The 57,671-nt window shown below is 43.1% G+C and carries 46 protein-coding genes (2 of these 46 running past the window's edge); 30 read left to right on the forward strand and 16 right to left on the reverse strand.

The genetic code is table 11. From position 1 onward, the window contains the following. A protein-coding gene (locus AC1HJP_RS15505) for a group I truncated hemoglobin (RefSeq protein ID WP_480362578.1) crosses the window boundary here: on the forward strand, positions 1 to 236 show its 3' portion. The gene continues 190 nt to the left of window position 1, outside the view; 236 of the gene's 426 nt are visible here — the last part of the coding sequence; the start codon falls outside the window, past its left edge; its stop codon occupies positions 234 to 236. Between the two features lie 124 nt (positions 237 to 360). Then, positions 361 to 1,095, forward strand: a complete 735-nt coding sequence (locus tag AC1HJP_RS15510) for a substrate-binding periplasmic protein (protein ID WP_480362579.1) — start codon at positions 361 to 363, stop codon at positions 1,093 to 1,095. Here the strand turns inward: AC1HJP_RS15510 and AC1HJP_RS15515 are convergent. From AC1HJP_RS15515 to AC1HJP_RS15535, 5 genes are all read right to left on the reverse strand, one after another. Further along, entirely contained in the window at positions 1,084 to 2,562 is a 1,479-nt protein-coding gene (locus tag AC1HJP_RS15515) for a sensor histidine kinase (protein ID WP_480362580.1), read from the reverse strand. The genes AC1HJP_RS15510 and AC1HJP_RS15515 overlap by 12 nt on opposite strands. Continuing rightward, positions 2,559 to 3,293 (reverse strand): response regulator transcription factor, encoded by a 735-nt coding sequence (locus AC1HJP_RS15520; protein WP_480362581.1) that lies wholly within the window; start codon positions 3,291 to 3,293, stop codon positions 2,559 to 2,561. Before AC1HJP_RS15520 ends, AC1HJP_RS15515 begins: the two co-directional genes overlap by 4 nt. A 91-nt stretch (positions 3,294 to 3,384) precedes the next feature. After that, positions 3,385 to 4,095: a spondin domain-containing protein gene (locus tag AC1HJP_RS15525; RefSeq protein ID WP_480362582.1), complete on the reverse strand. Its 711-nt coding sequence runs from the start codon at positions 4,093 to 4,095 to the stop codon at positions 3,385 to 3,387. Positions 4,096 to 4,105: 10 nt separating this feature from the next. Beyond that, entirely contained in the window at positions 4,106 to 4,810 is a 705-nt protein-coding gene (locus AC1HJP_RS15530; RefSeq protein WP_480362583.1) for a spondin domain-containing protein, read from the reverse strand. Positions 4,811 to 4,935: 125 nt separating this feature from the next. Then, positions 4,936 to 5,766: a LysR family transcriptional regulator gene (locus AC1HJP_RS15535; protein WP_480362584.1), complete on the reverse strand. Its 831-nt coding sequence runs from the start codon at positions 5,764 to 5,766 to the stop codon at positions 4,936 to 4,938. 218 nt (positions 5,767 to 5,984) lie between these two features. Between AC1HJP_RS15535 and AC1HJP_RS15540 the strand changes: the two genes are divergently transcribed. The 3 genes from AC1HJP_RS15540 to AC1HJP_RS15550 all read left to right on the forward strand — a co-directional run bounded on the left by AC1HJP_RS15540 (position 5,985) and on the right by AC1HJP_RS15550 (position 9,484). Next, positions 5,985 to 6,329, forward strand: a complete 345-nt coding sequence (locus tag AC1HJP_RS15540; protein WP_404393069.1) for a MaoP family protein — start codon at positions 5,985 to 5,987, stop codon at positions 6,327 to 6,329. Positions 6,330 to 6,468: 139 nt separating this feature from the next. Continuing rightward, on the forward strand, positions 6,469 to 7,515 hold the full coding sequence (gene gshB / locus AC1HJP_RS15545) for a glutathione synthase (protein WP_480362585.1): 1,047 nt from the start codon (positions 6,469 to 6,471) through the stop codon (positions 7,513 to 7,515). Continuing rightward, complete coding sequence (locus AC1HJP_RS15550) at positions 7,499 to 9,484, forward strand: flavohemoglobin expression-modulating QEGLA motif protein (protein WP_480362586.1); 1,986 nt, start codon at positions 7,499 to 7,501, stop codon at positions 9,482 to 9,484. The genes gshB and AC1HJP_RS15550 overlap by 17 nt, the downstream gene beginning before the upstream one ends. A gap of 53 nt (positions 9,485 to 9,537) precedes the next feature. Here AC1HJP_RS15550 and AC1HJP_RS15555 read toward each other — a convergent pair whose 3' ends face one another. The 4 genes from AC1HJP_RS15555 to AC1HJP_RS15570 all read right to left on the reverse strand — a co-directional run bounded on the left by AC1HJP_RS15555 (position 9,538) and on the right by AC1HJP_RS15570 (position 16,926). Further along, positions 9,538 to 13,827, reverse strand: a complete 4,290-nt coding sequence (locus AC1HJP_RS15555; protein WP_480362587.1) for a PAS domain-containing protein — start codon at positions 13,825 to 13,827, stop codon at positions 9,538 to 9,540. 164 nt (positions 13,828 to 13,991) lie between these two features. Beyond that, positions 13,992 to 14,591, reverse strand: coding sequence for a TetR/AcrR family transcriptional regulator (locus AC1HJP_RS15560; RefSeq protein ID WP_480362588.1), 600 nt, complete (start codon positions 14,589 to 14,591; stop codon positions 13,992 to 13,994). After that, positions 14,588 to 15,451, reverse strand: a complete 864-nt coding sequence (locus tag AC1HJP_RS15565) for an alpha/beta hydrolase (RefSeq protein ID WP_480362589.1) — start codon at positions 15,449 to 15,451, stop codon at positions 14,588 to 14,590. Before AC1HJP_RS15565 ends, AC1HJP_RS15560 begins: the two co-directional genes overlap by 4 nt. A 185-nt stretch (positions 15,452 to 15,636) precedes the next feature. After that, complete coding sequence (locus tag AC1HJP_RS15570) at positions 15,637 to 16,926, reverse strand: hypothetical protein (RefSeq protein WP_480362590.1); 1,290 nt, start codon at positions 16,924 to 16,926, stop codon at positions 15,637 to 15,639. A gap of 151 nt (positions 16,927 to 17,077) precedes the next feature. Here AC1HJP_RS15570 and AC1HJP_RS15575 point away from each other — a divergent pair, with 151 nt between their 5' ends. Continuing rightward, positions 17,078 to 19,798 (forward strand): ATP-binding protein, encoded by a 2,721-nt coding sequence (locus AC1HJP_RS15575; protein ID WP_480362591.1) that lies wholly within the window; start codon positions 17,078 to 17,080, stop codon positions 19,796 to 19,798. A gap of 35 nt (positions 19,799 to 19,833) precedes the next feature. Here AC1HJP_RS15575 and AC1HJP_RS15580 read toward each other — a convergent pair whose 3' ends face one another. After that, positions 19,834 to 22,803, reverse strand: coding sequence for a bifunctional diguanylate cyclase/phosphodiesterase (locus AC1HJP_RS15580; protein WP_480362592.1), 2,970 nt, complete (start codon positions 22,801 to 22,803; stop codon positions 19,834 to 19,836). A 480-nt stretch (positions 22,804 to 23,283) separates the two neighbouring features. On the opposite strand from AC1HJP_RS15580, the gene mraZ reads away from it, so the two are divergent. The 16 genes from mraZ (at position 23,284) to lpxC (ending at position 40,971) form a co-directional block, all read left to right on the forward strand. Then, positions 23,284 to 23,742 carry a division/cell wall cluster transcriptional repressor MraZ gene (gene mraZ / locus AC1HJP_RS15585; protein ID WP_058028651.1) on the forward strand — a complete coding sequence of 153 codons (459 nt, stop codon included), beginning with the start codon at positions 23,284 to 23,286 and terminating at the stop codon, positions 23,740 to 23,742. 24 nt (positions 23,743 to 23,766) lie between these two features. Next, positions 23,767 to 24,702, forward strand: coding sequence for a 16S rRNA (cytosine(1402)-N(4))-methyltransferase RsmH (gene rsmH / locus AC1HJP_RS15590; protein WP_058028652.1), 936 nt, complete (start codon positions 23,767 to 23,769; stop codon positions 24,700 to 24,702). Beyond that, a complete protein-coding gene (gene ftsL, locus AC1HJP_RS15595) occupies positions 24,702 to 25,025 on the forward strand; it encodes a cell division protein FtsL (protein WP_349284722.1) in 324 nt (107 codons plus the stop codon). Before rsmH ends, ftsL begins: the two co-directional genes overlap by 1 nt. Next, on the forward strand, positions 25,022 to 26,839 hold the full coding sequence (locus AC1HJP_RS15600; RefSeq protein ID WP_480362593.1) for a peptidoglycan D,D-transpeptidase FtsI family protein: 1,818 nt from the start codon (positions 25,022 to 25,024) through the stop codon (positions 26,837 to 26,839). The genes ftsL and AC1HJP_RS15600 overlap by 4 nt, the downstream gene beginning before the upstream one ends. Then, the gene (locus tag AC1HJP_RS15605) at positions 26,829 to 28,313 is read left to right on the forward strand and encodes a UDP-N-acetylmuramoyl-L-alanyl-D-glutamate--2,6-diaminopimelate ligase (protein ID WP_480362594.1); all 1,485 of its coding nucleotides are present in this window, start codon (positions 26,829 to 26,831) and stop codon (positions 28,311 to 28,313) included. Before AC1HJP_RS15600 ends, AC1HJP_RS15605 begins: the two co-directional genes overlap by 11 nt. Next, complete coding sequence (locus AC1HJP_RS15610; RefSeq protein WP_480362595.1) at positions 28,310 to 29,713, forward strand: UDP-N-acetylmuramoyl-tripeptide--D-alanyl-D-alanine ligase; 1,404 nt, start codon at positions 28,310 to 28,312, stop codon at positions 29,711 to 29,713. The genes AC1HJP_RS15605 and AC1HJP_RS15610 overlap by 4 nt, the downstream gene beginning before the upstream one ends. Beyond that, positions 29,707 to 30,789 (forward strand): phospho-N-acetylmuramoyl-pentapeptide-transferase, encoded by a 1,083-nt coding sequence (mraY, locus tag AC1HJP_RS15615; protein ID WP_404393099.1) that lies wholly within the window; start codon positions 29,707 to 29,709, stop codon positions 30,787 to 30,789. Before AC1HJP_RS15610 ends, mraY begins: the two co-directional genes overlap by 7 nt. Beyond that, positions 30,790 to 32,115 (forward strand): UDP-N-acetylmuramoyl-L-alanine--D-glutamate ligase, encoded by a 1,326-nt coding sequence (murD, locus tag AC1HJP_RS15620; RefSeq protein ID WP_480362596.1) that lies wholly within the window; start codon positions 30,790 to 30,792, stop codon positions 32,113 to 32,115. Further along, entirely contained in the window at positions 32,115 to 33,287 is a 1,173-nt protein-coding gene (gene ftsW / locus AC1HJP_RS15625; protein WP_480362615.1) for a cell division protein FtsW, read from the forward strand. Before murD ends, ftsW begins: the two co-directional genes overlap by 1 nt. A 2-nt stretch (positions 33,288 to 33,289) precedes the next feature. Next, entirely contained in the window at positions 33,290 to 34,345 is a 1,056-nt protein-coding gene (gene murG / locus AC1HJP_RS15630; protein WP_480362616.1) for an undecaprenyldiphospho-muramoylpentapeptide beta-N-acetylglucosaminyltransferase, read from the forward strand. Next, complete coding sequence (gene murC, locus AC1HJP_RS15635) at positions 34,346 to 35,803, forward strand: UDP-N-acetylmuramate--L-alanine ligase (protein ID WP_480362597.1); 1,458 nt, start codon at positions 34,346 to 34,348, stop codon at positions 35,801 to 35,803. Further along, positions 35,800 to 36,708 (forward strand): D-alanine--D-alanine ligase, encoded by a 909-nt coding sequence (locus tag AC1HJP_RS15640; RefSeq protein WP_480362598.1) that lies wholly within the window; start codon positions 35,800 to 35,802, stop codon positions 36,706 to 36,708. Before murC ends, AC1HJP_RS15640 begins: the two co-directional genes overlap by 4 nt. 1 nt (position 36,709) lies before the next feature. Beyond that, positions 36,710 to 37,489 carry a cell division protein FtsQ/DivIB gene (locus AC1HJP_RS15645; protein WP_480362599.1) on the forward strand — a complete coding sequence of 260 codons (780 nt, stop codon included), beginning with the start codon at positions 36,710 to 36,712 and terminating at the stop codon, positions 37,487 to 37,489. Beyond that, positions 37,486 to 38,718: a cell division protein FtsA gene (gene ftsA / locus AC1HJP_RS15650; protein WP_480362600.1), complete on the forward strand. Its 1,233-nt coding sequence runs from the start codon at positions 37,486 to 37,488 to the stop codon at positions 38,716 to 38,718. The genes AC1HJP_RS15645 and ftsA overlap by 4 nt, the downstream gene beginning before the upstream one ends. A gap of 21 nt (positions 38,719 to 38,739) precedes the next feature. Continuing rightward, positions 38,740 to 39,975, forward strand: coding sequence for a cell division protein FtsZ (ftsZ, locus tag AC1HJP_RS15655; protein ID WP_480362617.1), 1,236 nt, complete (start codon positions 38,740 to 38,742; stop codon positions 39,973 to 39,975). 84 nt (positions 39,976 to 40,059) lie between these two features. After that, positions 40,060 to 40,971 carry a UDP-3-O-acyl-N-acetylglucosamine deacetylase gene (gene lpxC, locus AC1HJP_RS15660; RefSeq protein ID WP_058028665.1) on the forward strand — a complete coding sequence of 304 codons (912 nt, stop codon included), beginning with the start codon at positions 40,060 to 40,062 and terminating at the stop codon, positions 40,969 to 40,971. A gap of 35 nt (positions 40,972 to 41,006) precedes the next feature. Here the strand turns inward: lpxC and AC1HJP_RS15665 are convergent, their stop codons facing one another. After that, positions 41,007 to 41,492 (reverse strand): DUF721 domain-containing protein, encoded by a 486-nt coding sequence (locus AC1HJP_RS15665; RefSeq protein ID WP_480362601.1) that lies wholly within the window; start codon positions 41,490 to 41,492, stop codon positions 41,007 to 41,009. A 350-nt stretch (positions 41,493 to 41,842) separates the two neighbouring features. Between AC1HJP_RS15665 and secA the strand changes: the two genes are divergently transcribed. The 5 genes from secA (at position 41,843) to AC1HJP_RS15690 (ending at position 51,868) form a co-directional block, all read left to right on the forward strand. Next, positions 41,843 to 44,551, forward strand: a complete 2,709-nt coding sequence (gene secA, locus AC1HJP_RS15670) for a preprotein translocase subunit SecA (protein WP_058028668.1) — start codon at positions 41,843 to 41,845, stop codon at positions 44,549 to 44,551. A gap of 61 nt (positions 44,552 to 44,612) precedes the next feature. Further along, positions 44,613 to 45,014 carry an 8-oxo-dGTP diphosphatase MutT gene (mutT, locus tag AC1HJP_RS15675; protein ID WP_480362602.1) on the forward strand — a complete coding sequence of 134 codons (402 nt, stop codon included), beginning with the start codon at positions 44,613 to 44,615 and terminating at the stop codon, positions 45,012 to 45,014. 338 nt (positions 45,015 to 45,352) lie between these two features. Next, positions 45,353 to 47,944: a family 20 glycosylhydrolase gene (locus AC1HJP_RS15680; protein WP_480362603.1), complete on the forward strand. Its 2,592-nt coding sequence runs from the start codon at positions 45,353 to 45,355 to the stop codon at positions 47,942 to 47,944. Positions 47,945 to 48,150: 206 nt separating this feature from the next. Then, positions 48,151 to 49,443 carry an N-acetylglucosamine MFS transporter NagP gene (gene nagP / locus AC1HJP_RS15685; protein ID WP_480362604.1) on the forward strand — a complete coding sequence of 431 codons (1,293 nt, stop codon included), beginning with the start codon at positions 48,151 to 48,153 and terminating at the stop codon, positions 49,441 to 49,443. A 211-nt stretch (positions 49,444 to 49,654) separates the two neighbouring features. Then, positions 49,655 to 51,868, forward strand: coding sequence for a YgiQ family radical SAM protein (locus AC1HJP_RS15690; RefSeq protein WP_480362605.1), 2,214 nt, complete (start codon positions 49,655 to 49,657; stop codon positions 51,866 to 51,868). Between the two features lie 67 nt (positions 51,869 to 51,935). On the opposite strand, the gene AC1HJP_RS15695 is transcribed toward AC1HJP_RS15690, so the two are convergent. After that, positions 51,936 to 52,229, reverse strand: a complete 294-nt coding sequence (locus tag AC1HJP_RS15695; RefSeq protein ID WP_058028672.1) for a hypothetical protein — start codon at positions 52,227 to 52,229, stop codon at positions 51,936 to 51,938. Between the two features lie 72 nt (positions 52,230 to 52,301). Here AC1HJP_RS15695 and AC1HJP_RS15700 point away from each other — a divergent pair, with 72 nt between their 5' ends. Further along, a complete protein-coding gene (locus tag AC1HJP_RS15700; RefSeq protein ID WP_390448164.1) occupies positions 52,302 to 52,511 on the forward strand; it encodes a hypothetical protein in 210 nt (69 codons plus the stop codon). A gap of 16 nt (positions 52,512 to 52,527) precedes the next feature. Here AC1HJP_RS15700 and epmB read toward each other — a convergent pair whose 3' ends face one another. Then, complete coding sequence (epmB, locus tag AC1HJP_RS15705; RefSeq protein WP_480362606.1) at positions 52,528 to 53,541, reverse strand: EF-P beta-lysylation protein EpmB; 1,014 nt, start codon at positions 53,539 to 53,541, stop codon at positions 52,528 to 52,530. A gap of 42 nt (positions 53,542 to 53,583) precedes the next feature. Here epmB and efp point away from each other — a divergent pair, with 42 nt between their 5' ends. Together efp and epmA are read left to right on the forward strand one after the other, a co-directional pair. Then, positions 53,584 to 54,150, forward strand: coding sequence for an elongation factor P (gene efp / locus AC1HJP_RS15710; protein WP_058028675.1), 567 nt, complete (start codon positions 53,584 to 53,586; stop codon positions 54,148 to 54,150). 86 nt (positions 54,151 to 54,236) lie between these two features. Then, positions 54,237 to 55,211 carry an elongation factor P--(R)-beta-lysine ligase gene (gene epmA / locus AC1HJP_RS15715; protein ID WP_480362607.1) on the forward strand — a complete coding sequence of 325 codons (975 nt, stop codon included), beginning with the start codon at positions 54,237 to 54,239 and terminating at the stop codon, positions 55,209 to 55,211. A 22-nt stretch (positions 55,212 to 55,233) separates the two neighbouring features. Here epmA and AC1HJP_RS15720 read toward each other — a convergent pair whose 3' ends face one another. The 3 genes from AC1HJP_RS15720 to AC1HJP_RS15730 form a co-directional block, all read right to left on the reverse strand. Further along, entirely contained in the window at positions 55,234 to 56,442 is a 1,209-nt protein-coding gene (locus tag AC1HJP_RS15720) for a methyl-accepting chemotaxis protein (protein WP_480362608.1), read from the reverse strand. Between the two features lie 72 nt (positions 56,443 to 56,514). Beyond that, a complete protein-coding gene (locus AC1HJP_RS15725) occupies positions 56,515 to 57,207 on the reverse strand; it encodes a glycerophosphodiester phosphodiesterase (protein ID WP_480362609.1) in 693 nt (230 codons plus the stop codon). Further along, positions 57,207 to 57,671 carry the 3' portion of a DMT family transporter gene (locus AC1HJP_RS15730; protein WP_480362618.1) on the reverse strand. 399 nt of this gene lie beyond the right edge of the window, so 465 of the gene's 864 nt are visible here — the last part of the coding sequence; its start codon lies off the right edge, out of view; its stop codon occupies positions 57,207 to 57,209. Before AC1HJP_RS15730 ends, AC1HJP_RS15725 begins: the two co-directional genes overlap by 1 nt.

Consider the following 57,671-nt stretch of genomic DNA (forward strand, 5'->3'; position numbering starts at 1 on the left):
GTCACTTTCGCGCTGGCTTTATTACTCACATGTGTGACATCAGTGGTGGGCCTTGTGAATATACGGGAGACTCTATGGTTGATATTCACACTGGTATGAATATCAATGAAGCAGATTTTAACCGTGTCGTGGAGCTATTGGTATTAGCGATGGAAGATGCAGGAGTCAGTTATCGTGAGCAAAACCGAGTACTTGCCAAGCTGGCACCAATGAGAGGTGAGGTTATTAAGCGTTAATCTCTGCATCTTTTTTAATAAGCAATGAAGTGGCAAGTGAATGTATGAAAAATCAGGATCTTTGCCCTTTATTTAGATGCATGTCCTATACTTTTCTCATGGTTAGATTTTTAGAGAAAGGTGCATGTTAGGCTTACTACTCAATACACTTATGTTGTCTACAAGCTTACAACTCTCTACACCTAATATTCAGTGGTATACCGAAGATTACCCGCCTTTCAATTATCAAAGCCAAGGTCAGTTGCATGGCCTTGCTTTGAACGTACTTCGCTCAGCTTATCAAGACCTTGATTGGTATTTAGATGAATCGAAAATCGTGCTTGCGCCTTGGCCTCGAGTGTATAAAAGTGTGCAAGAACAAGCGAGTACTTGCGTGTTTTCTATGACATTTACAGAGAGGCGAAACAAATTATTCAATTTTGTTGGCTTGGTCATTCCCAACACAGTGGCAGTAATTGCCCATAAAGAAACGGACATTAGTATTTCGCAATTAAAGCAAGATAAGTCTTTAACCTATGGGGTTGTCAAAAACGACATTGGTCATCAAGCATTGCTTGCTTATGGTATCTCAGAATCTCAGTTTGTGTACTTAAAAACAGGGTTAGAGTTGGTGCAAATGATAGATCATAAGCGGGTTGATTTAATTGCCTATGGCGATGCTATCGCTCGGTTTCAGTTTAAGCGCGCTAATATCAACCCGAAAAACTACCGTTTACTCATGCCACTATTAAATTCAAAGCTAGGCTTTGCTTGTAATAAACATGTGCCTCAAGCCCTCTTGCAGCAATTGGATAACGCCATTAAAGCATCAGTTAAGAGCAGTCCTAGTTTATTGATTTATCATGACTCAAGTGAGTGAGTTTGTCGCTTTACGCACAGCAAAAGAGAACTCGGTGCCTTTACCTAATTCGCTATCAACCTTGATCTCTGATTTTAACAAACGAATAAGGCGGGAGGTTATCGCCAGCCCTAGACCCGCATGGGTCTTTTTACAGCCTTGACTGTTGCTTGCCTTGTAGCGGGCTTCAAAGATATAAGGCAGTTCTTTGGCATTGATACCCAGTCCGGTATCTCGCACAGCTAATGCATATTGTTTATTGTGTTCGCTGACTTCAATGGTGATGTTTCCTCCCGACGGCGTGTGTCGAATGGCGTTATCAATCAAGTTCGTTAGCACCCGCTCTAATTTAGCGATGTCAGAGTAAACTTGGGCATCAAAGGTTTTGGGCTGCACAGTTAAAGTAATGTTGGCTTGCTCAGTTTTTAGTGCGAACTTTGCCAAAATGTCATAAATCAATTCACCTAAATTAAACACTTCAAATTGTACATTGGCATGACCAGATTCAAGGTGTGCAAGCTCGAATATTTGGTCGATCAAGCTTTTCAATTGGGTGCAGTTCTTAAGCGCAACTTGAAGGTAATGCAGCTGTTGCTCAGGCTTAGCATGCTGCTTTTCAATTAACTCTAAGTACCCTTGCAATGAAGCAAGCGGAGTACGCAAATCATGAGAGAGGTGGGCCAATAATTGACGGCGTTGTGAGTCAAGTTCTGTGAGTTGTGCCATCTGCTGATTAATGGTCACCAGCATTTGATTAACACTGTTGCCAAGCTGGTGGACTTCGTTATCAGAGTTTGACCACTGTGGCATAGTCAACTCAGTTAAATCAAATTTCGCGTCTTCAGCTTTGTGAATAAAGTCGCCAAGTTGCTTGAGGGGCGAGGTGATATAGCGAAAGAGCAGCACAGCTACGAACATTAAAATGATCACTAAGATCAACAAACCAGCAGAATGTTGAAACAAGTGATCTGAACTGCTGATCTGAGTAAAAATAGAGTCATAGGCTGAAGAGCCGATAATCACATATAAATACCCCTGAAGCGTGTCGTTGTTATAAACCGGTGCAACAGAGAAGATTTTTTGTTGATCAAAACTGCGCGGATCATCGCCAAAAATCGGTAAGTTGTGTGGCTCTTCTATCAACTGTAACAAAGGGCGTAAATCGACACTTTGCTTTTTAACATCACCAGGTTTAGCGGAGTAGGTGACTAATTTGCCGCTAGGATCGACAAAGTAAAACTCAAAAGACGGGCCCAATACCATTAAGGTATGAAATAGGCTTTCAAGGGCCTTATAGTCGTAAACGCCTTGTTTTAGTAACGGGTTATCATTGGCGAGGTGCTCTGCAAGGCCTAAATGCAGTTTTTGCTCGGCTTGAGAGCGAGACACTTCAGACACACACTGTGTCCAAGTCACAAACGAAATGAGTATGATGAAAAGCACCGCTGAAATAGTCAGACTGAGGCGCTGATAAAGAGATTGGATCATAATGATGCCTGTAGCAGTGATTTGGCGTTTAGTTTGTAACCTACACCCCATACTGTTTCGATAATGTCTTGTTGGCATAAGTTACCTAACTTACTGCGTAGACGGTTTATATGTGAATTAACGGTATGTTCGTAACCTGAGTGGTCATAACCCCAAACTGATTCGAGTAATTGGGCACGTGAAAATACTTGATTGGGGTGTTTGGCAAAGAAGTGGATCAGATCAAATTCGGTTGCTGTGAGGTCAATAAGTTGATCATTGATAAAGACTTCATGGCCTCCGGTATCGATTTGCAGCGCGCCTAACATCAAGGCAGTTGGCGCTGTTGCGATTGTATCGGTTGGCTGTTGCTGCATTTTGAGCAATTTAATATGGCGGATCTGGGCTTTGATCCTTGCTTGGAATTCTCGATAGCTAAATGGTTTGCAAATATAGTCATCAGCACCAATCTCTAGGCCAATTACTCTGTCCATCTCACTGCTTTTAGAGGTCAGTAATACCACGCTGATATGAGGAAATAGAGATTTGATCTCTCGGCAAACACTGAGACCGTCCATGCCAGGCAACATAATATCGAGTAGCACGATGTCGAAATGGTTTTGCATTAATTTTGCCATGGCGCTTTCCCCATCGCTTACGTGCTCAACATCCAGTGCCAATTCTTTTAAATGCACTTGAACTAACCCTGCAATATCGAGATCGTCTTCAACGACCAATACTTTATGCTGCATATCTCAACCCTCTTAAAGTAAATCATGCCTTTAATAGGCTGTTATTTACTTTGTAATGCCCATTACACGCCGTGCAATGGGCATGTAGGGTCTATTTCATTCTTGTTATTGTGACCATCATCAGTGGGTTATCGAATTTATGCGTGCTATCTAATACTGAGGTAGAGAGCCCGTCATCATTACCGACAACGCCAGGATGCATCGCGACCTTATCCATGGCTTCTCGGGCACTATTGAAGCCTTCTCCGCCATCGGCAGGACCAGGAATAGTCCCTTGTGCTTCAGTATTTGCTTCGGTACCTGCATCATACGCATGGGTACGCATAGAAATACTGTCGCCTTCTGCTAGGTTTGATACGTCCATAGCATTAAGACCGGTAAAACCATCATTTGTATTCACCATCATGGAGATTACAGACAATTTATAGTCTTCAAGGCTTTCGGTAGTGAGCATTAACTCTTGGCTCGCGCCAGGTGCAAGTGGAGCATCTGCTGAGCTTGACATCATAACCACATCTAATCCGAGTAGCCCTGAATTATCCCCGCCTTCAGCCAAGGTTTCTAATTCAGTGCTGGCCGCCTCACCGATTTGCCAAAACTGTCCTTCTTTATGTAGTGCAATACCAATTGGCGAAAGTGGCTGTGCATTAGTGAGGTTCACCGCTGTTACTTTTAGCATAATTTCTTCTGCGGCTGGTGGTGTTGGCATGGGTGTTTCTAACATCACATCATTGTCGTCACTGCCACAACCTGCCAGTAATAGGCCTGCAAATACAGGCGCACATAATTTGAGTGCTTTCATATTTGGCCCCTTACTTTACTGTTACCGTCACTTTAGCTACTGGGTTTAACCAACGGTGTACTGTGTTATGCAAATCGCTTTTACCACCCGTTGCTTCGTCATCACCTAAATTCCCGCGGTGAATATGAACCATCATGTTGGTTTCTTCACTGGTGACACCACTGCCTTGCGTGCCAGGTGCCATACCCGGAGAGGCTGGAATACCCAATGAGCCTGGCGCGCCAGAGCCATCAACAACCAGTTCGTTGTTTGCTTCTGTGCCTGCATCATACGCATTTAGGTAGATATGATATGTGCCTGCTTCGGTTGGAATAGGCCATGTATCCAGACCCACAAAACCATCGTTGGTTGGTAACATCATTGCGACAATAGACAGGGTTGAATTAGTTTCAGAACTTTCAACCATTGCCATAGTTGATGCAGTGGGTGCTAATAACCCTTCAGCTGGGTTTGCTGCAGCGCTAGCATTGATGCCTGACAGCACATCTGCAAGACCTGAAATATCACCGCCTTCAGCCATTGCTTGTAATGGTTCAGACGCTTTACTGCCAATTTGGTAAAGGTGCGCGTCACTGCTATGTGCTGCGACAAGGAGCGGGGTGAAATAAATACCTTGTGTGAGGTTGGTAATTTTTACTTCTACATCAGCGGCCATTGCTGTACCGCCAGCCATTAATGTTAGTCCTGCGATGAGTGCACTTGTTGCTTTGTTCATGTCTTGCTCTTTATAGTTTTGTTAAACACAAATCTAGTGTGCAAGACAGTTATCGCGAAACTATGGCTAATTATTCACAAATTTATCACAAGAGTGTTTTAAATTTATCGCAGCGGAGATTTCTATTACTGAAGCTTAGAAAACAATGCCTTAAACTCAGTAATTAATTGCTCCTGAGGGTTATTTTTACGATAAACCAAGTAAATTGGGCGCTTAATTTGCAGTGGTGTTTCGATTTCAAATAACTCGCCGTTTTCAATTAATGCTTGCACCAGAGGGTAAGGCAAGTAGGCAAAACCACCTTTAGTTTGTAATACTTCAAGCGCAATCATTGCGGCAGAGGTTTTAAAGTTGGGGGTGACTTTATGGTGTAAAGCATGTTCTTTTTGAAAGGTGATGCCCCAATCAACTAACACATAATCTTCTACCTTGGCGTCGAATTGAGGGCGGCTCCCAACCAATGACAAATCAAAGTGACCTATTAACTCATTACAAAAATCGCTGTCTTTGATCGGATCGGTAAGTAAGCCCACATCTAATGAGCGGTCTTCTAATTTTCTTTGTATCGCCTCACGAACAGAGAGCTCTGCGCCAACAACTAGGTCGTCAAAGAGTGCCAGCATGTCTTGAATGCGTGAGCTAAAAAACGCGTCCCATACATTGGGCGTGGCTGCAACACTAAAGGTGTTTTTCTGCATGGCGGCAATAGATAAAGAGAGCTTAGACTGTGCCATTTGACTCACCATTAAGTGTGCATGAGATAACAGCGCTTCTCCGGCAGGGGTCAGTCTTAAATTATTTTTTTCTCGAATAAAAAGAGCCGTATTATAAAACTCCTCAAGCTGCTTTATTCTTGCACTAACAGCGGCTTGAGTGATATACAAGGTTTCTGCAGCGCGTCCAAAATGGCGATTTTCTGCAACGGCGATAAACGTTTTAAAGACTCTAATATCCATTTGTCATGGCTCTCTTCTGTTAATGGCCTCAATTTAAATAAATATTATCTTCACGACAAATATTTTTTGTTTTTCTTCTCATTGATTTTTACATACATTCCGCAAATAAGAGCTTTCTTTGCTCTTGGCAATAATTTGTTCATAAAAGCTGGGTATAGATTAATCAGTTGTATCTAACTTTATTTAACCGTTATATGGCAAACCACTTAGGGGAACATATGAATACGACGATTCGTAAAGGTAAAACACTGTTTTATGGCGACCATTCATTTTCACACGGGTTATCAAGAAGCGGTCATTTTACGTTGAAAGAAGCTGAGTTTTTAGAAAGCTACGGCCATACGTTAAGTGCACTGGCGAATGAGACTTTGCAACCTGAAAATGAAGAAGAGCAATTATTTGTAGCGCAGGTGAAAGACGAAGGTGAGAGCACCTTACATGCTGCCAAGCTTTGGAAAAAATACTTAAAAGCAATCGATAAAAGCAAAGTGGGTCACAGCTTCTCAAGAAGCAGCGGCCGAACTGTGCAAGACATGGGGAATGACTTCAGTTTAGCTGATTAATCATATCGACCCAATCTCTTTATCTGATTGCCAATTAGCCAGTTTCGACTGGCTAATTTTATTTCTGTTACTCATATACCAATCCTCAAAAATAGTGAGTTAAGCGGGTTGGTACTTAAAATCTTAAAGACATATAGCCATGAAAATTTGTTTTATTATGTACCCTTGGGATCGTGTTGAGCCTGAGACAGACACCACGCTTCGCTTAATTCATGAGTGTGTTAAACGCGGTCATACCGTTGCTATGTCAACGGTGAATAACCTGACTATTCGAGACAGTGTGGCGAGTGCATTCTGTGATGTATTTACTCGTAAAACAAAGTGTTCTGACAATGTCGTGAGTTTTTATAAAAATGCCGATTTAAAGCGCACTCAGCTACCACTAGCAGGTTTTGATGCCATTATCATGCGTGCGAATCCGCCGTTAGATACCTTAGCATTAAACTTCTTAGACTCAGTGCGTGGTGATACTTTCATCATGAATGACTTAGATGGTTTGCGTATTGCGAACAACAAAATCTACACGGCGTCTTTTCAAGATACTGAGAGCGAGTTTATTCCAGCTACACACGTATCAAAAAACCGCGAATACTTAGAGCGTATTTTTGATGAGTCTGACAGCGATCGCATGATCTTAAAGCCTCTAGATGGGTTTGGTGGTCGTGGTGTGATTGTCATTGAAAAGTCGGCACGTCAGAGCTTTAGGTCGTTACTCGATTTTTATATCGGCGGTGACGAAAATGGCAAAGGCGAAAATTACGTTATTTTGCAGGACTATGTTGAAGGCGCAGAAGAGGGCGATGTACGTATTATGATGCTCAACGGCGAGCCAATTGGTGCAATGAAGCGTGTGCCAGCAAATGGTGATCTGCGTTCAAACGTGCATGCGGGTGGCCGAGTTGTGAAACATAAATTGACAGAGCAAGAGAAAAAGCTGTGTAAGTACATTGGCCCTAAACTGGTTCGCGATGGCCTTTATTTTACTGGTATCGACGTCATTGGCGGTAAGTTGATTGAAGTGAATGTATTAAGCCCTGGTGGCATTGTACGTATTAATAAACTCAACCGAGTGAAGTTACAAGCACAGGTTATTGATTTTGTTGAAAGCGTCGTGCATGCCAAAGAGCTAGTACGCAACCGTAAAACTGAATTCAGACAGGTAATTGAAAATGCTAACGCTGTCTGAACAGGCGTGTATCGCGAAAATAAGCAAAGGTGAATGCTTTCATGCAGAGGTTGAAGGCGGTGCGTTCATTATTAAAATCGATGAATATACGCCGGTGATCTGTGCGGCCATTCATAACGGCCACCGTTTGCGTAAAGATCTCGAAAAAAGCTTTATGCTTAGTCAAGACGAGCGCTTTTTCGAAGAAGACCCTTATACCGATGAGCTTATTTCGTCATTTCCTATTCAATTAATAGGAAATGACTCACGTTTTGAATATGACTTAAACCGTGCAAAAACCTTGTCGACGTATTTTAAAACGGCATGGAATAAACAGGTGTGGCAAAAGCCGTTGAGTGCGAAACAACGTGGAATTAGTCAAACTAAGCATGAGTCTTTTTATAATGTGCTTGAAGCGATCATTGCTAAAGTAGAGTCACTGTTTAGTCGTGCAATTGTGTTTGATATTCACTCGTACAACTACAAGCGTATCGAAAAAGACACGCCGACGTTTAATATCGGCTCTGGGCAAATTGATGTCGAGCGTTGGGGCAGTGTGGTTAAGCACTTTGAGAAGCAATTGAATAAGATTGAATTGCCTAACTTATCAGTGCGTGCTGCAACAGACGAAGTGTTTCACGGTCGTGGTTATTTAATAAGTCATGTGAATGCACACTTTGATAACACCCTAGTGTTACCAACTGAAGTCAAAAAAGTCTTTATGGATGAAGCATCGGGTGATGTTTATCCTTTGGTGCTTGAAGAGCTAAAAGCAGGTTTTAAGAGTGCTATCTCTGAAACCGCTGCGTACTTTATTCGCCGTTTTGGCAGTAAAAAACGCATGCAAAAAGCCGATATGCTGTCTTCAAGTATCAGCCCTGAGGTGCTAGAAGTTGATAAAGCGCTATTCTCGTTATGTCGTCATATCGAAACACTGAACTTTATTAACCCAGTAAACCTGCAAGCGCAGCGTAAAAAGTTTTTGAAAAATAGCTATATTGCGCCGAGTTTTAACTATAAGCAGCTAGATCTAAACCCTTATAAGTTCAGAGAAAAGCTCTATAAATTACCGGTTGATAATATTCTCGATGCCGATATTCAGCAGTTGTATCGTCATATCATCGATAATTTGGCGAACAAAATTGATTTGTTGGCCACCATAGGTACCGATGAGTTTATGTATAACTCATTAAAATACTATGGCGAGCCGAGTGAAGAAGATATCGCGAACGCACGATTCTTACTGCACTTAAAGCCACAAATTGATGAAAATGAAAAAGTGCTGAATGCGGATGAGGCAATCGCTTGCTTTAAAGCGCAGGCGCAAGAGTGGGGCTTGAACTGTCGTATCGAAAAGTCGGCAAAAATAGTTGCCAAGGCCATGGTCAATAACGACAAAGCATTGTTATTGGTTAACCGAGACGCTAGTTTTACCGAAAAAGAAATTCATGCTTTTGCTTTTCATGAGTTAGGTATTCATATGGTGACGACGTTGAATGCTAAAAAGCAGCCGTTGAAGGTATTTGGATTAGGTTTGTCGGGTAATACTCATACTCAAGAAGGTTTAGCAATCTACAGTGAGTATTGTTCGGGGAGTTTAACACTATCGCGCCTGCAAACTTTGGCGCTGCGTGTTATCGCCGTGAACTATATGCTCAAGCATCGCGATTTTGTGAAAACCTTCCATACTTTAGTGAGTGAGTTTGAGTTAGACAGAGAATTTGCGTTTACTTTAACAACCCGTGTTTATCGGGGTGGTGGTTTTACTAAAGATTATCTCTATCTCAGTGGCTTTAGAGATATCGTTGAACTGGCAAAAACGCAGTCGCTCGATAACTTGCTGGTCGGCAAAACAGGGTTACTTGATTTTGCGATTACCAATGAAGTGGTAGAGCGTGGCTTGGTAAATAAGCCGACGCCTTTATTTGATTTGAGCTATCGACCATCTGGCGATGATGTACTGGATTTTATCGTACAGTCTATTCGTTAATAGGTAAGCCTCGAAGTACAGAACGACCAAGCGCCCACCATAAGTGGGCGTTATTATTCGAGATTTGAATTCATTGAGGGCTTTGTATTTGTGCTAAGCAGGGCTGTTTTCAACGCGTTTAAGTTAATTGGCTTGGCAATATATTCATTCATTCCCGCATCTAAGCACTTTTCTTTGTCGCCTTTCATGGCATTGGCTGTCATGGCAATGATATAGGTAGATTTATGATGTGAACCCGCTTCACCCTGTCTGATGAGACGTGTGGCTTGAAAGCCATCCATTTCTGGCATTTGTATGTCCATCAAGATGACATCATAAGGCGTTACTTGTGATTTTAGTTGCGTTAAAGCTTGTTGCCCATTTTCAGCACAATCACACTCCAGCCCTAAGCTTTTCAGCACACCTTTAGCCACAATTTGGTTCACAGGGTTATCCTCAACAAGCAGAATATTTAACGCTGGGAGTTGGCTTTGGTCAGCCATCTCAGGGGTATCATCAGCCTGCCGCAATTCATTAATATAATGATGTGTGACAAGCGGTTTGGCGTTTTCTAACGAGTCTCCCTTATCAGAGATAATCTTGAGTGCACCTAATAAATCTTGTGTCGTTGCAGGCTTTGGAAAGTACCCTTTGAAACCCAAATCGGCAAAATATTTTGCGTCACCTCGGGTTTGCATAGAGGTCATCATGATAAGCTGCATCTGCTCGCACTCAGGAATACTTTGCAAGTGTTGTGCAAGTTGAGCACCATCCATATTTGGCATTTGCATATCTAAAATAGCAATATCAAACATAGAGCCAGTTTGTCTCTTACAAATAGTTAAGGCTTGCTCACCATTATGGCAGGTCGTGACTTTTGCACCCCATTGCGATAATTGCTTGTCTATTATTTCTCTATTGGTTTCGTTGTCGTCGACGACCAAAATATTCAGTGAGGAAATGTCTACATTGGGCACCTTAGTGTGACTTTTTTTACAGCTTGAGACTTGGAGTGAACAGGTAAACTCACTGCCTTCTCCTAGCGTACTTTGTAAAGAGATTGAGCCATTCATGCGATTACATAGCTTTTTAACAATGGCTAAGCCAAGGCCTGTTCCCCCATAGTTTCTAGTTGTAGAGGAGTCAGCTTGACTGAAGGTTTCAAAGACGTGAGTTTGCTTGTCTTGCGCGATACCTATGCCGGTATCTTTAACTTTGAGAATAAGTGTTAGGTTGTCTAAGTCCGTGCCTTGTAAATGTGCAGAAATTAAAATCTCGCCATTATGAGTAAATTTAATCGCATTACCGATTAGATTTGTCAGAATTTGCCTAATTCTTCCAGGGTCGCTAATAATCAGTTGATTTGGTAATTCGGTTGTGTCGAGGATCAGCTCTAGCCCCTTGGCTTCGACCGTCATGGCGAATGACTCACATAGTTCGCCAAGCATAGTGGTAAGATTAAAAGGAATATTTTCTAGTTCGAGTTTATCAGCATCAATCTTAGAGAAATCGAGAATGTCGTTAATCAAAGTCAGTAGTGAGTTTGCACTACTTTTTGCAATTGAAACGCGGTGCTGCTGTTCATCTGAAAGCTCGCTGCTGCCAAGTAAATCAAGCATACCAATCACCCCATTCATCGGCGTTCTGATCTCATGGCTCATACTGGCCAAGAATTCATTTTTGGCCACTACAGCAGTTTCTGCAACGGTTTTCGCTTGTTGCAATGCCTGTTCATACTCTACGCGTTCTGTTACATCATAGTTCACACCAACGACATTTGTAACTAGACCGTGTTCATTGACTTTGTTAATAGCAGACGCTTTTATGTGCCGAATTTGGCCATTGGGTAAGATGATTCTAAATTGTGTATCAAATTTATCGTCATACTTAATCGCGTCACTTAATAATGCTTCTGTTTCTACTTTATCGTCAGGGTGGAGAGACTGCTCCCATGCGTTATAGGCGGCCGAAAAATCAGACTCAGGAATACCATATAATTTGAACATCCAGTTATCCCAACTTAATGTATCATCGACTAGGTTATAATCGAAAATACCAATACCAGCAGAGTCGGCTGCCAGTGCCATACGTTCATTTTTATCTTGTATTTCTTGCTCGGCTTTCTTAGAGGCACAGATGTCTAAATGGGTACCTATCATACGCTTTGGAGAGCCATCAATATTCCACTCAACGACACGACCGGTGTCTAATATCCAGATCCAGTGACCAAGCTTGTGTTTCATGCGAATTTCACACAGATATATCTCGTTCTCTCGGTTCCAATGTTCTCGCAGTGCATGTTCTGAGTATTTAAAATCCTCAGGGTGTACTAGGTTGACCCAAGTTAACGTGTCAGTAGGCTCCAATTCGCTGAGCTTGTATCCCAGAATATTTGCCCAGCGTTCGTTATAGGTGGTTTTACCTGAATCAATTTCCCAATCCCAAATGCCGACACCGGTTGAATCTAAAACAAACTCGAGTCTTTGATTACTGAACTTCAGTTTGTTTTGCGCCTCGACCCGCTCGGTAATATCTTGGAATGAGCCAAACATACGAATACACTGTCCGTCTCTAAATTCCGTTTGCCCTTTGGCCTCAACCCAGACTTCATTGCCTTTGGCTGTGATAATTTGCAGCTCTTCTTGATAGGGCTCGCCGGTTTGCATTGATTGTGCAACCAGCTCTGAAATACGCTCTTGACTGAACCCCGGCTTATAAAAATTGATGGCGGTGCTAAGCTGTGGCTCAAAATCAGTCTCTACTTCGTGTATTTGTTTGGTCATGTCTGACCAATATACTTTTTCTGTGACAAGATCAACTTCCCAAGCGCCTATATTGGCCTGCTCACTCATTTGCGTCATGAGTTGTTGCTGTGAAAGCAATTTGTTTTCTTGCTCTGCTCGCATGAACTCATGGCTGATCCAGTGAGCGAGTAATTGTACGATTTCGAGGTCTGACTGTGTAAAAGCATGTGGGGTGACTTCAGGACTCGAAAAGTTCAGTGTGCCAATGCGCTTGCCTGATACAACGAGTGGACAGCCTATATAGCTTTCTAAAGAAAAGTTTTCATAACATGGGTGCGTAGCAATATCACTTTGTCCAACATGATGATAGGCAATGGCATGATTTGCTTTAAGCGTATGGAGACAATAAGAGTGTTGGTATTCGAAGACGGTGCCTGGAGTTATAGCCCCATTAGGGGTTGAGGCATATTTGACTAAATACGTGTTCTTCGCTTCGTCTATATTACTGACAATCGCTAAAGGTAAATTAAACACTTCTCTACCTAGCAACAGTAAGCGTGCTATTTTTTCGTCTAAAGACTGTGCCGGATCACTGGTGATCTTATGAATTTGTGTGAGCGTCTCTAAAGTTCGTTTTTTTTCAGTGATATCGTGTTGAATGATAATAGAGCTATCAACTTCATTTTCAATGTGTTTGATAGGCACGATGCTGGTATCAAACCAATAAAGTCGACCATCTTTGGCTTTGTTGCAAACCTCTCCTTGCCAAACGTTCCGATTCTTAATGGCATTGTCTACCTCTTGATAAAAGGCTTTACTATGAACGCCGCTATGTAAGTTTTTTACACTTTGACCGAGTAGCTCTTTTTTGTTGAAGCCATATTGTTCGGTGAATTTGTTGTTATAAAAAAGCAGATTCGCTTGGCTATCAACACGCATTACAACCGCATGCTGATTGAGTGCAAATTGCACGTCTTTTACGCGATTTTTTTCTAGTAATAGTTTTTGATAGGTCTCAGATAACCAGCCTTGCATTGGTTTAAAAATCGCAAACACCAAGAATAAAATCACCAGTAGTGAAAGACCCCAAAGGGCTAGGTTTATTCTTTGTAATGTTAATTGTTGCGCAAGACTGGCTTGTTCAAATAAGGTGACGGTGTGGTTTAAGTCACGTAGAAGCTGTTCATTATCAAACTGTTCGAATAGCAGCAGGTCATTTGTTGACTTTTTATTAGACGCCTCAATCGCTAGGTGAGTATAACGCTCTAAACGTGGCGACAGTTGCGTATCCTTGAAATGTTGAGCCACATTAGCTTGTGTTTCAGCACTTTTTGTTGTGAGTTTTTCTGTTAAAAATTGCTGGTTGTCTAAAAGTTTAGCTGCTATTCGCTGAATTTTTTGCGCTCTTTCAGGTGCCTCCAAACGGTGCGTAAATAAGGCTAAACGCTGCGACAACATACGTTGCTCGCCTGCAATATTGATAATCTTTGCGATATCTCGCTGTTTTATTTGCTGCTCGTTTAAAGTGACAAATGAGGTAGTGATGGCCAGTACGATAACTAAAAGAGCTAGTTTGTAGCGCCTTGAAAAAGTCGCAATAAATGACTCGGTACTGATCATATAAAGCACGCCCTTGTGGTTTTTATTTTCTTAGAATAACTTGCTTTGAGAGTAATCGATATTACATCAATAACTATGAGTATAAACTATCACAACAAATGTGCGGAGTTGCAGTAATTTATTTGTTTCGCTCATGAGCAATACTGGCTTTAAGGGGTTAATGGTTAAGCTTTATATTGCGCTATTAACCTTAAGACGCTTTGCTTGAATAGCTCACCTGCTTTACTTTGGGAAAGAGTATATTTCGTAATGGCATGGCCTAAATATAAACTATAAAGCTCATAGGCAATGACGTGACTTGGGATGTCAGGTGAGAAGTGCTTTTGCTCAATACAGCGCTCAATACGGTGCGTTAGGTAGCCCAATAGGCGCTCTTGTTGGTCGATAACAAAGCTGCGTACCTGCGAGTCTGGTCGGTTTTGAAATTCAACCACAGCCTTGATAAACGGGCAGCTCATTTTTGGATCGTTGAACATGTCATTGATCCAGGTGCTCCAGCAGTCTAGTAAGTTGATCAGGTGATCTAAAGGGTTTTCACAGCGAGCAGGGGTGATCACCCTGTCTATAAATAAAGTTTCACCATATTGTAAGATGGCAACCTGCATGTCTTCTTTATTTTTGAAATGAGAAATAACACCCGTTCGAGATAAACCACAGAGTTTTGCAACGCTGCCGATGGTGACATCAGCAAGACCGTATTGACTACTGTATCTAATACTTTGTTTGAGGATCTCGTTACGAGTGCGTTCGCCTTTACTTATCAAGTAGTGATCACCTGAGTTATGTGCTGTATGACTTTAGTATCTCCTAAAAGCCTTCGATGACCAAGCCCTTGAGTAGTAAACAGGGGAGATTTGTGTGTTTGCAAATAGTCGGTGACGCTTTGATAACTGGCGTATTTGTCTTGTTCATCATGAATGAAGTGGATGTGCTCAGAGAGTTTACTTGTATGCTGGCTGAGACACAGACTTTGCCACTGCCGATTAAACTCAGTGCCAATATTTTCTAGTACATGTGTGAGTAGCTTGGTAGAAATTCCCGCTTTATTGACCTTTTCGAACATGAGTTCAAAGAAGTGAATTGGCGTAGCAATTAAGATCAGTTTTTTATTGGCCAGTTTGTCTTCAGGTAAATTCAGTGTTGCAACCGCGCCCATTGAGTGCGCCACAATGGCGTGTATGTGATGTCCTTTTTGCTCAAAATACTCGACGGTGGCGTTTAAAGTCTCAATGAAATTCAATAAGTGAGTTTGTTTGCCTGCGGACTTACCATGGGCAATGTGATCGACGGCTGCGACTTTAAATCCTTGCGATAACAAATTGATGATCATGGCCTCAAACCCTGAGCTGTTATCTGCCCAGCCATGACTGACAATTACCAGATTTTGGCCTTCACCAAACAGACTTATATGTGCTTGGCCCAAAGAGGTATTCAGATTAATGACATCATCAGCTTCAAGTTCATTAAAGGCGTATTGACGTTTACCAAACGGATTGAGTAGCAGTTTTTTTCCAATAGTAAGGCTGAGCTTTGGCGCTATTTTTATTAGCCCGCCAGATAAAGCGCGCGTGACATTTTGAACGCCAAAACGATTTTGTTTGTCGTGAAAGTAGTTGAATTTCATGTTTAAAGCCAAAATAGTACAAGTGTTATATTTTAAAATAGTTCAACTGTACTATTTTGTAAAGTGGTTATTTTCTGTATGTGGGTGAGGCGTGTTCTATTAAGAGATGCGGAACGCTAAAGAAAATAGATATAAAAAAAGCTGCCAAAGGGCAGCTTTAAAAAGTCAGGATAAAAGAGCAAGTACTATTGCATCATGCTTGCTGTTTTTGGGTTGGCTAGTAGTTCGCTAAAGAGCGTCCAAACTTCATCTTGCGTGCCTGTTTTTGTTTGTTTCTCAATGTAGTCCTTAACGATATCTTGGCCAAGGTTGTAATTGATAACATAAGCACGGTTAGCTTTAATAAAACCTAGACGTTGTTGTGCCTTTTTCTCTGTGACTAGGGTGTATTTTACAAGTAATTCGATGGCTTTTTGATCGTCAATCTCACCATCTAAGTAACGTTTTGCGACCATGTTATCCGCATATGAAAGTTGTTGTTTTACAGCTTGTACTTGGTAGTACAACTCGACCTTGCTGGCATCGAGCCCAGCCAATGGAAATAAAACGTCTTTTTCAAATTGAATACGTTCAGCATGTGGGAAAACCACATCAACGCCGTAATTGGCACTACCTTCAGCAAGCAATGACATTGGCGAGAACAGCGGGTAAACCGAGTATTCAATCCAACCTTTACCATTCACTAAATGCTTTTCCATGAGGGAATTAAATACATGGTGCCCTGGATAGCCTTCGTGGCTGGCTAAGTCTATGGCGCGGGCAATATAAATAGGGAAGTCAGTATTCACTTGAATTAAGCTATAACTGTTTCCTTGGTACCAGTTGTAGCCGCTCCACACTTTATCTTGAACATATTCAATGGTGAAGCTCTCTTGCGCTTCAAGCTCTATGTATTGCTTGGTTCTTTTACGAGATTCAACCACTGCGGCTTTAAACACACTGTCTAGCTTGTCTTTAGGGATCACAAACTGCTCAATAAAGTCATTCATACGCTCACTCACTGAGCCTGTTCCTGGCAGCATTAAGTCTAATTCATTCAGTGCTTTGTCTAGCTCGGCTTCGGTAATGTTTGGAGAAACGGCGTCGTATAAACGTAAAGATTCTTCATCAAAGCTGACTTTTTCGTTATTGATAATTTGGATGAAGGTCAACATTGACTTAGTTTGTACTTGAAGAAACGCCTTACGCTGTGATTGCGCCTCTGAATTTTGCACTTGCTCTAATTGCGCTAGAAGCGTTGAGATATCTGTTTTTAAATCATTTAAAGGTTGTTTTTCACCCGTTCGCCATTCGCTAGGGCCATAATAAGCATCGATATAATAAGGGTGGTGTTCACCCACAGCCAAAGCTAATTTGACATATTGTTCTGCTAAATTATCTAGGGTCATGGGAGTGTCCTCTTCGGTGTTTAACATGTTTGACTGACAGCCCATAAGTGTGGCTAACAAACAAAGAATAACGAGTGTGATACGCATGATGGAGTTCTGCTTGGTTAAATGGAGTGCGGATCATAGCTGAAATAAATATTGTATACAATTTGAGTTTGGGGACTTTGATGTAAAACACCGCTTAGTCTGATAACTTATGCTATGTTTTTAACATGTTTGAAATTATGTATTTATGGTTATGCTGAAAGCTGAGGGTATACAAGACGCTCCCTTTACAATCAAAAGTGGGTATTTTTTAGGTATTACCATTAGCTGCTTTGTATTGGGTCTGTTTGGCACACTGTTCAATATAGAGCCCGGTTTTGCAAGTGCGATCTGGCCCGCAGCGGGCTGGTCTGTTGCCTGCCTGTTGGCGTTTGGTCGATTTTCACTCCTGCCATTATTCTTCGGAACACTATTAGCAAACTTATATAATTCAGGTTTTTTTGGTGTCCCCTATGATTTCTCAAATATCCTTTGGAATGCTTTACGTAGTGCCGCAGCCGTACTGCAGTGTATTTTTGCTTACTCTTTAATGAAGCGCTTTTGCCGTTTTCCGCTGAATTTTCAAAATGCAGAAACACTTATTAAAGCGCTCTTATTAGCCGGGCCTATCGCCAGTATTGTATCGTCTTCATTCGGTGCTTGGAGCTTATTGCAACAAGGCTTTATCCATTCTGACAGTCTGTTGTTTGTATGGTTTACCTGGTGGGTGGGCGACACCGTTGGTGTATTATTTTTCCTACCGCTATGTACTTTTTTATTTAAAAGCCATCGCTATACAGAAGTCAGCCACAAATCATGGATTTTAGCGTCAGCATGTCTGCTGTTCATCACCGTATGTTGGACCTTTAATTATTCGCGCAGTGTTTACTATGACAATTTATATGGGCGCTTTGTGAATATTACTGAGCAAAAGCTCGTCTCTATGCAGCTATTAAAAAACTCAGTAGAGAATGACCTCAAAGCACTTGGAGTATTAATGCAAACGGGTCATGCGATGAGCATTGATGAGTTTGAGCATTACAGCCACTTTTTAAGTGACGATTTTGAGTTATATCGCGCCTTAGGTTGGGTTGATTTTGTTCGAACTGAAAAGCTTGCTGCTTGGCAAAAGTCTCTAGCGCAGTCAGGCATCGCAGATGCCAAAATCAAACAAGCCCCTGGTAGCAATGAGATTGAAGATATTTTATTACCTATCAGCTTAATAGCCCCATATAAAGTCAATGCGCCAGCAATTGGTTTAGATGTCATGAGCCACCCTATTGCGGGGTCGGCTGCGGCAAAAGCGATTAAGCAAAAAACGCCCATTGCAACAGCGCCATTAGTGCTGGCACAACAAACGAACAAGGCGACAGGGAATGTAGTATATTTTCCTGTTTTTGATAAAAATGACCCTAATAAGTTATTGGGGTTGAGTGAAGTGGTACTGGAAATTGATGTTATCGTTGAGCGGATCTTATCAACCAGCCGTTATAAAAATAGCTTCAGTTACACTTTGAGTGATTTATCAAAGCAAGATACTTGGTATAGCTACACGCCAGAGATTAAGCACGACCTTCATGATTTACACTTTACCACAGAGTATCAAATAGATTGGTTTGGTCGCAGCTGGAAGCTGAGTTTTGAAAGTACCGAGACCTTTGAGAACAACAATAAAGACTGGTTAAGTTGGTTAACCCTCACCATAGGACTGATAGTTGCCGCATTGGGCATGTCATTTACTATGATTTTAGCAGGGTTTAATGAGCAGCTAAGAGTGCGTGTTGATAAGCAAACAGCGCAACTAGAAGAGTTGGTGGTTGAACTAAAGCAAGCTGACAAAGTGAAGAGTGAATTCTTGGCAAATATGAGCCATGAAATTCGTACCCCGATGAATGGGATCCTGGGTACTTTGCAACTATTACTTAAGACAGCATTAAGTGAGAAGCACCATGAACTGGTGGCTAGTGCGCTGGGTTCAAGTCGATCATTATTAGCGATATTAAATGACATTCTTGATTTTTCTAAGCTAGAAGCGGGTAAGGTCTCGATAGAGAGTGCACCATTGTCGATAAAAAGTTTAATTGATCAAGTGATCAGAAACCAATCTCGAGCAGCAAAAGCAAAAGAGCTGCAGTTAAGTATTGAGATAGCATCTGAAGTTTGGTTATTTAGACAAGGCGATAGCACACGTATTAAGCAGGTGCTTGAGAATATTATTTCAAACGCCATTAAGTTTACTTCAGATGGAGAGGTCAAAGTCACTGTTTCAGAGATGGATGATGATCAGGTTGTCATTACAGTGAAAGACACTGGAATAGGGCTTAGTGACGAGCAAATAGCACGTCTCTTTAATCGTTTTGAGCAAGCCGATGCGTCTACAACAAGAAAGTATGGCGGTACAGGACTCGGTTTATCTATTTCTAAACAGTTAGTTGGCTTAATGGGGGGAGAGATCTCTGTATCGAGCCAGCTTCACCACGGCAGCAGTTTTGAGGTTGTTTTACCGCTAACAAAAATACCTGCTGAGCAGGTTAATGAAGCAGCAGAAGTACATGCAGATCTCCCTGATCTGCAAGAGTATAAGATCTTAGTCGCGGAAGATAATCAGGTAAACCGCTTGGTCATAAATGCAATGCTGGCACCAACACAAGCGAGCATAGACTTTGCTGAAAATGGCTTGCAAGCAACTCAGATGGCGACAAACCAGCATTATGATTTAGTGCTGATGGACATTCAAATGCCTGAAATGGATGGTGTGCAGGCCTGCCAGATAATCAAAGAACAACTCCCTAAATTGCCTATCGTTGCTTTGACAGCCAATGTAATGGAGCAAGATGTTAAAACGTATCTGAGCTCAGGTTTCACCGCTCATCTAGGTAAGCCGATAGAGATAGACGGCTTGATGAGTTTGCTTAAGCGACTTTTAGACTCTTAATCATATTTTGTATTAAGTTCTTTGCTGATGTTGTTTTAAGCACCTTTCATAAAGTCTAAATAAGCTTTTTCGGGCATAGGTTTAGCGTAATAGTAGCCCTGACCATAATCGCAGCCTGCAGCTAACAATTGTAGGTGCTGCGCTTCGGTTTCAATACCTTCAGCAATCACCTTTAAGCCCAGTTGATGTGCCATCATGATCATGGCTTCGCATAGCGCAAGATCATCAGGGCTTTCAGCAATGCCATCCACAAAGCGCTTATCGATTTTAATAAAGTCGGTATCCATCTGCTTCAAATAAGCCAACGATGAATAACCGGTACCAAAGTCATCGAGTGCTAAAGCAAAACCTTGCTTTGATAATTGATTTAAACGCGACTGGGTACGCTGTTGGGCGTTCATCATTAAGCCTTCAGTGATCTCAATGACAAATTGCTCAGCATTTAAAGACAGCTCATCAAGGTGTGTTTTCCAATCAACTAAACGGCTATGTTTAGAAGAGAACTGTATCGGTGAGACGTTAATACTCAGTTGTACTTGCTGTGCTGCAGATATGAGTTTCTTTTGAGTACGACAAGCTGATGCAAAAATAAATTCGCCAATTTCTAATATAAGTTGTGTTTCTTCAGCAAGCGGAATAAACATCGCTGGACTTATAATGCCCTTATTTGGGTGCTGCCATCTGATCAGGGCTTCGGCTTTGACCGCCTTTCGTGATGACATCTCAACGATAGGCTGATAATACAGCTCAAATTGCTGCTTTTGTATCGCAATACGTAAATCTTTCAGTAGCTGCATGCGTTGTTCAGTGGCCTGACGCATCTGAGCGTCAAAAAAGGCAAAGCCGTTACGCCCTTGTTGCTTAGCCAAATACATAGCTTGATCTGCTGCTTTTAGTAGTAAGCCACTGCTATTACCATCTTTAGGTGCGGTTGCAATGCCGACACTGGCACTAATATGGCAAGCTTCATTATCAAGATAAATAGCTGGCTTTAACAGTGTAAGTACTTGCTCAGCTATTTGCATCAGATGCTCATGTTGGGTACTTTCAGAAATCACCAATACAAACTCATCGCCACCAATACGAGAAATTAAACTACATTTACCAGCCAGCTGGTTGAGACGATTAGCAACTTCCCTGAGTAGCTTGTCGCCATGATAATGACCTAAGCTGTCGTTAATATCTTTGAAGTGGTCGAGATCGAGCAGCAGGATGGCCAATGAAACCTCTTCACTGAGTTGCTGCTTCAAATGACGTTTCAGTTCTAAGCGGTTCGCTAGTTCAGTAAGTTGGTCGAAATGAGTACGGCGCCAAATCAACTCATCTTGACGCTTTTTCTCACTAATATCTGTGAAAATGGCGACTCTTCGGTAAGGGTTGCCTGAATCATCATAAACTGAGTTAATGGTAAGCCATTCGGTAAATAGCTCACCATTTTTGCGTTTATTAATGATTTCACCTTGCCACGCACCTTTAGATTGGATCTGCTGCCACATGTCATCATAAAACTGCTTAGTGTGCTTTCCTGAGCCCAATAATGCGGTATTTTTACCCAAGACTTCAGCTTTAGAGTAGCCGGTGACTTTTTCGAAAGAGGGGTTCACATCCAGAATAACACCGTTAGCGTCGGTGATGGTCATTCCCTCACTCGAGTTCTTATACACCATAGCTGCCAACTTCATTGCTTCTTCTTGTTGCTTACGTGCTGTAATATCGCGTAGCACGATAATGGCTTGCTGGTGGGTATCTAAGAGGTTGGTTCGTGCTTCAAAGGTATGCAGATTGCCATCGACCTGCGCAGTAAATTCAAATTGATTTGTGTCGCTTAATGAGTGATTTTGCAAGGTGTTAAGTAATTGATCACAGCTGTGCTGAGGCAGTAGATCGAGTATATGCTTGGGCGGGCTCGAAAAAGTGACATTTGACGCCAATACTTTACCTTCGTTATCAATACGCAAATAGGTATCGGGTAACGCCTGGATCAGGCTAGCTAATTCGGCATGTTTGTGTGCGAGCGCATTCTCAGCGGTGAGCCTTTGGGTCGCCATATTTTCAAAGTTACTCGCGATACTTTTAAATTCAGGAGATAAGGCACTTTGTTGAAGGCGTGTTTTGTTACCTTTAGCAAAAGCATCTAGTGCATTTTGGAGTGATTTTAAGGGTTGTAGAAGCACCTTATTAAGCTGTTTTCGTGCTTGCCAAAACATAAGTAACAGCGCGGCAATAAATAAAGTAAAGATCAGGCTAACTTTGCGATTTGCGGCGTCAATAGCATGCTCAAAGGGAATAGATAAATGTAGCGTAAGCTGGCTATTCGAATTGTTTTCGACGATATGTTGTCGTAAGTAAATTCTGCGCTCACCTATCGGGGCTTCAAATTGTAAAACTCCTTGAAAGTGCATATTGGGCCAATGCTCATTTGCAGGTTGACCGAGTTGAGCATAATCAAACGGATAATTGGCAACGATATTGTGATCAACATCGGTAATAATCGCTTGAGAGTTAGCTGGCAGAGTCAACTGATTTAGGCTTTGACTCCACTGCTCTAGTAATTTAGCCACAGCAAGTATATGAGTTAAGTTACCGTGATGATCAAAAACAGGCATCGCAAAATTGACGGTTAGGCGGTTAATTGAACGATCAACCTGAAACTGACCAATCGCGAACTGTTGCGTTTCTATAGCGCTTTGAAAATAACGTCTGTCTTTTATGTTTATGCTTTGATTGGTGTTTTTTACTGTACATAACACATCACCATTCAGGTTTATCAAACCAATATTGGCAATGTTAGGGGTGATCAAACTGGCATGAGTAAGTAGGCTGCTGCATTGACCATTATTGGCTTTTAGCAGTTCATCATGTTTCGCCAATTGGGAAAGTAATCTTCTGGTTGCATTGAGATCGGCGCGTTGCAGCTGTGAGATCTGTAATGCGAGCGCGCGTGCTTGTTGCTCATGCTCTTTTAAAATATCCGTACGTTCTTCAAGTAACTGAAAAAGGATCACGGCTAAGCCTGGCAGGCAAAGCAAAAAAAGTAAGCGATTAAAGCGACGTGGTATTGATAAATTTAAAATAATAACGCTCGGTGATTCACAACAGCAAGACTCTTAATTGTATAAAAAATCCAGTCTAGCGCCAAGTTTAGCGATGAATTTAACTGATTACTCCTTGTACAAGACGATGAAACACATTTTACACGTCACAGCCAGTCGAAAGGTCATGCTCGTATAATCCTCACAGTGCGAAAAATAGATGAATTTTTTGTTATAAAAAAGTTTTATTCCTGTCTTTTCGGGTTTTCTCAAGCATTTCATAGGCTTTCAGCAAAGCCGCATTTTATCTGGGTTTTTTGATATTTTCGGCTTAGTTTTCGGCTTGACAAAAATACTCGTCAAGTCATAGACTGTGCAGTTGTGGGAAAAAGTGGTTTTTTGTGGATCAAATTGGATCTGAAGGGTTAAAAATACGATAAGGTTGGTTGCTCCATGTTTTCAGGTGCAAGTGCGCTAAATTTGGATGATAAAGGTCGATTTGCGATACCAACTAAGTATCGTCAGCCGCTTTTGTCTGAAGAGCAGGGCTCGCTGATTTGCACTATTGCGATTAACGAACCATGCCTTTGGTTATACCCTCGCAGCGAGTGGGATGAAATTGCCGCTCGACTTGTAAAGCTCTCCAGTATGAATCCAAGAGCGCGTCGATTGCAGCGCATGCTGGTCGGGCACGCCACTGAGTACCAATTAGATAAGAATGGCCGCATTTTACTTTCTCCGGCATTACGTAACTACGCAGGTTTGGGGAAAAAGATCATGCTCATAGGGCTATTAAATAAATTTGAGATTTGGGATGAGTCGAAATGGCACCAGCAAATGCAGCTTGATACAGAAATTGAGCGTGCAGGTGACTTTGAGATGACCCCTGAATTTGAAAACTTTTCGCTTTAGCAAACAAAAAGGCTTACATAACGCATGACTGCGCAATTTACCCATGTATCAGTTTTGATGAATGAAACGTTAGACGCGTTAGATATCAAAGCCGATGGTACCTATATCGATGGCACATTTGGCCGAGGCGGCCATTCGGGTCAAATTCTAAGTCGTTTGGGCGAACAAGGTCGTTTACAGGCTATTGATCAAGATCCGCAGGCGATCGAAGCCTCTAAGAAATTTGCTGACGATACCCGTTTTAATATCGCACATACGCGTTTCTCAAACATTGAACAAGTCGCCACAGAAGCGGGTATTCTGGGCCAGGTTGACGGTATTTTATTAGATATCGGTGTATCGTCTCCTCAGCTTGATGATGCCGATCGTGGTTTCAGCTTTATGAAAGATGGTCCACTTGATATGCGTATGGATCCCACGTCTGGCCGTAGTGCCGCGCAGTGGTTAGCCGAAGCTGAGCTTGAAGACATCGCGTTTGTGATCAAAAAGTACGGTGAAGAAAAGTTTGGCCGTCGCATAGCACACAAAATAGTTGAAACGCGTGATGAAACACCGATTACTACTACGAAACAGCTGGCTGACCTAGTTGATGAAGCGGTACCTGTGAAAGATAAGCATAAGCACCCAGCGACACGTACTTTCCAAGCTATTCGTATTTACATCAACAGTGAGTTAGAAGAAATTCAAACGGCATTACAAGCGTCACTGTCGGTATTAAAGCCGGGAGGTCGTTTGGTGGTGATCTCATTCCACTCTTTGGAAGATCGTATTGTTAAGCAGTTCATCAAGAAACAAAGTAAAGGTGAGGCTGTCCCGCGTGGCTTGCCATTAACTGAAGCGCAGTTGAATAAGAACCTGACGCTGAAGGCGTTGGGTAAAGCCATAAAACCAACTGCTGAGGAAATAGCTGCTAACCCAAGATCACGTAGCTCAGTATTGCGAGTAGCGCAAAAACTATAATGAACAAACCACAAAGCCGACAGCCTAAGCTGTTTAACGAGATATTTGCAGGCCTTTTAGCGAATAAGCTAACGGGCTTTTTGCTTATTTGTATCTTTGCTTCGGCTTTGGGGGTTGTACAAGTCACTTATCTGTCTCGTCAGCAAGTGATCCAGCAGGATAAACTCCTACAAGAGCGTGATGAGTTGGACTTGCAGTGGCGTTATTTACTGGTTGAAGAAGAATTCTATTCGCAACATGCGCGCATCGAAGAAGTCGCAACCACGCAGCTAGAAATGAAGCGCCCAACCAGTAAAGATGAGCAAGTGGTGGTGTTGCCATGAAAAAAGCAAAAGCCAATAGCTCAAAAACACTCATAACTTGGCGCTTTGCATTGGTGTGCACTGTGTTAGTCATGGTGTTTTTAACCTTGATGGCCCGTGCTGCCTACTTGCAAGTGATTGAGCCCGATCATGCTCGTGAAGAAAGTGCAAAGCGTACGGTACGTGTTGAAACTCTAAAAGTGCAACGCGGTATGATTTTTGACAGAAATGGTAAAGAGCTTGCAGTCAGTGTGCCCGTTGTGAGTGTGTATGCCGATCCCCTTGCACTCGATAAAGCGCTTGGCAAAAGAGTCATTCGTGCCGCGAGAAAAAACAAAGAAGATCACAAAGCGCTGGCTGAAAACGAAGAAGAAATGACATACCGCAAGCAAGTACGGTATGACAATGATATTCGTTGGCGCGAGCTTGCAGACGTATTACAAATTGATCACGAAGAAGTGGATGAGCGTTTACGTGACAACCCAGCACGCCGATTTGTTTATTTAAAGCGTCAAGTCACGCCAGCAGTTGCAAGCTATATCAGTCAATTAAAATTGCCAGGTATTCACTTACTAGACGAATCAAAACGTTACTATCCGAGTGGCGAAGTCACCGCGCATGTGTTGGGCTTCACCAATATAGATGGCAAAGGCATCGAAGGCATCGAAAAGCTATTTGAAAATGCCCTTACAGGTGCTGAAGGTAAAAGAACCATTCGTAAAGACGCACGTGGTCGAGAGATCCAAGTGTTGTCAGAGGAACAACGTGTTGAACCAGAAGATATTCAACTCAGCATTGATTTACGTATTCAAGCGATTGCTTATAAAGCCTTAAAAAGTGCGGTACTGAGCTATCAAGCGACTTCAGGCTCTGCCATGGTGGTAGATGTAAAGACCGGTGAAGTACTTGCTATGGTTAATAGCCCAAGCTTCAACCCGAATGATATGCGCGATGCACACCCTTACAAACGTCGAAATCGTGCAATTACTGACTTATTTGAGCCTGGTTCAACCCTTAAACCGCTGGCTGTATTAGCAGGGCTTGATCATGATGTGATTGAAGCCGATGACACCATCAATACCTTTCCGGGTTGGATGCGCCTAGGTGGCAGCTTAGTTAAAGATACCCGCAATCATGGAGAGATGACACTCAGAGAAATTCTTAAAGTATCGTCGAATATGGGCGTGGCTAAAATCAGTCAAATGTTGCCTAAAGAGTATCTTGTTGGTTTATATCAAAAAGTAGGCTTTGGTGAAGATACAGGCACTATGATGGTGGGTGAAAGTAGCGGCCTTTTCTATCCAAATCGCCGTTGGTCGGATTTTGAAATTGCAACTTTATCATACGGCTATGCGGTCTCAGTGAGCACTGCACAAGTGGCGCGTTTATACGCCACATTTGGCGCAGGCGGAATTTCTCGCCCATTAACCATCCTAAAGCAAGATACGCCGCCAGAAGGTGAGCGTCTATTCAAAGAAGAAGACGTCAAAGCGGTTGTGGATATGATGGAGTCCGTATTTGAAAAAGGCGGTACTGCGGCAAACGTCAAAGTCGATGGCTACCGTGCAGCAGGTAAAACAGGTACTTCTGAGAAAGCAGTAGCCGGCGGGTATGGTGATGAATATGTCGGTTATTTTGCCGGTGTTGCCCCAGTTACGAACCCACGTTTAGCTGTGGTGGTGATGATCAATGAACCTGGCGGTGATGTTTACTACGGTGGTCAAACTGCTGGTCCTGCTTTTGCTGAAATCATGTCGAACGCATTACGTATTTTGAATGTGGCCCCAGATAAAGGCCGCGTTGCTTATTTGTCGGAGAAAAAAGATGCGCTTTAATTTATCTCACACATTTGCAGCGTTAAATATTGATTATTCAGGGGTTGAACTCCCTAAACAAACTGCAGAATTACAACTTGATAGCCGAGCAGTGAAAGCCAGTGATGTGTTTATTGCCATTAAAGGCCATGTAAGTAATGGCGAAAACTTTATTGCACCGGCATTTACCAATGGCGCTAGCTGTGCCTTGGTTGACGCAACAAGTTTTGCAGCGCTGGATCAAAGCCAAGGTTTGTTGATCCCGGTTGAGAATTTAGCTAAGCGGATTGCTGAAATTGCCAAAATTTATTATCAGAGTCCGACCGAACGTTTAAAAGTAATGGGTGTAACAGGCACCAATGGTAAGTCAACCACGACAGCCATGATAGCTGCGCTTGCAGATGCCATTAATGTGCCAGCTGCGGTTGTAGGTACTTTAGGTTATGGCAAAGTAGATGACTTAACGCCACTGCAAAATACCACGCCGTCGGCTGTGGATTTACAGCGTATTTTTGCAACCCTTGCAGAACGTAATCAACTTGCGGCCATCGAAGTCTCATCTCATGGTTTAGTTCAAGGCCGTGTAAAAGAAACACAATTCAGTACGGCAGTTTTTACCAACCTTTCTCGTGATCATTTAGATTATCACGGTGACATGCACAGTTATGCACAAGCAAAGCGCTTGCTATTTACTGATTGTATGCCAAAACATTGTGTTTTAAATCATGACGATGCTGTAGCACAAAGTTGGATAGCACAATCCAGTTTTAGCAATTTAGTGGTATATGGCAAAAAGCCAACGGCACACAATTTTTCTCAGTTTGTTTGGTTTGATGAGGTTGAATGTCATCAAACCGGTATTCGTGCAACGCTCTCAACTTCTTGGGGTGAAGCGACGATTAATGTACCGCTATTTGGTCAATTTAATCTTTATAACCTAGCGGCTGCGATGGCGGCACTCTTGGTCGAAGGTTATGACTTTAGTGCATTGTGCAATGCGGTTTCTTCACTAAAACCAGTCGCAGGTCGTATGCAGGCTTTTTCGGTTGAAGGTAAACCGACGTGTGTGGTTGATTATGCTCACACCCCAGATGCATTGGCATTAGCGTTACAAGCACTTCAGCAACACGTACCTGGGCAAGTGACTTGTGTATTTGGCTGTGGTGGCGATCGCGATAAAGGCAAGCGCCCAATGATGGCGCAAGCGGCTGAGCAAAACGCCGATAAGTTGGTGATCACCAGCGACAACCCACGCAGCGAAAATCCTGACGATATTATCGCAGACGTTAAGGCTGGGCTCAGTCAACCTGAGTATGCTTACTGCCAACCTGACCGAGCTAAGGCCATTGCGTATGCGGTTGAGCAAACATCTGCTTCAGGTGTGGTACTGGTAGCCGGTAAGGGACACGAAGATTATCAAATTATCGGTGATCAAACGATCACCTTCTGTGACAGAGCATGGGTAATGAAAATTTTAAAAGGGGATAAAGCATGATCACAATGGATTTTGCTTGGCTTACAGCCGTATTAAACACCCCAGTAAGTTGTGGCGAGAATTTATCTGTCAGCAATATCAACACCGATACCAGAACAATAAAAAATGATGAGGTGTTTTTAGCGCTGAAAGGACCAAATTTTGATGGTCATAAATTTGTCCAGCAGGCGTATGAAAAAGGCGCCATTGCAGCGATTGTTGATAAACCAGTGGAATGCGACATTCCACAGTTTGTGGTAGCCGATACACGCTTAGCTTTAGGACATATCGGTGCTGCCGTAATGGCACAAGTAGCGCCAAAAACCATTGCTATTACGGGCAGTGTGGGCAAAACCACAGTAAAAGAGATGTGCGCGGCGATTTTGTCGCAAAAAGGTAAAGTGCTGGCAACCAATGGCAATTTTAACAATGACATTGGTGTACCGCTGACGTTAATTCGTTTGTCAGAAGACGACGAGTATGCGGTGATTGAACTTGGTGCAAACCATATTGGTGAGATTGCTTACACCACGCAAATGACTAAGCCAGATGTTGCTGCCATTTGTAATGTTGCACCAGCGCATATAGAAGGCTTTGGTTCAATTGAAGGCGTGGCGCAGGCCAAAGGTGAGATTTTCTCTGGCTTAAAAGAAAATGGCTGTGCGGTATTTAACTGCGATATTAATCCCGAATTTCGCCAGATGTGGGATAGCAGCATGTTCGATAAGCGTATCAAACGTGTTGCCACCGATGAACAGCTCGACATTTGGGCTGAGCAAGTCACGCTAAACGACACTGCGCACGCCAGTTTCTTACTTTGTGATGGTGAACAAAAAGTACCTGTGACGCTGGCGTTACCGGGTGAGCACAATGTCACCAATGCATTAATTGCAGCGGGCCTCACAACTGAGCTAGGTGCCAGTTTAAATGAAGTGGCAGCGGCGCTTGAGAGCATGAGCGCAGTTAAAGGTCGTGTGAACCTTATAAAGGTCAACGAAAACTTAACCGTGATTGACGATACCTATAATGCCAATGTGCGCTCGGTCAAAGCTGCAATCGATTTATTAACTAAAATGCCGGGCTATAAGTTATTTGCCTTAGGTGATATGGGCGAGCTTGGTGAACATGCTCGTGAGTATCACCAAGAAGTCGGTGAATATGCCAAACAGCAAGGTATCGATGCGTTATTTACCTTAGGGGTGCTGAGTCGTTATAGCAGTGATGTGTTTGAAATTGCCGATAGGCACTTTTCAACGCGTTCGCATTTATTGGCCGCAATTAATCAAACTTTAGCGGCGCAAAATGGTCCATGTACTGTGATAGTAAAAGGCTCTCGCAGTGCGCGCATGGAATTACTAGTAGAAGAATTAATAACAACAAGTGGTGAACAAGCAGCCACAGATGGAGTATCAGCATGTTAGTGTGGTTGGCTGAATATTTAACCCAGTATTACAGTGGCTTTAACGTCTTTTCTTACCTAACGCTGCGTGCGATTTTAGGTATTTTAACGGCATTATTGTTATCGCTTTATTTCGGTCCTATTTTGATCCGCGCACTACAGCGTATGCAAATTGGTCAAACAGTGCGTGATGACGGTCCAGAGTCACATTTATCTAAGTCTGGTACGCCGACCATGGGTGGGGTGTTGATCTTAGGCGCCATTTTTACCAGCACATTAATGTGGGGCGATTTAAGTAATAAATACGTGTGGGTGACACTATTTGTTTTAGGCAGTTTAGGTGTTGTTGGTTTTGTCGATGACTATCGCAAAGTGATCCGCAAAGATTCAAAGGGTTTAATCGCTCGTTGGAAATATTTCTGGCAGTCGGTGATCGCCATGACAGTAGCGAGTTTCTTATATTTTACTTCACTAAATCCAAATGAAACTGTGTTGGTTGTGCCTTTCTTAAAAGAAGTGATGCCGCAACTTGGCATTTTCTATTTGGTCATGAGCTATTTTGTGATTGTCGGTACATCTAATGCGGTAAACCTGACCGATGGTCTTGATGGCTTAGCGATTGTTCCGACTATTTTAGTGGCTTCAGCCCTTGCGATTATTGCCTATTTAACAGGTAACGCGAATTTCTCAGAGTACTTACATTTACCGCATTTACCACTGGCTAGTGAGCTGGTCGTAGTGTGTACCGCCATTGTTGGTGCGGGGTTAGGCTTCTTATGGTTTAACACCTATCCAGCACAAGTATTTATGGGCGATGTGGGTTCATTGGCGCTAGGTGGTGCATTGGGCATTATCGCGATTTTAGTACGTCAAGAGCTTGTGCTGTTGATTATGGGTGGTGTGTTTGTGATGGAGGCCTTGTCAGTAATCTTACAAGTGGGGTCATACAAGCTACGTGGCCAGCGTATTTTTAGAATGGCGCCTATTCACCATCATTATGAATTAAAGGGTTGGCCGGAGCCGCGAGTGATCGTGCGCTTTTGGATCATTTCGATTGTATTAGTACTCGCTGGATTAGCAACGCTGAAGATCAGATAAATGCAGTATTTAAACGAGTTAAAAAATAAAAACATCACTGTGCTCGGACTGGGGATTACCGGTCTGGGCATTGTGCGTTTTTTACTGTCTCACGGTATTACGCCGCGTGTGGTCGACAGTCGTGCTGTACCGCCGGGTTCGCAATGGCTTGCTGATAATGCCCCTGATTGTGAGGCGGTGTTTGGCTCGTTGGCACAGGCGAGTTTACCGAGTGCTGATTTAATCATTATCAGCCCTGGTATTGCGTTATTTGAGCAGAGTGTTGCAGAGGCGATAGCACAAGGCGTTGAAGTTATCGGTGACATTGAGCTGTTTGCTCGCTTGAACACGAAGTCTGTCATCGCGGTAACCGGTTCAAATGGTAAATCGACGGTGGTGAGTCTTGCCACTGCAGTGCTTAAAGAAGCCGGTTATAAAGTTGGGCTGGGCGGTAATATTGGTACCGCAGCGCTCGACCTACTTGAGCAAGATTTTGATGTGTTTGTATTAGAGTTATCGAGCTTTCAGCTCGAAACCACGCAAAGTCTAGTTTGTACCAGTGCCATGATCTTAAATGTTACTGAAGATCACATGGACCGTTATCCAGATTTCGCCGCCTATTGCCAAGCAAAACAGCGAATTTATCAACACGCCAAGCATGTGGTATTCAACGCCATAGATAACAATACACTAGCCAATGCCAGTGTTGGTGTGAGTGTGGCATTAGCGCAAGCCGATTACTGCCTGCAGACACATGACGGTGATTTGTATTTCGCTGCACATCAGCAGCCTGTTTTACCTGTCTCTAGTTTGACTATGGTGGGGAAACATAATCAGTTTAATGCATTGGCTGTGATGGCTTTACTTGAGCCACTTAACATTGATAAAGCCGCATTTTCAGCAGCATTTAAAAACTTCACAGGCCTGGCACATCGTTGTCAGTTGGTGGCTGATGTTGCAGGGGTTAAGTACTTCAATGATTCTAAAGCGACCAATGTTGGTGCAACAGTCGCTGCACTAGAAAGTTTGAAAGATGATGTAAACAAAATCGTGCTTATTGCAGGTGGTGATGCCAAAGGGGCTGATTTATCACCTTTACGTGAGCCATTGCAAGCAGCTTGTCGAGCCGTGATTTGTTTTGGTCAAGACGGTGCAAAGTTTTTGCCATTACATGAACAAAGTCATCTCGTTACAGATTTACAACAAGCCATTTTAAAGGCGCAGTCACTGGCACAAAACGGCGATGCAGTGTTATTAGCACCGGCTTGTGCGAGCATTGATATGTTCCCGAATTATATGGTGCGCGGAGAAGCGTTTTGTAAAGCCGTAGCGGAGCTTGCGCCATGATGACCTTCGCTGAGCTAAGAATGCAACTCACCCCAAAACAGTCAAATGCACTTTTTGATGTGCCTTTGCTGTACGCCATGCTGTGTTTAATCGGTATCGGTTTTGTGATGGTGACCAGTGCTTCTATGCCAGTAGCTGAACGACTTTATAGCAACCCCTATGGTATCGCAATGCGCCATGGAGTGTTCTTAGCATTAGGTTTTATTTGTTTTTGGTTCAGTACCAGCGTGCCCATGGATTGGTGGAAGAAATGTAATCCGTATCTACTATTCTTCGGCTTATTTTTACTGTGTTTAGTATTAGTCATTGGCCGAGAGGTGAATGGTTCAAAACGTTGGATCCCCATCGGCCCGATTGGTTTTCAGGTTGCTGAGGCGGCCAAACTTTTTTTCTTTAGTTATATCGCCGGTTATTTGGTTCGTAAGCGTGAAGAAGTGCAAGAAAACTTAAAAGGCTTTGCTAAGCCCATCGCGGTATTTGCGGTTTATGCATTACTGATTTTAAAGCAACCGGATTTAGGCACCGTGGTGGTCATGTTTGTAACGACAGTGGGGTTGTTGTTTTTAGCCGGCGCAAAGTTATGGCAGTTTTTTATGCTGATCTTAACCGGGATCGGTTTGATAGTGGTGCTAATAGTCTTTGAACCCTACCGCTGGCGACGTGTTACCGGCTTTTTAGATCCTTGGGATGACCCCTTCGGTGCTGGTTATCAATTAGTCCAGTCACTAATGGCTTACAGCCAAGGTGGTTGGTTTGGCCAAGGCCTAGGTAATAGCGTGCAGAAATTGCAGTATTTACCGGAAGCGCACAATGACTTTATTTTTGCCGTTATCGCTGAGGAGCTAGGTTTTGTTGGAGTGACCAGTATTTTGTTTTTGCTTGGTGTTTTGGTATTTAGAGCCTTATTAATCGGCCAGAAAGCGTTAAAACACGGCAAAGAATATGAAGGCTACTTTGCTCTGGCCATTGGTATTTGGTTTGCGTTCCAAACCATGGTCAATATAGGTGCCAGCGCAGGTATCTTACCGACTAAGGGCTTAACTTTGCCGTTTATATCCTACGGTGGTTCGAGCTTCTTAATTATGGTGATTGCAGCGGGTGTGTTGCAGCGTATTGATTTTGAAACCAAGTTATCGAGCCGACAAGCAACGGCGAGGAGTGGGCGACGATGACAGTGAATAAACATTTAATGGTGGTCGCCGGTGGTACGGGCGGTCATATTTTCCCGGGCATTGCGGTTGCAGAGCATATGCAGCAACAAGGCTGGACAGTGTCTTGGGTAGGCACTGCCGACAGAATGGAAGCGCAATTAGTGCCAAAGCACGGTTTTGAAATTGATTTTGTCGAAGTTAAAGGGGTGCGCGGTAACGGAATTACTCGTTTACTCAAAGCGCCATTTATGGTGCTAAAAGCCATTTTAGCAGCGAAGAAAATTATTAAACAGCGCAAGCCTGCGGTGATTTTAGCCATGGGTGGATATGTCACGGGCCCTGTTGGTATTGCTGCAAAATTATCTGGTGTGCCTTTGGTTATTCACGAGCAAAATGCTGTGGCTGGATTTAGCAATAAGCTTTTGGCAAAAGTCGCTAATCAAGTATTGGCAGCCTTTCCGAATGCCTTTGAAAATAACGCTGAAGTGGTTGGAAATCCGGTTCGAGCGAGTGTCAGTGCGATTGCTAAAAAGCCACTGACTGAACAATTGAATGTGCTAGTTGTTGGCGGGTCATTGGGTGCGCAAGTATTAAACGAGCGTTTGCCTGAGGTATTTTCGACATTGGCAAAAGACTTTTCGTTGAGTGTACGCCATCAAAGTGGGCGAAATAACCAAGATAAACTCAAAACAGCTTATGTTGGTCGCGAATTTGATGCACAAGTTGATGAATTTATTCACGATATGGATGCCGCCTATGCATGGGCTGATTTAGTGATCTGCCGTGCTGGAGCTTTAACTGTCAGTGAAGTGGCAGCAGCAGGAAAAGCAGCTTTGTTTGTGCCATTACCGCATGCGGTTGACGATCACCAAACAGCAAATGCTCGCTATTTAGTCGATCAACAAGGCGGCTTACTGATGCCACAGCAAGATTTTACAACTGAGCGATTAGTTGAGTTATTAACACCGTATTTTGAACAGCCAAGCTTATTGTCTGAGATTGCTGATAAAGCAAAGCAGTTGGCGAAATTTGATGCCACCGAACGCGTCGCGAAGGTGTGTGGTGAGTTGGCAAAATAGATGAATTTAGAGAAAGAGACGCAAGTGAACGAAGCGAATAATCGAAGAGCAATGAGACGTATCAATACCATACATTTTATCGGTATTGGTGGTGCTGGTATGGGCGGTATTGCCGAGGTACTAGCCTATGAAGGTTATCGTATTACAGGCTCAGATATAGCACAAAACGCAATGACAGAGCGTTTGATTAAAGCGGGCGCTGAAGTCTTCATTGGTCATCATGAAAATAACATTAAAGATGCCAATGTGGTTGTGGTATCGACAGCGATTGATGTCAATAACCCGGAGATAAAAGCAGCGAAAGCGGCGCGTATTCCAATTGTACGTCGTGCTGAAATGTTGGCTGAGCTCATGCGTTATCGTCATGGTATCGCTATTGCGGGTACACACGGTAAAACCACCACAACCAGTTTGATCGCAAGCATTTTTGCTAAAGCAGAACTTGACCCTACGTTTGTCATCGGCGGCTTGCTCAATAGCGCGGGTACCAATGCCAAATTAGGCACCAGTGATTATCTAATCGCTGAAGCCGATGAAAGTGATGCTTCTTTCTTGCATCTACAGCCAATGGTATCGGTTGTCACTAATATCGAAGCGGATCATATGGATACCTACGAAGGTGACTTCGAGAAGATGAAGGATACCTATGTAGAGTTCATCCATAATTTACCTTTTTATGGCTTGGCTGTGGTGTGTATTGACTCAGACGTTGCTGCTGAGCTCATACCTCGCTTTGCACGCCCAACTATTACTTATGGTGAGCATGAAGCGGCAGACTATCGCTTAGTGGACTTCAAGCAAACGGTAAATAGCAGCGAGTTTAAAGTTGTGACTAAGTCAGGCGAAGAGATCGCGGTGCATTTAAATATGCCTGGTAAACACAACGCGCTGAATGCGACTGCAGCGATTGCCGTGGCGAAAGATCACAATATCAGCAACGCTGCGATCTTAGCCGCGCTTACTGAGTTTGAAGGCATTGGTCGTCGCTTCCAACATTACGGCACATTTGATAATGAACAAGGTAATGTAATGCTGGTTGATGATTATGGTCATCACCCATCAGAAGTTGATGTCACCATTGAGGCTGCAAAAGCAGGCTGGCCTGAGCGTCGATTAGTGATGATTTATCAGCCGCATCGATTTACACGTACTCGTGATTTATATGAAGACTTTGTCAAAGTACTCTCTAAAGTTGAACAACTTATTTTGTTAGATGTATACAGTGCTGGCGAAGCACCTATTGTAGGTGCTGATAGTAAGAGTTTATGCCGTAGCTTACGTCAAAGAGGTGTGGAGCCAATTCATGTTGCAGACAATGAAGAGTTGGGCAAAGTTCTTTCGAATGTTTTAAAAGACAGCGACCTTGTGATCACGCAAGGTGCGGGCAACATTGGTCAAATCGTGAAGAAGTTGGCAGCAACAGAGATGTCAATCACTGCGTTAAAAGGTGAATCATGAAACAGTTTGGTAAAGTAGCAGTATTACTAGGCGGAACGTCTGCTGAACGTGAAGTGTCATTAAACTCAGGCAATGCCGTCTTGAATGCACTGACTGCAGCTGGCGTTGATGCGTTTGCGTTTGACCCGGCAGAACGAGCGCTTTCTGAGCTAAAGACCTTAGGCGTTGATCGTGTATTTATCGCTTTGCATGGTCGTGGTGGCGAAGACGGTACTATTCAAGGCGCGCTTGAATTTATGGGGATTCCTTACACTGGCAGTGGTGTGTTAGGTAGTGCTTTGGCAATGGATAAAATTCGCTGTAAGCAGCTGTTCCAGTCGGCGCAGTTAAGCACTGCGGCATTTGCAGTTGTTGATGCAAAAACGGGCTTTGATGCAGCCAACATTATCAATGAGTTTGGCAAAGTCATGGTGAAGCCAAGCCATGAGGGCTCAAGTATAGGTATGGCTCAAGCTGAAACGGCAGAGCAATTAACCGATGCCTTAAATAATGCCTTTAAGTATGACGATCAGGTTTTAGTTGAGCAATGGATCACCGGCCGTGAGTTTACTGTTGCCATGTTAGGTAATGAAGCATTACCTGTTATTGAAATGGTAACTCCGCGCGGCTTTTATGACTACGAGGCCAAATACAAAGTAAATAGTACTGAATATCATTGCCCAGCGGCATTGAGCGACGCGCATACGCAGCAATTACAAATTATGGCAACGCACGCTTTTGCTTTAGTTGGTGCGCAAGGTTGGGGTCGCGTTGATGCAATGCAAGATGAAAATGGCCAATTTTACTTATTAGAAGTGAATACTGTGCCGGGCATGACAGAGAAATCTTTAGTGCCCATGGCGGCTAAAGCGGTTGGCGTAACTTTTGAGCAATTAGTTGTTCGCATTTTGGAGCAAACGCTTTAATATGCGTGCTCTTTTTGAGAAAGCTCAGGTAGTTAATTCACAGCTTAATTGGCAAAAGATATTGAGTGTGGGCTTTTTCGTATTGGTGGCAGGCTTATTGGTTCGCGGTGGCTACTGGGTATCTGATTGGCTGGTTGAAAACCAAGATGCACAAATAAAGAAAATAGTGGTGTTAGGCAAACCTAAATACACCACTGACAAAGAGGTCGTCGCTGCTATTAAGCAGGTTGATTTAAGTAGTTACTTTCAACTGAATGTGAAAGCAGTACAGCGCTCGGTGCAGGATTTACCTTGGGTCGCAACGGTATCGGTAAGAAAACAATGGCCTGACGAATTACAGGTTTACATTGTTGAGCACAAACCCGTGGCTATTTGGAATAGCGACTTGCTGTTAAATGCTAAAGGCCAAGTGTTTCAGGCAGACAACGAAGCCTTACAGGCTTATTTGCCCCAGCTATATGGGCCTGAAGGTAGTGAACTAGAGGCCTGGCAAGCATTCTTGCAGTTTAAAGATATGCTGGCAGTAAACGATTTTAATTTGGTGAGTTTAGCGCTGTCTGAGCGTTTTGCTTGGCAATTATGGCTTGAAGATGGCGTGCGACTTAACCTCGGGCGCGAAGAAAAAGCCAAACGAGTACAAAGATTTATAGACGTGTATCCGAGTATGCAAATCCCAGAGGGCGGCGTACTTGATACGGTAGATTTAAGGTATGACACCGGCCTTGCGGTGAGCTGGAAGTTTCCAGCACAAACAGAACAACAAAATAAGAGTGAAGCATGACTAAGTCAGTAGAAAGAAACTTAGTAATCGGCCTCGATGTTGGTACTTCAAAAGTGGTAGCAACAGTAGGTGAGATAACAGCAGACAATCAGCTCAGTATCGTTGGCGTGGGGTGTCAGGAATCTCATGGAATGGATAAAGGGGGAGTGAACGATCTCAACCTGGTTTCTGATTCCATTCGCCGCGCAGTCGACGAAGCCGAATTAATGGCTGATTGCCGAATAGGTTCAGTTTACCTTGGTATTTCAGGTAAGCATATTCAGTGTCAAAACGAGAGTGGTGTTGTTGCGATTAATAACGCAGAAGTGACTGAAGACGATATGGACAATGTGATGCATATTGCCCGTTCAGTGCCTATTTCTGCAGAACGCAAAATGCTTCATTCATTGGCGCAAGAATATAGCATCGATATGCAAGAGGGCATTAAAAACCCATTAGGCATGAGTGGTGTGCGTATGGAAGCGAAAGCTCACATCATCACCTGCTCAAATGATATGGCTAAAAACATTGAGAAGTGTGTTGAGCGTTGCGGTCTTCAGGTAGACCAATTAACGTTTGGCGCATTGGCATCAAGCTATGCGGTTTTAACCGATGATGAAAAAGAGTTAGGCGTCGCAGTACTTGATATCGGTGGCGGTACCATGGACTTAGCCATTTATGTCAATGGTGCATTGCGCCATACAGCAGTGATCCCTGTAGCTGGTAACCAAGTTACTGGTGACATCGCAAAAATTTTCAGGACGCCAATCTCACACGCTGAGTCACTAAAGGTGCAATATGCATGTGCTAGCAGTCAAATGGCCAGCAGTGAAGAAACCATTGAAGTGCCAAGTGTTGGTGGGCGTCCAGCGCGATTAATGTCGCGCCATACATTATCTGAAGTGGTTGAACCAAGATTCAGAGAATTATTTGAACTGGCGTTAGAAGAAGTTCGCCGTTCTGGTTTTGAAGATCAAATTGCTGCAGGTTTAGTCGTAACAGGCGGCACTGCAAAGATGGCTGGCGCATTAGAAGTGGCTGAAGATATCTGCCAAATGCCAGTTAGAATAGGTAAACCTGTAAATATCACAGGTTTAACAGATTATGTTGACGATCCTGCATATGCAACAGCCGTAGGTTTGTTACAATACGGTCGTTCTCTACATTCGGTTAATGCACAAAAGTCGAGAGTAGATGCGGACGTGAGTTGGTGGAGCCGCGTATCAAAGTGGTTCCAAGGTGAGTTTTAAACTCGAGTCGGAGAGTGAATGATGTTTGATATTATGGAACAACACAGCGAAGAAGCTGTGATCAAAGTAATTGGTGTTGGTGGCGGCGGCGGTAACGCTGTTGAGCACATGGTAAAACAAGAAATCGAAGGTGTGCGATTTATTGCTGCTAACACAGACGCGCAAGCGTTACGTAAATCATCTGCAGATGTAACTGTACAATTAGGTACGCAAATTACATCTGGTTTAGGTGCGGGTGCAAACCCTGAAGTAGGTCGTAAGTCTGCTGAAGAAGATATTGAAACGATCAAAGAAGCGTTAGATGGCGCAGATATGGTCTTTATCGCAGCCGGTATGGGCGGTGGTACAGGCACGGGTGCAGCACCTGTTGTTGCGCGCGTAGCAAAAGATTTAGGTATTTTGACTGTAGCAGTGGTAACACGCCCGTTTGACCTTGAAGGTAAAAAGCGTATGGCTGCGGCTGATCAAGGTATCGGTGAGTTGTCAGAAATTGTAGATTCACTTATTACAATTCCTAACAACAAATTACTTAAGGTTTTAGGTAAAGGCACTACACTGTTAGACGCATTCGCGAAAGCGAACGACGTACTATACGGTGCGGTACAAGGCATCGCTGAACTTATTACCCGTTCAGGTCTTATCAACGTGGACTTTGCGGACGTACGTACAGTTATGTCGGCAATGGGCACTGCAATGATGGGTACAGCGTCAGCGTCTGGTCCAGATCGTGCGCAAGAAGCTGCAGAAGCGGCTATCTCAAGTCCACTATTAGAAGACGTCGATTTAACCGGTGCAAAAGGTATTCTGGTTAATATCACAGCGGGTATGGATATCACCATCGAAGAGTTTGAAGTGGTTGGTAACCATGTTAAGGCCTTAGCGTCTGAAAACGCGACTGTGGTAGTCGGTGCGGTAATCGACCCAGAAATGAGTGATGAGCTGCGTGTAACTGTTGTTGCAACTGGTTTAGGTGGCGACCGTCGTCCTCAGTTTGGCATTATTGATAACGGTATGCAGCAGGTTTCGGGCAGTGATGCACAAACAGCTGCACCGGCGTCAAGCCAGCCAGGTATGTTTGTACCAAGCTTTACTCAAACGAGTACTGAGCAGCCGACAAGTGCACCGGAGCAAACACAGAGTCAAGGTACTCAAGCTCCTAAGACTCCGGCTCCTGAGAGCAAACCAGCGACGTCTGGTGAGACTGAAAAAGGCGATTACTTTGATATTCCTGCCTTTTTACGTAAACAGTCTGACTAACAAACTGGTTATATATTAAACGATTGGCAGCTGGTCGTATCTGTGATACAATCCGCGGTCCAAGTGACATGAATAGGCGAAGTTATGATTAGACAACGTACAATTGCTGAAGTTGTTAAAGCGACAGGTGTCGGTCTACATAAAGGTGAAAAGGTTACCATTACTCTCCGACCAGCGAGCGAGAATACCGGTGTTGTATTCCGTCGTGTCGACCTTGACCCTGTTGTTGACTTTGAAACTACACCAGAAGCTGTTGGCGATACACAGTTATGTACATGTTTGACTAACAAAGATGGTGTGCGTTTATCGACCACTGAACATCTAATTGCCGCTGTTGCTGCACTGGGTATTGATAACCTTGTTGTTGAATTAGATAGTGCTGAAGTACCGATTATGGACGGCAGTGCATTACCGTTCATTTATTTACTACAAAAAGGCGGTATCAAAGAACAGCAAGTTGCTAAACGTTTTATTCGTATTAAAGAAACAGTGCGTGTTGAAGACGGTGATAAGTGGGCTGAAATTACCCCTTACGATGGTTTCCACATTGATTTTGAGATTGACTTTGATCATCCAGCAATCAATGACAGTCGTCAGCGCATTGGTCTTGATATTACGGCACAGAGCTTTACTGAAGAAATCAGTCGCGCACGTACGTTTGGTTTTATGAAAGACATCGAGTATATGCATGCCAATAACCTAGCGTTAGGTGGCAGCATGGATAACGCGGTTGTTTTAGATGAGTACAAAGTACTTAACCCGAACGGTCTACGATACGATGATGAGTTTGTAAAACATAAGATCTTAGATTGTGTGGGTGACATGTTTATGGCTGGACATAACATTCTAGGTAAGATCACCTGTTACAAGTCAGGTCACGGTTTAAATAACAAACTGTTACGTCAAATTATGGCGACTGAATCAGCGTGGGAATGGGCAACATTTGAAGAGCCAATTCATATGCCTGCGCCAGGTATGGAGCTTGCGAAAGCTTAATACAGATTAATTATAAAAAATGACGCTTTTTAGCGTCATTTTTTTTGCTTGTTTTTTGCTGCGTGGGTGGCGAGCTTGAGTAGTTTGGCTTGTAAACTCGGCGGTGCATGCGCTGCAAGCTCTGTTAATTGTTCAGCAGTGCTTTCGCTCATGGTTCGACTACTTTTTTGTGGTTTGATACTAGGTTTGGGCTCACTTAATCTTAACTGTGCATCGGGATTAGAAGTGACTTTCACTTGTCCACACTCAGCAAAACCGTTTTGTCTAAGGTGAGACAAAATATCTAGTTTCAGATAGTTAAGTCGAGTTGCCAAGGTGGCAGAAACGGCTTCAATCACTAAAGTGCCATCTCGATAATTTGCCACGCGGCACTTTTTGCTCAAGATAGGACCCAGCGCTTTATCAAGCTCGGTTTGTAATACTTGCAGACTATCGGTCTTTGCACCGAACTGGGTGATCTTGTTTGACCATTTTCCCATCAATTCATCTATGGATTTTGGATCATAGCGATTTTTAGCCATACAGCAGATACCACTTCAAAATTAACTTAACCAAGTATACCAGCATAACGGCAGACGAGAAGTGATTCTTGTCAGTGAAAATGCTTGAAATTTACGCTTGTCGTCACCATATAAAGAGAATTACCAGTTGGACCATCTTGCGGAACAAATGAATTGATGAGGCTTTTTTGCTTGATTGCATTTCAAAGGTTTGCAGACAGCGTGAGTCTGGTATGATAGAGGCAATTTTATATTCGGCATTCAGTAGGGCTTGATTGCTTTTACTGCCAACAGGACGCAGGGTGGCCATTGATATCCAATACTAGAAGTGGATATGCGGTCAGCCATCACTAGAGTGAAATGGTTTAAACATGATAGCGAACATTTTTACCAAAATTTTTGGTAGTCGTAACGACCGAACGATTAAAAAACTAAGAAAGACGGTCGCATTAATTAATGCATTAGAAGAACAACTTAGCGCACTTTCTGATGAAGAATTAAAAGCAAAAACAGCAGATTTCAGAGCGCGTTATGAGCAAGGCACTAGCCTTGACGATTTATTACCAGAGGCATTTGCGACGGTACGTGAAGCTTCAAAACGTGTCTATGGCATGCGTCATTTCGATGTACAGATGATCGGTGGCATGGTGTTGCACCAAGGTCGCATTTCTGAAATGCGTACCGGTGAAGGTAAAACACTTACAGCGACTCTACCTGCCTACTTGAATGGTTTAACAGGTAAAGGTGTTCACGTTATTACTGTGAATGATTACCTAGCAAAACGTGATGCCGAAACAAACCGCCCGCTCTTTGAATTCCTAGGTCTAACTGTTGGCTGTAATGTACCTGGTATGATGCCAGATGCGAAGAAGCAAGCGTATGCTGCAGATATCACATATGGTACGAACAACGAATTTGGTTTCGACTACCTGCGCGACAACATGGCATTTAGCATTGAAGAGCGTGTACAACGTCCATTGCACTTTGCCGTTGTGGATGAGGTTGACTCAATCCTAATCGATGAAGCACGTACGCCGCTTATCATCTCTGGTCCTGCTGAAGATAGTTCTGAACTTTACGCTCGTATTAACACCATAGTGCCATCACTGACACTTCAAGAGAAAGAAGATGAAGAAGGCGTTGAAGGTGACGGTGATTACACCCTTGATGAAAAATCAAAGCAAGTACACCTGACAGAGCGTGGTCAGTTAAAAGTTGAAGAGCTTCTTACTGAAAATGGCCTGATTGAAGAAGGTGACTCACTGTACTCTGCAGGTAACATTTCGTTATTAAGCCATGTGTATGCAGCACTTCGTGCACACAAGCTATATCAAAAAGACGTAGACTACGTTGTAAAAGACAACGAAGTTATCATTGTTGACGAGCACACAGGTCGTACAATGGAAGGCCGTCGTTGGTCTGAAGGCTTACACCAAGCTGTTGAAGCGAAAGAAGGTGTGCGCATTCAAAACGAAAACCAGACACTTGCGTCTATTACTTTCCAAAACTACTTCCGTATCTACGAAAAACTATCTGGTATGACAGGTACTGCGGATACTGAAGCGTTCGAGTTCCAGTCAATTTATGGCCTAGACACTGTGGTTATTCCAACTAACCGCCCGATGATCCGTGATGATCGTGCTGATTTAGTTTATTTAACTCAGGATGAAAAGTTTGAAGCCATTCTTGCAGACATTAAAGACTGTCAAGAGCGCGGTCAGCCAGTACTTGTGGGTACGATTTCAATCGAAAGTTCAGAGTATTTATCTCAGTTCTTACGTAAAGAAAAAATTGAACACAACGTACTGAATGCAAAATTCCACGCCCAAGAAGCAGACATCGTTGCTGATGCAGGCTTACCGGGTAAAGTGACTATTGCAACTAACATGGCGGGTCGTGGTACCGATATCGTATTAGGTGGTAACTGGCAGAGCGAAGTGGCTAAGCTAGAAAACCCTTCTGAAGAACAAATCGCTGAAATTAAAGCGAAGTGGCAAGAAACTCACGATGCTGTTATTGCGGCAGGTGGTCTTCATATCATTGGTACAGAGCGTCACGAATCTCGTCGTATCGATAACCAGCTACGTGGTCGTTCTGGACGTCAAGGTGATGCAGGTTCAAGCCGTTTCTACCTATCAATGGACGACGCGCTAATGCGTATCTTCGCGGGTGAGCGCATGACAAACATGATGCGTAAGCTAGGTATGCAACGTGGTGAAGCAATTGAGCACCCTTGGGTTAACCGTGCAATTGAAAACGCACAACGTAAAGTTGAAGCACGTAACTTCGACATTCGTAAACAGTTACTTGAGTACGATGATGTTGCAAACGACCAGCGTCGTGTTGTTTACGAGCAGCGTAACGAGCTTCTTGAAGAAGGCGATATTTCAGAAACAATTACAGCTATCCGCAGCGATGTTGTGAATGGCATGATTGATCAGTACATCCCGCCGCAAAGCTTAGCGGAAATGTGGGATATTCCAGCGCTTGAAGAGCGTATTAAAGCTGACTTCTTAATTGAGTTGCCAATTTCTCAGTGGCTAGCTGATGATGACAAGCTTTACGAAGAGACATTACGTGAGCGTATCACTGAAGAGATCGACAGCGCATACAAACAAAAAGAATTGATGGTAGGCCCAGATGTACTTCGTCATTTCGAAAAAGCCGTGATGTTACAAAGTCTAGATCAACATTGGAAAGATCACTTAGCAGCAATGGATCATCTTCGCCAAGGTATCCACTTACGTGGCTATGCTCAGAAGAACCCTAAGCAAGAATATAAGCGTGAATCTTTTGAATTATTCTCTGCAATGCTTGAAAACCTTAAAACTGACGTAGTCGGTATTCTAGCGAAAGTACAAGTTCGTGCAGAAGAAGATGTTGAGAAAGTAGAAGAGCAACACCGTCGTGCAGAGCAAGCACCGCGTGAATATCAGCATGCTGAAGCAGAGCATGTTGGTGGTGATGTACCAGAAGGTGCAGTTGTGGCTTCACGCACAGAGCCAAAAGTTGGCCGTAATGAGCCTTGTCCTTGTGGTTCAGGTAAAAAGTTTAAGCAGTGTTGTGGCAAGTTAAAATAATCACACACGCGTAAATTATTAAAAAGCGACTTTATAGTCGCTTTTTTTATCGGAGAAGAAAATGACAAAGAAAGTAGTCGAAGTCGCGGTTGGCGTAATAAAGCGTGATGAGCACATATTTATTACTAAGCGTGATGAGTCGCAACATCAAGGTGGTCTTTGGGAATTCCCTGGCGGTAAAATTGAATCAGGTGAGTCAGTCACAGAAGCGCTGGCGAGAGAATTAAAAGAAGAAGTGAATATCGACGTGCATAGCTCACAAAGTTTGCTTGATATTGAACATGACTATGGTGATAAGTGTGTGAAGTTGTTTATTCATATCGTTGAAGACTTCTCTGGCGAGGCAATAGGACTTGAAGGGCAGGCATCACAGTGGGTGGCAATCAATGAGCTGAACAATTGGGCGTTTCCTGCAGCAAATGTTGCCATTATTGATGCGTTACAAAAAACAGTAACTAGCTAATAAAAGAGTGATGTCTTTAGCGCCTTGAATTGACAGTAACAAGAAAGCGCTTTTATGAAAAGTGATGAAATAATACTGCCTCAGATAGCTAAAAAGTCAGATAAAACCGTAATTTAATAAAATTTAATTTATCTAAACCCGCGAAATTGCGGGTTTTTTTATTTTATAAGCTGTTCATGGAAAATATTTGATAGCGCTGTCATTTTGCATTTACTATGATGAAATTATTGAACTGAAAATCGCACACGCAATAACATGGGCGTGCAGTTCTTACTTTGTCGTCCTAAGCTAACTGTAGTGGCGAGTCGACCGTATTTTACGTTTACCAAGGAGCTAAAATGATAAACAAGAAATTTGCTCTAGCGGGTATCATGGCTGCAATGCCATTATTTGCTCAAGCTGGTTTATCTCAACAACAAGTTGATAATTTCGCAAAAGGTACAGAACTAACTTTTGCAGTTGAAGACAATTTTCATAACGGTGCTGCCAGCTTTATCGGCTCTATGCGTTTAAAAAACAATTCATCGGTTGCTTTGCCAGAAGGCAAAAGTGATTGGCAAATCTATGTGCATTCAGTGCGTAAAATTTCAAAGGTAAATACCCAAGGTATTGCTATTGAACACATCAATGGTGACTTACACCGTTTTGTACCAACAAACGAGTTTAAAGGCCTAAAGGCTGGAGAAAGTTTAAATGTTGAGTTTGAAGCGGGGGCTTGGGTGGCCTCATATTCAGACTTTATGCCACGTGCTTTCTTAGTCAGTAATAAACAAAAACCAGCAATTTTTGCTAATACTGACACCGAAGACCTAACTACATTTATTGCGCCATTTGAACGTGATAATCAGCTTTATCGTTACAACGAACCAAAAGATCAGACAAAACTTGCTACTCCTGCGCTACGTTTTGAGCGTAATCAAAGCAATATTGAAGTAAGCAAAGAAGACGCGCTGAAACGTATTATTCCAAAGCCTCATTCGGTTGACTTCAACCGCGGGACTGCAGAGCTTGATAGCAGTTGGCAGATTCGTTTCGCAGGACGATTAAAGTCAGAAGTGGCCGTTTTCCAAGAAGATCTTGCTGACTATGGTTTAACACTCAAGGCTGAAGCCGATCATATTTCAGCAGGCAAAACGCCGACTATTTTCTTGAAAGTGAATGATGCACTAAAAGTTGATGGTAAAGTGGCTTCTGAAAGTTATCACCTAGAAATTGATGACGACAAAGTGGTTATCACTGGTAGCGACAACGCCGGTGTATTTTACGGTATTCAAAGCTTCTTAGCGCTAATCCCTGCAGATGCAAAAAATACAGTGTCAGTGCCTAACGTAGAGATAGAAGATACGCCGCGTTTTGCTTGGCGTGGTATGCATTATGATAATGGCCGTAACTATCATGGTAAAGATGCGCTGTTCAAAATGGTTGAACAGATGGGTCGTTATAAAATGAATAAGTTCCACTGGCACTTCTCTGAAGATGAGGGCTGGCGCTTAGAGATCCCTGGTTTACCTGAGCTAACAGACATTGGCGGTTATCGTTGTTTCGATTTAGAAGAGCGTAGCTGTTTATTAACTCAGTTAGGTACTGGTCCATTTAAGTCGGGCACAGGTAATGGTTATTTAAGCCGTGAGGACTTCGTTGAGTTACTGAAGTTTGCTAAAGCGCGCCATATTGACATCATTCCTGAGATTGAAGGTCCAGGTCACGCTCGTGCCTCAATTATCGCAATGGAAGCACGTTATGATCGTTTAATGGCAGAAGGTAAACCTGACGAAGCTAAAGCATATCTATTATCTGATCCGAAAGATACTTCTCAGTACTTAACGGTTCAAAACTACACAGACAATTCAATGAATGCGTGTATGGATTCGACTTACGCGTTTATTGAAAAAGTAACCTACGAACTACAAAACATGTATCGCGAAGCGGGTACGCGTTTAACAAATCTTCACTTTGGTGGTGACGAAGTTGGTGCAGGCTCTTGGGTTGGTTCACCGGCGTGTCAGGCAATGTTCGCTGATCCGAATAATGGCGTAGCAGGTCCAAATGATTTAAAACCTTACTTCACTCAGCGTGTCGCAACTATGTTTGCTAAACGTGGCATTGCACCAGGTGCGTGGGAAGATGGGTTAATGTACGACAAAATTAACCCGTTTAAGCGTGATGAATTCCCTAATGATGTATTTACTGCAAACGTGTGGGATAACATCTGGGAGTGGGGCGTTGCAGATAGAGCACACCGTTTAGCAAACAATGGCTATCAGGTTATTTTATCTCATGGTACACATTTGTACTTTGACCACCCTTATGAAGCGCACCCTGAAGAACGCGGCTACTACTGGGCGACGCGTTATACAGACACCAAGAAAACATTTAGCTATATGCCAGATGATGTCTATGCCAATGCCGATTACACCCGCAGCCGTGAGCCAATTGTTAATTTAGAAGCATTAGTCGGCCGTGAGCTACCGAAACTTGAAAAGCCAGAAAATATTCTTGGTATTCAAGGTCAGGTATGGAGTGAAACTATCCGTACTGAAGATCAAGTATTACGTATGGTATTCCCGCGTATCCTTGCCGTTGCTGAGCGCGCTTGGCACAAAGCAAGCTGGGAAGGCAGTCAAATTGAACCAAAGGCATTTGCGAAAGACTGGCACACTTATGCAGCTGCATTAAGTGTAAAAGAGCTAGCTAAACTTGAGCGTGATGGTGTGAATGTCAATTTACCTGTACCAGGTGCAAAAGTAGTAAATGGTCAGCTAGTGGCTAACTCTGCGTTCCCACATTTAGTGATCCAATATAGTACAGATGGCGGCCAATCTTGGTCAGAGTACACCTCACCTGTTTCTGTAAGTGGTAAAAATGCGGTGAAATTACGCACAACATTAAACGGCAAAAAGTTTAGCCGTATTACGCAGTTAACACTTTAGTAAAGACTGAAACTTATCAGCAGGATTAAAAAAGGGCTTAAAAGGCCCTTTTTTAATTAGCTGGTAAGGCTAGTAATAGAACAAATTTTAACGTAAAGTAAAATGTCAGCGCTGTCATTTTTGTTTACATGATGTAAAAAGCTGAAAAGATTTTATGGCATTGTGCCAATCTGACATAATTAAAATCACACAACGAGTAGAAGTTTATGGAAGCAACTGTGTCAAATTCAACGACGACTAAAAGCAATGCCATTCCTTTGGCTATCGTTGCGGCGATGTTCTTTATTCTGGGTTTCGTTACCTGGTTGAATGGTTCATTAATGCCGTATCTAAAGCAACTTTTTGATCTGACACCTATTCAGGCGTCTTTGATCTTATTCTCTTTTTATATTGCAGTGACATTTACTGCTATCCCATCGGCAAAATTCGTTAAGAAAGTGGGATACAAAAACGGTATGGCCATCAGTATCGGTATGATGATGGCAACAGCTCTGCTATATATCCCTGCAGCTAAAACTCAGGTGTTTGCGTTGTTCCTGGTGGCGCAGTTTACTATGGGTATCGCGCAAACTATTTTACAAACCGCAGTTAACCCTTACGTAGTGCGTTTAGGCCCTGAAGAGTCTGCAGCGGCGCGTGTAAGTATCATGGGTATTCTTAACAAGTTTGCAGGTGTTATTGCGCCATTAGCATTCACCGCACTTGTATTAGGCGGTTTTAGTGAAGCTGCTTCAAGCGCGCCTTTATCTCAAGTTGAAAAAGATGCTATGGCAGGCAACTTAGTGATGCCTTACCTAGGTCTTGCTGCATTTATTGGTCTGTTTGCTGTAGGTATCAAATTTGCACCACTTCCTGAAATTGAAGAAGAAAATGAAGATAAATCTGCGGGTACAGTGAAAGAAGCTTTAGCGCACCCTAATCTAGCGTTAGGTGTTGTTGCATTGTTTTTATACGTAGCGGCTGAAGTAATTGCAGGTGATACGGTTGGTTCATTTGCACTGACTTTAGGTGTCGCGAATTATAGTGTGATGACTTCATATACTATGGCATTTATGGTAACAGGCTATGTACTAGGTATTCTTTTAATTCCTCGCTTTATCTCGCAACAAGCTGCGTTGACAGCATCAGGTATTTTAGGTTTGGCACTGACTTTTGGTATTGCTTTTGTCGATCCAACTGCCACTTTAAACGTTCCGACGTTTGGTGAAATGCCAGTAGCAGTATTCTTCTTAGCACTATGTGGCCTTGCAAATGCAATCATGTGGCCGGCAATTTGGCCATTAGCTTTGTCTGGACTTGGCAAGCTAACTAGTGTAGCTTCTGGTTTATTAGTTATGGGTATTGCTGGTGGTGCTTTTGGTCCACTTTTCCTAGGTTTAGCAAAAGGTTCTGAAGCAACGGTTGCATCTAGCCAAACGGCATACCTGGTATTATTACCATGTTACCTATTTATCCTCTTCTATGCCCTGAAGGGTCATAAAATGAGAAGTTGGAAGTAAAGCATTTCTATCTAAAAGTAGAAATAATCCCGTGTGTAATGCCACCGCAAGGTGGCATTTTTTTGTCTAAAATTTACTCGTAACATCCTTAGTACTTTCAACACCCTAGCCGAAACCCATCAACGATGGAACTTCACTAGCGCTGTTTCAGATTCCAGCACGATGCGATATGCGGTATAATTCGCGCCTTTTTTCTATTGGGGCAATTTACATGAACGCGTTAAAAGCGGAACGAGCACTGTTTTCCTATCCCAAATATTGGGCGGAATGTTATGGCAATGCACCTTTTCTTCCGACAACTCGACAAGAGATGGACGAACTAGGCTGGGATAGCTGTGACATTGTGTTAGTAACCGGTGATGCGTATGTAGATCACCCTAGCTTCGGAATGGCTGTCATTGGTCGTGTGCTAGAAGCACAAGGTTTTAGAGTCGGCATTATTGCGCAGCCCGATTGGTCAAATAAAGATGCCTTTATGTCACTGGGTAAACCAAACTTATTCTTTGGTGTAACCGCTGGCAACATGGACTCGATGATCAACCGTTATACGGCTGAAAAACGTATGCGTCACGATGACGCTTACACGCCGGGTAATGTCGGTGGTAAACGTCCAGACAGAGCGGTTGTAGTATATAGCCAACGCTGTCGCGAAGCTTATAAAGATGTACCTCTGGTAATTGGCGGTATTGAAGCCAGCTTACGCCGTATTGCTCACTACGATTATTGGCAAGAAAAAGTGCGTCGTAGCATCATCTTTGATGCTAAGGCTGACATACTCATCTACGGTAATGCTGAGCGTCCATTAGTTGAAGTGGCACATCGTATTGCAGCGGGTGATGACATTAGCCAGATCCAGAATATTCGCGGTACAGCGGTTATCCGTAAAGAGCCGTTAGATGGCTGGCGCGGGAGTGATTCAACTGCAATCGATAAAGTGGGCAAAATCGACCCAATTCCAAACCCATATGGCGCTGATGATGTGGGCTGTAGTAAATCTGAGTTTGCTAAAGCGGGCATAGATTTAAAAGCCGAAGAAGCTAAACCTATTGTGGTTCAACCGCCCAAATTAAAACCATGGGAAAAAGCCTACGTAAAACTTCCGGCGTTTGAGCAAGTAAGCGTGAATAAGCCGCTTTATGCTCATGCTTCACGTATTTTGCACCAAGAAACTAACCCAGGCTGTGCTCGTGCGTTATATCAGCGTCACGGTGACCGTTATGTATGGGTGAACCCACCTGCGTTTCCTTTAGAAACTGAAGAAATGGATATGGTGTTTGGTTTGCCATACCAGCGTGTGCCTCACCCAAAATATGGCAATGAAAAGATCCCTGCCTACGACATGATCAAAACTTCGGTAAATATCATGCGGGGGTGTTTTGGAGGTTGTAGTTTCTGCTCTATCACAGAGCATGAAGGACGCATTATTCAAAGTCGTTCAGAAGAGTCGATTTTAGATGAAATTGAACAAATTCGTGACAAAGTGCCTGGCTTTACTGGTGTTATCTCAGACTTAGGTGGCCCAACAGCTAACATGTATAAGCTGCGTTGTAAGAGCAAAAAGGCTGAGAGTACCTGTCGACGTTTATCCTGCGTGTTCCCTGATATTTGTAAGCATATGGATACCGATCACACGCCAACGATTAACTTGTATCGTAAAGCGCGTGATGTGAAAGGCATCAAAAAAATCCTCATTGCATCTGGTGTACGTTATGACTTAGCAATTGAAGATCCTCGCTATGTAAAAGAGCTGGTATCACACCATGTTGGCGGCTATTTGAAAATTGCGCCTGAACATACCGAATCTGGTCCGCTTTCAAAGATGATGAAACCGGGTATGGGGGCATATGACAAGTTTAAGGAGTTGTTTGATAAGTACTCTAAAGAAGCCGGTAAAAAGCAGTATTTGATCCCATATTTTATTTCGGCTCACCCAGGTACGACCGACGAAGATATGGTGAACATGGCGCTGTGGCTAAAAGCCCATGATTTTAAACTTGACCAAGTTCAAAACTTTTACCCGTCTCCTATGGCAAATGCGACCACGATTTACCATACAGAGATGAACTCGCTGCGTAATATAAAGAACAACAAAGAAGTGGTGAGTGTGCCGAAAGGGGCAAGACAACGTCGCTTACACAAAGCCATTTTGCGTTACCATGATCCTGCAGGCTGGCCGATGATCCGAGAAGCCTTACGTAAAATGGGTAAGGCAAATCTAATCGGTGGTGGACCGAATTGTTTGGTGCCAGACGAAACCAGACAAGAAAAAGCGCAGCGTGGCAAAAAAGGCACAGGTAATGGGCAGCAAGCTCGCAAGGGCGGCAAACCAGCTCTGACACGTCATACCGGGTTTAGTCAGTTTAAAAAGGCCAATACTAAGCCGAAAGTTGGAGCGAATAAGCAAAGAGCCAATAAGTCTAAATAGTAGGTATAATCAAAAAAGCTGTCGTAAGACAGCTTTTTTGTAACTAAAAGAAGGGAGGTCGTGAGGCTTATTTAAATGTAGCTAGCAATTGCAGTAGATTTTGGATCTTAAACACCACGGCTTTTAATTTCTCTTCGTCTAAATTTTCCATTTTGCTGAGTGCTTCAACGTCTGCGGCTGTATCAAGTACATAAGGCTTGAAGCGTTTTGCTTCAAAATCAAAGCCCGCATTTTTATCGAATAGTGCGGTGAATTTTCCATGCCCTTGTTGCTGCAATTCATCTAATTTTTTATCTGCATCAAGTGCCTGACGGTAAACGACTTTTAGATTTTCATTGAGTTTTTCAATAACAGCTTGCATGTTTTTCCTAAAGTTGTCGGTAAATCGGCCGATAGTGTACGAGGATTCAATTAAAAAGTCAGGTACATGCTTATGAATATTTCAGGAGGTTCTTTACCTGTAATGTCTGATGCTGGTGAGGGCGGTAAAGTAGTGAGTGCTGCTTTAGCCAAAAAGCAGCAGCAGGTAGAAGGTAAAGCGGCACTTGCTCTGATTGATGCTGCAAGTACTAGTTCGGCAGCTCAGAGTCCAGCACAATCAACCACAGCAACTTTGGGCAATAATATTAACGTGTACGTTTAATCGTTCGCGATTGGTATTAGCCCAGCTGTAAATCAATCGGTGTCTTACTTGTTTTGCCACCGATTTCTCTCACTAATTTGGGTACTAAGAACCCAGGAAGTTCAGCAAGCATACCCGCCATCAAGCTAAGCGCAGCTTCTTCAGAAATATCAAAATGACTGGCACCTTCTACTTTGTCTAGTAAGTGTAGGTAATAAGGCAGAATATCCGCCTCAAATAGTCGTTCGCTCAGTGCTACTTGCGCTTCTACAGTGTCATTTATCCCTTTTAACAAAACCGCTTGGTTAAGTAGCGTAACATTGGCTTGTTTAAGCATTTGCATGGCGCTTTCAAAATCATCGTCAATCTCGTTGCCGTGATTAATATGGTTCACAAAGATGATTTTTAGCGGACTCGCTTTAAATCGCTCGCATAACTCAGGCGTAATACGTGCAGGGATCACCACAGGCAAGCGGCTATGAATACGCAGGCGTTTAATTTGTGGCAGTTGCTCTAACTGTTCTAAAAACCAACTAATGGCGTTGTCTTTGGCCATTAATGGATCACCGCCACTTAAAATGATTTCATTCACATGCGTGTGATTTTTTAAGTACTCAACCACTTCGAGCAAAGCCTGTTTATTTACCTGGTTATCTTGATAAGGAAAGTGACGCCTAAAGCAGTATCGGCAATTCACTGCACAGCCGGTTTTAAACATCACCAACACACGAGAGCGATACTTATGCAATAAACCAGGTATGGCACTTTGCTGCTCTTCGAGAGGGTCTTTGTTGTAGCCGATCTGAGTAATAAATTCTTGGTGCTGAGGTAGCACTTGCAGTAATAGGGGGTCATTCGGATCGCCAAAACGCATCTTCTTTATAAATGGCAGTGGCACACGCATCGGGAATAAACGACGCGCTTCTAGGTCTTTTTCGCTGAAATGACCGTCGATGCCAAGCATTTTTACTAGAGTTTTTGGGCAAGTGACCACATTTGCCAATTCTTTTTGCCAGTTACTATGCAAATTTACTTCATTTGTTTGTATCATTAGCAGGTTTATTACTCGATAAAAGAAGATTAGAGGATACCGATGGCGAATTATAGCACCAACGAGTTCAAGGGCGGCCTAAAAATTATGATCGATGGCGAGCCGTGCACCATCTTAGAAAATGAAATGGTTAAGCCGGGTAAAGGCCAAGCGTTCAACCGCGTTAAGATCCGTAAACTGATCTCAGGTAAAGTACTTGAGAAGACATTCAAGTCTGGTGATTCAGTAGAAGGTGCTGACGTAATGGAAACTGAGCTAGCTTACCTATACACAGACGGTGAGTTCTGGCATTTCATGAACAATGACACATTTGAGCAGATCGCTGCTGACGAAAAAGCAATGGGCGACAACGTAAAATGGTTAGTTGAAAATGACGTATGTACAATTACACTTTGGAACGGTAACCCAATCGCGGTAACACCACCAAACTTCGTAGAGCTAGAGATCACAGATACTGATCCTGGTCTTAAAGGTGACACTGCGGGTACAGGTGGTAAGCCTGCAACTCTCACTACAGGTGCTGTAGTACGTGTGCCACTATTCGTTCAAATCGGCGAAGTAGTGAAAGTAGATACGCGTAGCGGTGAATACGTAGGTCGAGTGAAGTAATTTCTAGTTATTTCTGAGACCAAAAAATCCCAGCTTATGCTGGGATTTTTTATGGTTAAAATGAATTTTTGAAAGAGTTGGATAGTATGTCTGAAATTAACTGGGCACCGAGTGCGGATCTTCAAACACTCAAACAGCGTGCGGTAATTATCGCGAAAATTCGCCAATTCTTTGCACAGCGCGATGTGATGGAAGTCGAAACGCCAAGCTTATCGGCTGCCAGTGTGACAGACGTTCATCTAGCGACTTTTGTGACTGAGTTTGTGGGCCCTGGTAATGCCGAAGGTTTGCCTTTATACATGCAAACCTCTCCTGAGTTTGCCATGAAGCGCTTACTTGCCGCAGGCAGTGGCGCAATTTATCAATTAGCCAAAGCATTTCGTAATGAAGAGTCGGGTCGTCATCATAATCCTGAGTTCACTATGTTGGAATGGTATCGCCCGGGGTTTGATGAATTTGATTTAATGAGCGAAATTGATGAGCTGATGCAGCTTATTTTAAACTGCAAAAAAGCCAGCTCTGTGAGTTATCAACAAGTCTTTATAGATGTATTAGGGCTAGACCCGCTTGAAGCAACCCTAAGCGAGCTACAGCAGCTCGCAACTGAAAAAGGCTATGGCGATATTGCCGCAAACGAAACTCATAAAGACACGCTTCTACAGTTGCTATTCTGCATGGAAGTCGAGCCTAAAATTGGCATTGAAGCGCCTTGTTTTGTATATCACTTTCCGGCCTCACAAGCGGCCTTAGCGCAATTAAATCCGGATGACACACGGGTAGCAGGGCGCTTTGAGCTGTATTTTAAAGGCATGGAATTGGCCAATGGCTTTAATGAACTCACGGATAGCAAAGAGCAAGCAGTTCGTTTTGCGGAAGATAACCAGCTCAGAGTGCAAATGGGCTTGCCAGAAGTGGCAGTAGATGAACGCTTTTTAGCGGCGCTCGCGCATGGTTTGCCGCAATGTTCGGGTGTCGCGCTAGGCATTGACAGGTTAGTAATGCTAGCGACGGGCAAGTCGTCAATTAAAGAGGTGATTGCCTTTGATGTCACACGTGCCTAACACATGTGACACCTTACTTTAATCATCTCACGAAGCGACGTAATTCGTTTTGCGTCGTTTGTGTGAGTTTTTGAGCTTGTTGGCACTGCTCTGAAGCGGCATCAATTTGCTGTTTTGCCTGTTGCGCAAGTTCAACAATATTGAGTACAGTTTGATGGGTGTGGTTTTGTGTTGTTTCAAGTTGATGTACTGCACTCACTATCTCTTCGAGTTGAGTTTGGTTATGCTCAAAGTCACTGCACATGTTGGTAAAGCCGCCTGACGTTTCACTGATGGCTTTCTCAGCCGAGCTTGAATGACTGATCAACTGTTGTGACTCTTGATGTGTCTCACCAACTAACACATCCATTTGGTTGATGAAGTCGCTGATCTGACGCGTCGCATCGTTTACTTTAACTGATAGGTTTCTAACCTCATCGGCAACCACCGCAAAACCTCGACCAGCTTCACCAGCACGTGCAGCTTCAATTGCAGCATTCAGCGCCAGCAAATTAGTTTGGTCCGAAAACTCTTCAACCATCTTGAGAATGCTACGTATGTTGTCACTGTTCTCCTTTAGTCCTGCAACAGTATTGGCGAAATTGCCAAGTAATTGCGTGATGTGCTGAATCTCACCGACTAAAGTAGACAAAGACTGCGATGAACCACGCACAAAGTGCAGGCTTTCGGTATTAGCTTGATATACATGATCGGTATTACCCACAATACTTTGTAAGCTATGGGTCACTTGGTCGCTGGCGGCAATGATAGAATCACTGCTCGAAATCTGTTGAGCACCCAATTCAGAGGTCTGCTGCATAGAGCGAGTGACTTCTTGGTTAGAGTGTGCTGCGACTTCAGCACTATGATAAGTGGTGTTGAGTAGTTCACTTAAGCGGCTGGTAAAGTGATTGTATTGCTCACTGACTTCACGGAACTCGTCGTAAGTAAATTGCGGTAACTTCGCCTCTAAATTACCATCGTCTCTATTTATTTGTTCTAACGTATCGCGCATGGCTTTGATTGGACGCACGATAAGAAAACGCATATAAAATAGCGTGAAGATAAATCCACCGATGGCGCCAAGAGCCATTAACCAAAATAGTCCTGTGCCTTGTTTGTCTTCAGTTAATTCTGCATACAGCCAAAATAAAGTAACGAGCTGCAAAGCAAATAAAAAGCTCAGGTTGCCGAAAATTTTTCTCGACAGAGTAAAAAAGAAACTCTGTTCAATTTGATTATATAAACTCATGTATAGACTCATATTTTGGCTCTTGATTTGCCAATTTCTTTTAATTTTAGAACATACTAGAGATTTCTTGCATTATCGCGACAAAATCATTTTAGCGTAGCACGGGTAATTACTAAAAATACCATCTACGCCTAAGTTCTGCATTTCTTCTATTTCTTGTTGTTTATCGACCGTATAGGTCATCACCTTTAGGTCTCTTTGCTTGGCATCTGCCACAAACTCATGGTTAATAAAGTTCTTATCTAAATGCACACTGTAGGCATGCAGGTTTTCTGCAAAATAGGCATAATTAAGCGGGATAGAGGCGGTTAACGCGCCTATTTTAACCCAAGGCAGATTTTGCTTAAGCCATTTTAGCTGGTGGTGATCAAACGAGGAAAGTAAAAGCTGTTCACGCTCAATAATGCCCTCAGCCACGCTTTTTTCGAGGATTTGAACCAGTTTATCTAAACCAAAGGTGTGTTTAAGCTCTAGGTTGATTTGAGTTTGTGTACCAATCAGCTCGAGTACCTGTTGTAAATTAAGGACGTGTTGACCCTCTCCAGCATCAAGCTTACTGATTTCTGAAAATGGTGTATCAACCACTCGGCCATTACCATTGGTTGTGCGGTCTAACCAAGAGTCATGAATGATCACAAAGTCATCGGCGCAACTTTGTACGTCGAGTTCAATGCCATCAATTTGTGCTTGCAAAGCCGCTGTAATGGCAGAAGCTGTATTTTCAGGGTAGTTACCACTGGCACCTCGGTGCGCAAAGATCTGCATTAGGCTTTTTTCCTTGTGATTGACCAAGTTTCAAAACAGGCTGCACTAACAACCAGCAAACCACCTATTAAAGTCATCATATTTGGCTGTTCTGACAATAGCATAAAAGCCAATACGGTGCCGTACAAGGGTTGTAAACAAGAAATTAACCCGGCTGTTGTTGCAGATAAGAATCTTAAACTGCTGGCAAATAGCGCATGCGGCGCTGCGGTAAAAATAATACCTGCTAATAACAGTAACCATATATCTTGTTCGGGTAAATCTGTCGGACCAACATCAACGAAAGCACATAGCATTAAACTCGCCACTATAGTTTGATAAAGCATAGTCTGAGGGCCGCTATAAGTTGAGAAATATTGCTTTTGTAGCAGGTTTCTTAACGCAAATAACAACCCTGAGAAAATGCCTGTGACTATGCCTAATGTGACGTCATTGCCTAAGTTTGCCTCTGGTACGAGCAAGTA

It is taken from the genome of Pseudoalteromonas sp. NFXS53 (assembly GCF_056629255.1).

Excerpts from the sequence above, each read along its gene's own strand:
- AC1HJP_RS15510 (WP_480362579.1), top strand. The coding sequence starts at position 361 with ATGTTAGGCTTACTACTCAATACACTTATGTTGTCTACAAGCTTACAA.
- AC1HJP_RS15515 (WP_480362580.1), bottom strand. The coding sequence starts at position 2,562 with ATGATCCAATCTCTTTATCAGCGCCTCAGTCTGACTATTTCAGCGGTG.
- AC1HJP_RS15520 (WP_480362581.1), bottom strand. The coding sequence starts at position 3,293 with ATGCAGCATAAAGTATTGGTCGTTGAAGACGATCTCGATATTGCAGGG.
- AC1HJP_RS15525 (WP_480362582.1), bottom strand. The coding sequence starts at position 4,095 with ATGAAAGCACTCAAATTATGTGCGCCTGTATTTGCAGGCCTATTACTG.
- AC1HJP_RS15530 (WP_480362583.1), bottom strand. The coding sequence starts at position 4,810 with ATGAACAAAGCAACAAGTGCACTCATCGCAGGACTAACATTAATGGCT.
- AC1HJP_RS15535 (WP_480362584.1), bottom strand. The coding sequence starts at position 5,766 with ATGGATATTAGAGTCTTTAAAACGTTTATCGCCGTTGCAGAAAATCGC.
- AC1HJP_RS15540 (WP_404393069.1), top strand. The coding sequence starts at position 5,985 with ATGAATACGACGATTCGTAAAGGTAAAACACTGTTTTATGGCGACCAT.
- gshB (WP_480362585.1), top strand. The coding sequence starts at position 6,469 with ATGAAAATTTGTTTTATTATGTACCCTTGGGATCGTGTTGAGCCTGAG.
- AC1HJP_RS15550 (WP_480362586.1), top strand. The coding sequence starts at position 7,499 with ATGCTAACGCTGTCTGAACAGGCGTGTATCGCGAAAATAAGCAAAGGT.
- AC1HJP_RS15555 (WP_480362587.1), bottom strand. The coding sequence starts at position 13,827 with ATGATCAGTACCGAGTCATTTATTGCGACTTTTTCAAGGCGCTACAAA.
- AC1HJP_RS15565 (WP_480362589.1), bottom strand. The coding sequence starts at position 15,451 with ATGAAATTCAACTACTTTCACGACAAACAAAATCGTTTTGGCGTTCAA.
- AC1HJP_RS15570 (WP_480362590.1), bottom strand. The coding sequence starts at position 16,926 with ATGCGTATCACACTCGTTATTCTTTGTTTGTTAGCCACACTTATGGGC.
- AC1HJP_RS15575 (WP_480362591.1), top strand. The coding sequence starts at position 17,078 with ATGCTGAAAGCTGAGGGTATACAAGACGCTCCCTTTACAATCAAAAGT.
- mraZ (WP_058028651.1), top strand. The coding sequence starts at position 23,284 with ATGTTTTCAGGTGCAAGTGCGCTAAATTTGGATGATAAAGGTCGATTT.
- rsmH (WP_058028652.1), top strand. The coding sequence starts at position 23,767 with ATGACTGCGCAATTTACCCATGTATCAGTTTTGATGAATGAAACGTTA.
- ftsL (WP_349284722.1), top strand. The coding sequence starts at position 24,702 with ATGAACAAACCACAAAGCCGACAGCCTAAGCTGTTTAACGAGATATTT.
- AC1HJP_RS15600 (WP_480362593.1), top strand. The coding sequence starts at position 25,022 with ATGAAAAAAGCAAAAGCCAATAGCTCAAAAACACTCATAACTTGGCGC.
- AC1HJP_RS15605 (WP_480362594.1), top strand. The coding sequence starts at position 26,829 with ATGCGCTTTAATTTATCTCACACATTTGCAGCGTTAAATATTGATTAT.
- AC1HJP_RS15610 (WP_480362595.1), top strand. The coding sequence starts at position 28,310 with ATGATCACAATGGATTTTGCTTGGCTTACAGCCGTATTAAACACCCCA.
- mraY (WP_404393099.1), top strand. The coding sequence starts at position 29,707 with ATGTTAGTGTGGTTGGCTGAATATTTAACCCAGTATTACAGTGGCTTT.
- murD (WP_480362596.1), top strand. The coding sequence starts at position 30,790 with ATGCAGTATTTAAACGAGTTAAAAAATAAAAACATCACTGTGCTCGGA.
- ftsW (WP_480362615.1), top strand. The coding sequence starts at position 32,115 with ATGACCTTCGCTGAGCTAAGAATGCAACTCACCCCAAAACAGTCAAAT.
- murC (WP_480362597.1), top strand. The coding sequence starts at position 34,346 with ATGAATTTAGAGAAAGAGACGCAAGTGAACGAAGCGAATAATCGAAGA.
- AC1HJP_RS15640 (WP_480362598.1), top strand. The coding sequence starts at position 35,800 with ATGAAACAGTTTGGTAAAGTAGCAGTATTACTAGGCGGAACGTCTGCT.
- AC1HJP_RS15645 (WP_480362599.1), top strand. The coding sequence starts at position 36,710 with ATGCGTGCTCTTTTTGAGAAAGCTCAGGTAGTTAATTCACAGCTTAAT.
- ftsA (WP_480362600.1), top strand. The coding sequence starts at position 37,486 with ATGACTAAGTCAGTAGAAAGAAACTTAGTAATCGGCCTCGATGTTGGT.
- ftsZ (WP_480362617.1), top strand. The coding sequence starts at position 38,740 with ATGTTTGATATTATGGAACAACACAGCGAAGAAGCTGTGATCAAAGTA.
- lpxC (WP_058028665.1), top strand. The coding sequence starts at position 40,060 with ATGATTAGACAACGTACAATTGCTGAAGTTGTTAAAGCGACAGGTGTC.
- AC1HJP_RS15665 (WP_480362601.1), bottom strand. The coding sequence starts at position 41,492 with ATGGCTAAAAATCGCTATGATCCAAAATCCATAGATGAATTGATGGGA.
- secA (WP_058028668.1), top strand. The coding sequence starts at position 41,843 with ATGATAGCGAACATTTTTACCAAAATTTTTGGTAGTCGTAACGACCGA.
- mutT (WP_480362602.1), top strand. The coding sequence starts at position 44,613 with ATGACAAAGAAAGTAGTCGAAGTCGCGGTTGGCGTAATAAAGCGTGAT.
- AC1HJP_RS15680 (WP_480362603.1), top strand. The coding sequence starts at position 45,353 with ATGATAAACAAGAAATTTGCTCTAGCGGGTATCATGGCTGCAATGCCA.
- nagP (WP_480362604.1), top strand. The coding sequence starts at position 48,151 with ATGGAAGCAACTGTGTCAAATTCAACGACGACTAAAAGCAATGCCATT.
- AC1HJP_RS15690 (WP_480362605.1), top strand. The coding sequence starts at position 49,655 with ATGAACGCGTTAAAAGCGGAACGAGCACTGTTTTCCTATCCCAAATAT.
- AC1HJP_RS15695 (WP_058028672.1), bottom strand. The coding sequence starts at position 52,229 with ATGCAAGCTGTTATTGAAAAACTCAATGAAAATCTAAAAGTCGTTTAC.
- AC1HJP_RS15700 (WP_390448164.1), top strand. The coding sequence starts at position 52,302 with ATGAATATTTCAGGAGGTTCTTTACCTGTAATGTCTGATGCTGGTGAG.
- epmB (WP_480362606.1), bottom strand. The coding sequence starts at position 53,541 with ATGATACAAACAAATGAAGTAAATTTGCATAGTAACTGGCAAAAAGAA.
- efp (WP_058028675.1), top strand. The coding sequence starts at position 53,584 with ATGGCGAATTATAGCACCAACGAGTTCAAGGGCGGCCTAAAAATTATG.
- epmA (WP_480362607.1), top strand. The coding sequence starts at position 54,237 with ATGTCTGAAATTAACTGGGCACCGAGTGCGGATCTTCAAACACTCAAA.
- AC1HJP_RS15720 (WP_480362608.1), bottom strand. The coding sequence starts at position 56,442 with ATGAGTTTATATAATCAAATTGAACAGAGTTTCTTTTTTACTCTGTCG.
- AC1HJP_RS15725 (WP_480362609.1), bottom strand. The coding sequence starts at position 57,207 with ATGCAGATCTTTGCGCACCGAGGTGCCAGTGGTAACTACCCTGAAAAT.